Source organism: Aeromonas sp. s13 (assembly GCF_040907905.1).
In the GTDB taxonomy this organism is placed as follows: Bacteria; Pseudomonadota; Gammaproteobacteria; order Enterobacterales; family Aeromonadaceae; genus Aeromonas; species Aeromonas veronii.
Window position 1 is genome coordinate 1 of record NZ_JBFOCS010000088.1, and the last position, 57671, is coordinate 57671.

General features: G+C 57.8%; 47 protein-coding genes (1 of these 47 running past the window's edge). 23 read left to right on the forward strand and 24 right to left on the reverse strand.

The window, feature by feature from the left end:
• Together AB5Y82_RS20155 and deoC are read right to left on the reverse strand one after the other, a co-directional pair.
• Positions 1–935 (reverse strand): thymidine phosphorylase (locus AB5Y82_RS20155; RefSeq protein WP_368174435.1); only part of this gene is annotated, 935 nt, incomplete at its 3' end.
• 109 nt (positions 936–1044) lie between these two features.
• Complete coding sequence (gene deoC / locus AB5Y82_RS20160) at positions 1045–1818, reverse strand: deoxyribose-phosphate aldolase (RefSeq protein ID WP_164537714.1); 774 nt, start codon at positions 1816–1818, stop codon at positions 1045–1047.
• Positions 1819–2003: 185 nt separating this feature from the next.
• Here deoC and AB5Y82_RS20165 point away from each other — a divergent pair, with 185 nt between their 5' ends.
• From AB5Y82_RS20165 to AB5Y82_RS20180, 4 genes are all read left to right on the forward strand, one after another.
• A complete protein-coding gene (locus AB5Y82_RS20165) occupies positions 2004–2369 on the forward strand; it encodes a DUF6506 family protein (protein WP_263717277.1) in 366 nt (121 codons plus the stop codon).
• Between the two features lie 34 nt (positions 2370–2403).
• Positions 2404–3438 carry an alpha/beta hydrolase gene (locus AB5Y82_RS20170; protein ID WP_368174438.1) on the forward strand — a complete coding sequence of 345 codons (1035 nt, stop codon included), beginning with the start codon at positions 2404–2406 and terminating at the stop codon, positions 3436–3438.
• A gap of 137 nt (positions 3439–3575) precedes the next feature.
• Entirely contained in the window at positions 3576–4442 is an 867-nt protein-coding gene (locus AB5Y82_RS20175; protein ID WP_368174439.1) for a LysR family transcriptional regulator, read from the forward strand.
• A 36-nt stretch (positions 4443–4478) separates the two neighbouring features.
• Positions 4479–5378 carry an alpha/beta hydrolase gene (locus AB5Y82_RS20180; RefSeq protein WP_069527295.1) on the forward strand — a complete coding sequence of 300 codons (900 nt, stop codon included), beginning with the start codon at positions 4479–4481 and terminating at the stop codon, positions 5376–5378.
• 199 nt (positions 5379–5577) lie between these two features.
• On the opposite strand, the gene AB5Y82_RS20185 is transcribed toward AB5Y82_RS20180, so the two are convergent.
• Positions 5578–6339, reverse strand: coding sequence for a zinc-dependent peptidase (locus AB5Y82_RS20185; protein WP_368174447.1), 762 nt, complete (start codon positions 6337–6339; stop codon positions 5578–5580).
• 76 nt (positions 6340–6415) lie between these two features.
• On the reverse strand, positions 6416–6853 hold the full coding sequence (locus AB5Y82_RS20190; protein ID WP_319889678.1) for a GNAT family N-acetyltransferase: 438 nt from the start codon (positions 6851–6853) through the stop codon (positions 6416–6418).
• A gap of 348 nt (positions 6854–7201) precedes the next feature.
• On the opposite strand from AB5Y82_RS20190, the gene AB5Y82_RS20195 reads away from it, so the two are divergent.
• A complete protein-coding gene (locus AB5Y82_RS20195) occupies positions 7202–8701 on the forward strand; it encodes a sodium:alanine symporter family protein (protein WP_005360093.1) in 1500 nt (499 codons plus the stop codon).
• 70 nt (positions 8702–8771) lie between these two features.
• Here AB5Y82_RS20195 and AB5Y82_RS20200 read toward each other — a convergent pair whose 3' ends face one another.
• The gene (locus AB5Y82_RS20200; protein ID WP_368174440.1) at positions 8772–9578 is read right to left on the reverse strand and encodes a crotonase/enoyl-CoA hydratase family protein; all 807 of its coding nucleotides are present in this window, start codon (positions 9576–9578) and stop codon (positions 8772–8774) included.
• Positions 9579–9746: 168 nt separating this feature from the next.
• Here AB5Y82_RS20200 and AB5Y82_RS20205 point away from each other — a divergent pair, with 168 nt between their 5' ends.
• The 5 genes from AB5Y82_RS20205 to AB5Y82_RS20225 all read left to right on the forward strand — a co-directional run bounded on the left by AB5Y82_RS20205 (position 9747) and on the right by AB5Y82_RS20225 (position 16004).
• Entirely contained in the window at positions 9747–11534 is a 1788-nt protein-coding gene (locus AB5Y82_RS20205) for a putative nucleotidyltransferase substrate binding domain-containing protein (RefSeq protein ID WP_368174441.1), read from the forward strand.
• Between the two features lie 2 nt (positions 11535–11536).
• Positions 11537–12163 (forward strand): 3'-5' exonuclease, encoded by a 627-nt coding sequence (locus AB5Y82_RS20210; protein WP_111900629.1) that lies wholly within the window; start codon positions 11537–11539, stop codon positions 12161–12163.
• A 105-nt stretch (positions 12164–12268) separates the two neighbouring features.
• Complete coding sequence (locus tag AB5Y82_RS20215) at positions 12269–12580, forward strand: DUF485 domain-containing protein (protein ID WP_005336970.1); 312 nt, start codon at positions 12269–12271, stop codon at positions 12578–12580.
• An 11-nt stretch (positions 12581–12591) separates the two neighbouring features.
• Positions 12592–14244, forward strand: coding sequence for a cation acetate symporter (locus AB5Y82_RS20220; RefSeq protein WP_111900658.1), 1653 nt, complete (start codon positions 12592–12594; stop codon positions 14242–14244).
• A gap of 167 nt (positions 14245–14411) precedes the next feature.
• Positions 14412–16004, forward strand: a complete 1593-nt coding sequence (locus AB5Y82_RS20225; RefSeq protein WP_005336974.1) for an ABC-F family ATPase — start codon at positions 14412–14414, stop codon at positions 16002–16004.
• Positions 16005–16277: 273 nt separating this feature from the next.
• On the opposite strand, the gene ppiD is transcribed toward AB5Y82_RS20225, so the two are convergent.
• From ppiD to tig, 6 genes are all read right to left on the reverse strand, one after another.
• Positions 16278–18191: a peptidylprolyl isomerase gene (gene ppiD, locus AB5Y82_RS20230; protein ID WP_368174442.1), complete on the reverse strand. Its 1914-nt coding sequence runs from the start codon at positions 18189–18191 to the stop codon at positions 16278–16280.
• A 150-nt stretch (positions 18192–18341) separates the two neighbouring features.
• The gene (hupB, locus tag AB5Y82_RS20235; protein ID WP_005315375.1) at positions 18342–18614 is read right to left on the reverse strand and encodes a nucleoid-associated protein HU-beta; all 273 of its coding nucleotides are present in this window, start codon (positions 18612–18614) and stop codon (positions 18342–18344) included.
• A 240-nt stretch (positions 18615–18854) separates the two neighbouring features.
• Positions 18855–21209, reverse strand: coding sequence for an endopeptidase La (gene lon, locus AB5Y82_RS20240; protein WP_005336976.1), 2355 nt, complete (start codon positions 21207–21209; stop codon positions 18855–18857).
• Between the two features lie 141 nt (positions 21210–21350).
• Positions 21351–22625, reverse strand: coding sequence for an ATP-dependent protease ATP-binding subunit ClpX (clpX, locus tag AB5Y82_RS20245; protein WP_005336977.1), 1275 nt, complete (start codon positions 22623–22625; stop codon positions 21351–21353).
• A 70-nt stretch (positions 22626–22695) separates the two neighbouring features.
• Positions 22696–23319, reverse strand: a complete 624-nt coding sequence (gene clpP / locus AB5Y82_RS20250; protein ID WP_005336979.1) for an ATP-dependent Clp endopeptidase proteolytic subunit ClpP — start codon at positions 23317–23319, stop codon at positions 22696–22698.
• Between the two features lie 86 nt (positions 23320–23405).
• Positions 23406–24716, reverse strand: coding sequence for a trigger factor (gene tig / locus AB5Y82_RS20255; protein ID WP_005345092.1), 1311 nt, complete (start codon positions 24714–24716; stop codon positions 23406–23408).
• A 441-nt stretch (positions 24717–25157) separates the two neighbouring features.
• On the opposite strand from tig, the gene AB5Y82_RS20260 reads away from it, so the two are divergent.
• Positions 25158–25592, forward strand: a complete 435-nt coding sequence (locus tag AB5Y82_RS20260) for a YccF domain-containing protein (protein ID WP_005336982.1) — start codon at positions 25158–25160, stop codon at positions 25590–25592.
• Positions 25593–25684: 92 nt separating this feature from the next.
• On the forward strand, positions 25685–26275 hold the full coding sequence (gene yfbR / locus AB5Y82_RS20265; protein WP_047436789.1) for a 5'-deoxynucleotidase: 591 nt from the start codon (positions 25685–25687) through the stop codon (positions 26273–26275).
• An 87-nt stretch (positions 26276–26362) separates the two neighbouring features.
• Here the strand turns inward: yfbR and lolE are convergent, their stop codons facing one another.
• The 3 genes from lolE to AB5Y82_RS20280 all read right to left on the reverse strand — a co-directional run bounded on the left by lolE (position 26363) and on the right by AB5Y82_RS20280 (position 29626).
• Positions 26363–27604, reverse strand: coding sequence for a lipoprotein-releasing ABC transporter permease subunit LolE (gene lolE, locus AB5Y82_RS20270; RefSeq protein WP_111900628.1), 1242 nt, complete (start codon positions 27602–27604; stop codon positions 26363–26365).
• A complete protein-coding gene (gene lolD, locus AB5Y82_RS20275) occupies positions 27604–28302 on the reverse strand; it encodes a lipoprotein-releasing ABC transporter ATP-binding protein LolD (protein WP_162632555.1) in 699 nt (232 codons plus the stop codon). Before lolD ends, lolE begins: the two co-directional genes overlap by 1 nt.
• An 88-nt stretch (positions 28303–28390) precedes the next feature.
• Positions 28391–29626: a lipoprotein-releasing ABC transporter permease subunit gene (locus AB5Y82_RS20280; protein ID WP_005345085.1), complete on the reverse strand. Its 1236-nt coding sequence runs from the start codon at positions 29624–29626 to the stop codon at positions 28391–28393.
• A gap of 76 nt (positions 29627–29702) precedes the next feature.
• Between AB5Y82_RS20280 and AB5Y82_RS20285 the strand changes: the two genes are divergently transcribed.
• Together AB5Y82_RS20285 and mfd are read left to right on the forward strand one after the other, a co-directional pair.
• The gene (locus tag AB5Y82_RS20285) at positions 29703–30278 is read left to right on the forward strand and encodes a hypothetical protein (RefSeq protein WP_064336238.1); all 576 of its coding nucleotides are present in this window, start codon (positions 29703–29705) and stop codon (positions 30276–30278) included.
• A gap of 56 nt (positions 30279–30334) precedes the next feature.
• A complete protein-coding gene (mfd, locus tag AB5Y82_RS20290) occupies positions 30335–33802 on the forward strand; it encodes a transcription-repair coupling factor (RefSeq protein WP_368174448.1) in 3468 nt (1155 codons plus the stop codon).
• A 99-nt stretch (positions 33803–33901) separates the two neighbouring features.
• Here the strand turns inward: mfd and fbp are convergent, their stop codons facing one another.
• Positions 33902–34936, reverse strand: coding sequence for a class 1 fructose-bisphosphatase (gene fbp, locus AB5Y82_RS20295; protein ID WP_005336993.1), 1035 nt, complete (start codon positions 34934–34936; stop codon positions 33902–33904).
• Between the two features lie 382 nt (positions 34937–35318).
• On the opposite strand from fbp, the gene AB5Y82_RS20300 reads away from it, so the two are divergent.
• Complete coding sequence (locus tag AB5Y82_RS20300; RefSeq protein WP_368174443.1) at positions 35319–36935, forward strand: peptide ABC transporter substrate-binding protein; 1617 nt, start codon at positions 35319–35321, stop codon at positions 36933–36935.
• A gap of 247 nt (positions 36936–37182) precedes the next feature.
• On the opposite strand, the gene AB5Y82_RS20305 is transcribed toward AB5Y82_RS20300, so the two are convergent.
• The 5 genes from AB5Y82_RS20305 to AB5Y82_RS20325 form a co-directional block, all read right to left on the reverse strand.
• Positions 37183–37617 carry a YcgN family cysteine cluster protein gene (locus AB5Y82_RS20305; RefSeq protein WP_162504416.1) on the reverse strand — a complete coding sequence of 145 codons (435 nt, stop codon included), beginning with the start codon at positions 37615–37617 and terminating at the stop codon, positions 37183–37185.
• A 156-nt stretch (positions 37618–37773) separates the two neighbouring features.
• The gene (gene pflB / locus AB5Y82_RS20310; RefSeq protein WP_146061802.1) at positions 37774–40056 is read right to left on the reverse strand and encodes a formate C-acetyltransferase; all 2283 of its coding nucleotides are present in this window, start codon (positions 40054–40056) and stop codon (positions 37774–37776) included.
• Between the two features lie 46 nt (positions 40057–40102).
• Positions 40103–40951, reverse strand: a complete 849-nt coding sequence (gene focA, locus AB5Y82_RS20315) for a formate transporter FocA (protein WP_005333620.1) — start codon at positions 40949–40951, stop codon at positions 40103–40105.
• Positions 40952–41332: 381 nt separating this feature from the next.
• Positions 41333–43093: a 30S ribosomal protein S12 methylthiotransferase accessory factor YcaO gene (ycaO, locus tag AB5Y82_RS20320; protein WP_115521843.1), complete on the reverse strand. Its 1761-nt coding sequence runs from the start codon at positions 43091–43093 to the stop codon at positions 41333–41335.
• Positions 43094–43286: 193 nt separating this feature from the next.
• Positions 43287–44720, reverse strand: coding sequence for a glycoside hydrolase family 1 protein (locus AB5Y82_RS20325; RefSeq protein ID WP_368174444.1), 1434 nt, complete (start codon positions 44718–44720; stop codon positions 43287–43289).
• 166 nt (positions 44721–44886) lie between these two features.
• On the opposite strand from AB5Y82_RS20325, the gene AB5Y82_RS20330 reads away from it, so the two are divergent.
• Entirely contained in the window at positions 44887–45750 is an 864-nt protein-coding gene (locus AB5Y82_RS20330) for a LysR family transcriptional regulator (protein WP_159143862.1), read from the forward strand.
• Between the two features lie 36 nt (positions 45751–45786).
• Here the strand turns inward: AB5Y82_RS20330 and AB5Y82_RS20335 are convergent, their stop codons facing one another.
• Together AB5Y82_RS20335 and metE are read right to left on the reverse strand one after the other, a co-directional pair.
• On the reverse strand, positions 45787–46536 hold the full coding sequence (locus AB5Y82_RS20335) for an ABC transporter substrate-binding protein (protein WP_201902031.1): 750 nt from the start codon (positions 46534–46536) through the stop codon (positions 45787–45789).
• Between the two features lie 174 nt (positions 46537–46710).
• Positions 46711–48975, reverse strand: coding sequence for a 5-methyltetrahydropteroyltriglutamate--homocysteine S-methyltransferase (metE, locus tag AB5Y82_RS20340; RefSeq protein WP_159143864.1), 2265 nt, complete (start codon positions 48973–48975; stop codon positions 46711–46713).
• 276 nt (positions 48976–49251) lie between these two features.
• Here metE and AB5Y82_RS20345 point away from each other — a divergent pair, with 276 nt between their 5' ends.
• On the forward strand, positions 49252–50160 hold the full coding sequence (locus tag AB5Y82_RS20345) for a LysR substrate-binding domain-containing protein (RefSeq protein ID WP_159143865.1): 909 nt from the start codon (positions 49252–49254) through the stop codon (positions 50158–50160).
• Positions 50161–50165: 5 nt separating this feature from the next.
• Here AB5Y82_RS20345 and AB5Y82_RS20350 read toward each other — a convergent pair whose 3' ends face one another.
• Positions 50166–51101 carry a LysR substrate-binding domain-containing protein gene (locus AB5Y82_RS20350; protein ID WP_159143866.1) on the reverse strand — a complete coding sequence of 312 codons (936 nt, stop codon included), beginning with the start codon at positions 51099–51101 and terminating at the stop codon, positions 50166–50168.
• A 192-nt stretch (positions 51102–51293) separates the two neighbouring features.
• On the opposite strand from AB5Y82_RS20350, the gene AB5Y82_RS20355 reads away from it, so the two are divergent.
• The 4 genes from AB5Y82_RS20355 (at position 51294) to AB5Y82_RS20370 (ending at position 55249) form a co-directional block, all read left to right on the forward strand.
• A complete protein-coding gene (locus AB5Y82_RS20355) occupies positions 51294–52031 on the forward strand; it encodes an isochorismatase family protein (RefSeq protein WP_159143867.1) in 738 nt (245 codons plus the stop codon).
• Positions 52032–52090: 59 nt separating this feature from the next.
• Positions 52091–52990 carry a pirin family protein gene (locus AB5Y82_RS20360; protein ID WP_159143868.1) on the forward strand — a complete coding sequence of 300 codons (900 nt, stop codon included), beginning with the start codon at positions 52091–52093 and terminating at the stop codon, positions 52988–52990.
• Complete coding sequence (locus tag AB5Y82_RS20365; protein ID WP_368174445.1) at positions 52987–54246, forward strand: CynX/NimT family MFS transporter; 1260 nt, start codon at positions 52987–52989, stop codon at positions 54244–54246. Before AB5Y82_RS20360 ends, AB5Y82_RS20365 begins: the two co-directional genes overlap by 4 nt.
• A gap of 100 nt (positions 54247–54346) precedes the next feature.
• Positions 54347–55249 (forward strand): LysR family transcriptional regulator, encoded by a 903-nt coding sequence (locus AB5Y82_RS20370; RefSeq protein ID WP_005352600.1) that lies wholly within the window; start codon positions 54347–54349, stop codon positions 55247–55249.
• Positions 55250–55373: 124 nt separating this feature from the next.
• Here AB5Y82_RS20370 and AB5Y82_RS20375 read toward each other — a convergent pair whose 3' ends face one another.
• Complete coding sequence (locus AB5Y82_RS20375; RefSeq protein WP_159143870.1) at positions 55374–56264, reverse strand: LysR family transcriptional regulator; 891 nt, start codon at positions 56262–56264, stop codon at positions 55374–55376.
• A 101-nt stretch (positions 56265–56365) separates the two neighbouring features.
• Here AB5Y82_RS20375 and AB5Y82_RS20380 point away from each other — a divergent pair, with 101 nt between their 5' ends.
• Positions 56366–57004, forward strand: coding sequence for an NAD(P)-dependent oxidoreductase (locus tag AB5Y82_RS20380; RefSeq protein WP_159143871.1), 639 nt, complete (start codon positions 56366–56368; stop codon positions 57002–57004).
• Between the two features lie 412 nt (positions 57005–57416).
• Positions 57417–57671, forward strand: the start of a protein-coding gene (locus tag AB5Y82_RS20385; RefSeq protein ID WP_368174446.1) for an isopenicillin N synthase family dioxygenase. 789 nt of this gene lie beyond the right edge of the window; only the first 255 of its 1044 coding nucleotides appear in the window; its start codon is at positions 57417–57419; its stop codon lies off the right edge, out of view.

Consider the following 57671-nt stretch of genomic DNA (forward strand, 5'->3'; position numbering starts at 1 on the left):
ATCTCGGCCGCCTTGCCGTTATCCAGCACCGCCTGCAGCTTGGCGCGGGCATCGCGCTCGTCGCTGGCCAAGCCTGCAGAGATAAGCATCTCGGCACACAGCGCCATGGTCACTTCGTGGATGCGCGGGTTGCGGTATTCACCGGTCAGGTAACGCACCGCTTCACGTACTTCCACCGCGTTACCGGCGCTGGAGGCCAGCACCTGGTTCATATCGGTCAAGAGCGCAGAGGTGCGGCAGCCGGCACCGTTGGCCACGGCCACAATGCTCTTGGCCAGCTCTTCGGAGGCTTCAAAAGTCGGCATAAAGGCGCCGGAGCCCACTTTCACATCCATCACCAGCGCTTCCAGCCCGGAGGCGAGCTTCTTGGAGAGGATGGAGCCGGTGATCATCGCGACAGATTCGACGGTGGCGGTGATGTCCCGTACTGCATAGATACGCTTGTCAGCGGGGGCGAGATCGCCGGTCTGGCCGATGATGGCGACACCCGCCTCTTTCACCACTTTCAGGAAACGATCGTTGTCGACCGAGGTCTGGTAGCCGGGAATGGCGTCCAGCTTGTCGAGGGTACCACCGGTGTGGCCCAGGCCACGGCCGGAGATCATCGGCACGAAACCGCCGCACGCAGCGACCATCGGGCCAAGCATCAGGGAGACAACGTCCCCCACCCCGCCGGTGGAGTGCTTGTCGACAATCGGGCCACCCAGATTGAGGTGATCCCAGGTCAGCACCATGCCGGAGTCGCGCATGGCGCAGGTCAGGGCAACCCGCTCATCCATGGTCATGTCTTTGAAGTAGACCGCCATCGCCAGCGCCGCAATCTGCCCCTCGCCGATGGTGTTGTTGGTAATGCCCTGAACGAAGAATTGAATTTCTTGGGTACTGAGCGCTTCACCGTTGCGCTTCTTGCGAATAATTTCTTGAGGCAAAAACATCTTTCATTCCCTCCGCCATTGCTGGCGTTACACAAGCCTGAATCCTTGCCCGCACACCGCATGGTGGGGGCTAACAGGGCGGACAGCAGTCCGCCCTCTCATCAACCTATTAGTAACCGCTGGTGTTGGCTGGCTTGTCGCCATGCCCCAGAGTGGCCAGCAGACTGGCCAGCAGGCTGGATGCACCAAAGCGGAAGGTACGGGCGGATACCCAGTCGTTGCCGAGGATCTCTTCGGCCATGGCCAGGTACTGACCGGCAACAGCTGCGTCTTTCACACCACCAGCAGGCTTGAAGCCAACTTTCGGATTCTTGGCCTTGATCACTTCCATCATGATGCGTGCCGCTTCTGGGGTCGCATTGACCGGCACCTTGCCGGTGGAGGTCTTGATGAAGTCGGCACCGGCATCGATACAGATTTCGGAAGCGCGACGGATCAGCGCCTCTTCTTTCAGCTCGCCGGTTTCGATGATCACTTTCAGCAGCACGTTGGCAGCGCAGGCCTCTTTACAGGCTTTGACCAGATCAAAACCGATCTGTTCATTACCAGCCATGAAGGCGCGGTACGGGAACACCACGTCCACTTCGTCAGCACCGTAGGCGACTGCGGCACGGGTTTCGGCCACGGCGATCTCGATGTCGTCGTTGCCGTGCGGGAAGTTGGTCACGGTCGCAATGCGTACGTCGGCAGCGCCGATCTCACGCAGGGTCTTGCGAGCGATAGGGATAAAACGGGGGTAGATGCAGACGGCGGCGGTCAGGCCAGCCGGTGACTTGGCCTTATGGCACAGGTCGATCACCTTCTGATCGGTATCGTCGTCGTTCAGGGTGGTCAGGTCCATCAGGTTCAGGGCGCGCTGAGCGGCCACTTTCAGATCAGTCATTCTGTTCTCCTCAGTCATTCTACTCTCCAATTCGGATTTATTAACTTAATAAAACAATCATCATCCTTATCTAAAATTTAAGGCATGGCAAATAGTCTAATCAAATAATGGTCATAGACACTGACTGTTGCAGATTCGTGTTTATCAATGCCACATTTAAAGGGCAATGATAAAGAAAGGAGGGAATGTTAGGCCAGAAATACGATGAATTTAAACATAACATATCACTATACGGAGTTTACATGTCTTGTTTCAAAGCAGCTTTCATTTTCCTAGCTCCTAATGTCAATCCAGAACTTGATTTTCAGTGGGTTAAAACAGATAGCGTTCATGTTAAAACAATAGCAGTATCTAGCTATCAAGAAGCATGCTTACAGCTTGATGATTTATATTCAGAAGGTATCAGAGCTATAGAGCTATGTGCAGGATTTGGACATGTCGGTGTTGCAAAAGTTAAAGAACAATGCTTGGGGCGCATGCAGGTAGGTGTTGTAAGATTTGATATACACCCATGCCTTGATAATGTCAGTGGTGATGTTTTATTCAGTTAAACTGTATGTTTTCATTAACCAAGAGAAAAGAAAAATGAAACTAAAAAAAATTTCAGCATTCATGTTTGGCCTTTCCGCAATTGCATCATTCAATTCATTTGCGGATATCAACTATGAACTCCAACCCGGTATTAATAAAGTAAATTTCCTAAGTGAAAACACAAGAATTTCAGGAAATTTATTCTTGCCTAAGGATTTTAATCCGGCTAAAAAGTACCCTGCTATCGTGGTGATAACTCCAGCCAGTGGCGTAAAAGAGCAAACCGCCGGAATTTACGCAAAAAAAATGGCTGAGAAGGGTTATGTCACTTTAGCATTTGACCACAGAACATATGGTGAAAGTGGTGGTATGCCTCGAGGCATGGAAAATGCTCCGATGAAAGTGGAAGATATTAAAAATGCAATTAGCTTCATCCGTTCTATTCCAGGTGTTGATGATGAGCGAGTTGCTGAACTAGGATTATGTTCTGGTGCTGGTTACGGTCTTCAAACTGCCTATCAAGATTCACGAGTAAAATCGCTAGCTGTTGTTAGCGCCTTTATTGACTTCACTGATTATGGCATGGGTGGCGCAACTCAATATGCAAACATGCTCAACGGCTCCCCTGTTAAGCAATATCAACAGCAAATTAAATGGGCTAGTGATGCTCGTCAAAAATACTTTGAAACCGGTGAGGTACTCTATGTAGATGGGATCCCTGCTGCAGGTTCTGGTCTTGGTGAATTCTGGGATCAAGCTGCAGATTACTACCGAAATAGCAAGCGCGGTGGTGCCGTAGCAACATACACCCCCAAGAGAGCAGCTATCTCATTAGATTCAAGATATGCATTTAACCCAACTGAACACATTGAATTGCTTGAAGGAAAGCCATTTATGGCGATCATTGGGTCAGAGGCATTGTCTGCTCCATTTAGTAAAATTGCTGTGGAACGTGCAAAACAGAAAAAAATTGATGCCACACTTTTTACCATCAAAGGTGCTGGCCACTTTGACCTGTATGACCAAGATAAGTATGTTAATCAGGCTGTTATAAAACTGGATGAATTTTATAAAAAGACCATTTTTTAACTACATATAGTACCATTGCCCTAACTAAGTCGTTGTTTTTAGAACCTCTCAGATGAATTGTTTGGGAGGTTCTTTTTTCTATAGCCTAAGGCTATGGGTATCATTGGCAAACGGTATTTTATTAATGACACCATGCTATGTACTCTATCGTTAATAAAGTGGAGGGAAATATGGTTGATATTAGACTGTTACGTTTGTTTATAGCTATCTATGAAGAAAAAAACTTAACTCTTGCTGCGGAAAAATGTCACATTACGCAGCCATCCATATCTGCCGCATTGAAACAACTTGAGGAACTACTTGGCAACGATCTTTTTTTACGAGATAAAAAGGGAGTTCAACCACTTAACAGTGCCCACGAGTTATATCCTCACGCAAAGCGTCTTGTGAATGACAGCGCTACAATCTCAACTTTATTCATGTCAAAGGCAACAACACCTAAAATAAGTGTTGGGATCTGCAACTCCATCAGTAAATATAAAACTGCGACAACACTTTCTCATTTAGAACGTTTGGCACCTAATTGCCATTTTATTTTGACCTCATCAGATAAATCTGATTGCAGAATTGGATTCGAAAAAGACAAAAATGATACTGATCTATTTATCCCGTTATGGGAAGAGAAGTTTGTTTTTGTTACAAAAGAGAACATTTCAGCACCAAGTAAAATCGAAGATTTTTATCACTTAGATTTTATAGAGTGCCCCAGTTGTGAAGTTCACCAAGAAGTGCTCGGATTAATATCATCAAAGAACATTGCATTGAACATTGTGTCTACAGCAGAAACAAAGGAACAGGCTTTTTTGTTAGCTCTTGCGGGTTTAGGTAGTTGCTTCCTTCCTATGGGACTAGTTGAAAAAGTATCAGACATAAACGTTTTTGATATTAATCTCCCCATTAGAGGTCGAAGCGTAGGGCTATGTATGCCATCCCATCAAGCGATAAACCCAGTACTAAAAAAAATACGAAGCGATGCAAAATTAATTTCTATAGAAAACTTTTAATAATTCACATAAATTCAATATAAAATGGGGAAAGCTATGATAACAATCAAATCAAAAATCAGTTTTTATAGCCAAGAAAACAAACTAATTGGATATCTATATCAACCTGACAACATTGTGGATAATGAAGTACGATCTACGATTCTTCTTGTCCCACCTCAAGCCGGTGTTAAAGAGCAAACTGTTGATGAGTATGCTCAGCGATTATCTGCACATGGTTTTATTTGCCTGACATTTGATCATGCAACTTTTGGTGACAGTGAAGGTGAACCCAGATTCTATGAAAATCCATATAATAAGTCAGAAGATATTTCTGCAGCAGTTACCTACTTATCAACATTAGATATAGTTGATAAAAAATCAATTTTTGGTTTAGGAATCTGCTCCGGCGGAGGATACTTATCACATACAGCTGTTACCGATAGAAGAATATCAAAAGTTGCAACCGTAAATGCGTACTTCGATCATCGAGGTTTTTATCGCAGCTTATTCTCTCAAAAGAATTTAGATGAATTACTCTCATCAGTAAATAATGCTAGATTACAATTTGTAAATGGTGAGGCGATTTCATATTTACCGCATGCGCCAGAAAACTGCACGCCTGACATGCCGAAACTATTTCAAGAGTTTTATGAATATTATATGACAGACCGGGGAATAAAAGGAAAGTACGAGAGTAAATTTTTACCATGGAGCTATGAGAAGCTATTGACATTTTCAGCGCTAGATAACGCGAAATTTTTAGCGCCAACGCCACTACTCATGATAATTGGTGAGTTAGCAGGCTCTAAAAATGAGAGTGAACAAATGTATAAAGAAGCAAGTGAGCCTAAAGAACTATTCGAAATAGGTGGCGCCAACCACATTGATCTCTATGACAAAAGCATATTTGTTGAAAGAGCAATCGATAAACTGATAGCATTTTATCGTTCATAGCATATCGAACATGAAATAACTCCCCTATTTTTATTCTATGATACTTTGCCAATACCGGACTAACACCGGTATTGGCTGTGTGTTTAAATAACATTTACGTTAAATATAAAGCTCGTCAGTTTTGGATTTTCGTATTTAATTTAACACTGACCACAATTAAGCATTTCCACTGTTTTACCATTTTTGTTGTGCATTGATGTCACAGAATTCCGTAACCTCCCTCCCCCGCCAGCAAGCGGGTCGCGGGAAAACGCTGCGCGGGATCCTGGCTAAAGAACTGGCTCAGTTGCCGGTATACCGCGGGATAGACCTGCTGCAGCCGCAGCGGATCGGCAAAGAAACACTCGCAGCTGACGGCAAAAAACTCCGCGGGATGTTCGGCGGCATAGGGATCGATATCGGTCACTTCGTCCCGATCAAGCTGCTGGCAGAGCGTATCGAAGGCGCTCTGAAAGGCCTGTTGCCACAGCTGGCTGCTCATCTGCCCCGGCAACGGCGGCGCGCCGTCCGCCTCCCCCCCAAGCATGTCGAGCTTGTGGGCCAGCTCGTGGATCACCAGATTAAAGCCGTCCCAGTCGCCATCCTGCTGCAGTTCGCTCCAGGCCAGCACCAGCGGCCCTTGCGGCCAGGATTCGCCAGCGTTCTCCTCTTCAAACTCGCTCACCAGCCCGAACTCATCCTGCACCTCCTGAAGCCGAGTGACGGGCTCGGGAATGATGATGATTTCGTGAAAGCCGCGATACCAGTCGATACCGAGATGAAGAATGGGCAACGCCGCCTGCAGCGCCAGCACCGCCTGTTGGCGTGGGCTGAGATCTACCCCGATCAGGGTCAGGGTCTTGCGCTTGAGTAGCTGTTGCCCCAACCCGATAAGCGTCGTCTGCTCGGTGTCGCTGAGCCCTTGCAAGATGGGCACAGCCGCCAGCGCCTGACGCCACAATGCCAACTCATCCTCACTCATGGACGTTTGCGGGCGACCACCCAGCCATTTGAACCATCCCAGCACGCCTACTCCTTCTTTTGATGCAAAAAACAGGTTACAGCAGTTTGACGAACCGTTTCGGCCGCTCTTGATAATCCTGCGCCAGATAGAAACAGTGGGCTGCCTCGCGCTTGAGACTGCTGGATAGCTCCAGCTGGGCGCAACCTGCGGCCCGCGCCATCGCTTCAGCGCCCTTGAGCAAGGCTGCACCCACTCCCGCCCCTCTTGCCCCTTCATCGACAACCAGCGCCGAGATCAGGCCCCAAGCTGGTGCAACATGCAGCGGTGCCAGCTTGTGCCACACCAGCACGCCGACCACCTTGTCGGCCAGGGATGCGAGCAGCACAACGCTCGCGGGATCCGGCGCCAACAGACGCTCCGTCACGTCAGCGCCTTCGGCAGGATATCCCAATTGGGTGAACAGGTGGGCGATTGCGCTCCCGTCGTCGGCCTCAGGGGGACGGATCGTCAACGTCTCAGGATCATTTTTCATTGTTGGCCTCATGTTTGCTTTCCATTGTGTTACGCCCGTCACATTGTCCGGCGCAGATCAACAAGGAGGATCTCATCTTTACTCATAGAAAACGCTGCCTGCCATTATCCCCCCACCCTTGTCAATTCACAAATTTGCAACAAGGCAACATTTTTCGCTGGGAAGCACCGATACAACTCGATATGTTACAAGCCATGCATGGCGCGTGTTTGCGCTCTGCTTAACCCCTCAACCTCGCGCTCATTTGTTAACTGGATTGTTAACAAACAGGGCCGAAAACAGTGACAGAGAGCGAGGCCAAGATCTCGCCAAGACAGCGCCACAAACACAACAAAGGAGTTGTTGTACATGAATGAAATCGTCAATGCCATCAATGGTGTAATCTGGAGCCCTGCGCTCATCTACCTGTGTCTGGGGGTCGGTCTTTACTTCTCCCTGCGCACCCGTTTTTTGCAACTGCGTCATATCAAAGAGATGGTGCGCCTGATGTTTGATGGCAAGAGCACCGATGCCGGTGTCTCCTCCTTCCAGGCGCTGGCCATGACCCTGGCCGGTCGCGTGGGTACCGGTAACATCGCCGGTGTGGCCACCGCCATCACCTTCGGGGGCCCGGGCGCCCTGTTCTGGATGTGGATGGTCGCCTTCCTCGGCGCCAGCTCCGCCTTCGTGGAGTCCACCCTGGGTCAGGTTTACAAAGAGAAGATCAACGGTGAATACCGCGGCGGCCCGGCCTTTTACATCGAGAAAGGGCTTGGCATGAAGTGGTACGCCTGGACCTTCGCCATCGCTACCGTCTTCGCCTGCGGCGTGCTGCTGCCGGGCGTGCAGGCCAACTCCATCGGCTCCAGCCTGCAGACCGCCTTTAATATTGATCCGAACGTCACCGCCGCCGGTCTGGCGCTGCTGCTCGGCTTTATTATCTTCGGCGGCGTCAAGCGTATCGCCAGCTTTGCCAGTACCGTGGTGCCCTTTATGGCGCTGGGCTACATCATCGTGGCTTGCGTCATCATCGCCCTCAATATCGGCCAGCTGCCGGGCGTGATCCTGCTGATCTGGAAGAGCGCCTTCGGTCTGGATGCCGGTTTCGGTGCCATTCTGGGTCTAGCCATCATGTGGGGGGTAAAACGCGGGGTCTACTCCAACGAAGCCGGTCAGGGTACCGGGCCGCACGCCTCCTCTGCGGCGGCAGTGAGTCACCCGGCCAAGCAGGGTTTGGTTCAGGCGTTCTCCGTCTATATCGACACCCTGTTCGTCTGCTCCGCCACCGGCTTTATGCTGCTGATCACCGGCCTCTATAACGTACAAGGGCCGGACGGCGCCGCCATCTACACGGGGATTGCCGGTATCGCAGCAGGCCCGGGCTATGTGCAGACCGCCATGGAGAGCATGATGCCGGGCTTTGGCAGCATTTTCGTGGCTATCGCGCTGTTCTTCTTCGCGTTCACCACCATCGTTGCCTACTACTACATCGCCGAAACCAACATCGCCTACATCAACCGCAAGATTAATCGCCCCTGGCTCACCTTCTTGCTGAAGATTGCGCTGATGGCTGCCACTGTCTACGGCACCGTCAAGACGGCGGATCTGGCGTGGGGCATGGGTGATATCGGGGTTGGCCTGATGGCATGGCTCAACATCATCGCCATTCTGCTGCTGCAAAAGACCGCCTTCACCTGTCTGAAGGATTATGAAGCGCAGCAGGCACAAGGGATTGACCCCGTATTCCACCCGGAGAAGCTCGGCATCAAGAACGCCGATTACTGGGTGGGCAAACGCTCCGAAGAAAACCTGGAGCGGGAGAAATCGGGCCATCAGTTCGAGCCGGATCAGGATCGCAAGACCTCCTGAACCAGAACGACATAAGACATCAATAAAAATGGCAGCCTCGGCTGCCATTTCTTTTTCCTGTCACCTCATCTCAGAGCGGATTGCGGCGCGGCCCGAAGGGCAGTCGCCAGCGAAACAGGCTGTTAAGGGTTGCCCGCCACTGATTTGGTCGCCCCAGGATCTGCTTTTGCAGGCTGGTCTCCTCTTTGAGCATGGCTTCATCGCTGCGGGCCCAGGCCTGGCTGTAGAGCTGCTTGATCCCCGCCAGTGCATCCGGCGACTTGGTGATCAGGGTACGTGCAAACTCTCGCGCCTCCACCAGCGGATCGGCGCAAACACGGCTTACCAGCCCGAGGGATTTGGCCTCGACGGCATCCAGCTCGCGCCCGCTCATGGCCAGCTCCATAGCGGTATCCAGCCCCATCAGGTTGCGCATGGTGACACTGCCGCTCATGTCGGGGATGATCCCCCACTTGATCTCCATCACCGAGAAGCGGCAATCGGGGGTGCTGAAGCGAAAATCGGCCCCGAGCGCAATCTGCAAGCCACCGCCAAAACAGACTCCCTGAGTCACCGCAATCACCGGCACCGGCAGTTGATGCCAACCATAGGCAACCCGCTGGGCCAGATTGGTCGCTTCGTCCGCTTCACGCTTGAGAATATCGAGCGCCGCCACCGGCTGTCTCAGCATGGATTTCACATCCAGCCCGGCGCAGAAGGCCCGCCCCTCGCCGTGCAGGATCACCGCCCTCAGCCCCTTGTGCCGGGCGAGCTGCGTCAGCGTCTCGTCGATGGCGCTGAACATGCCGCGGTCCAACGCATTGAGTTTATCCCCCCGCGTCAGCATCACTTCGGCAATCCCGTCGTGGATCTCGCACTTGATCCTTGGTTTTTCCATCTCCCTTGTCCTCTCCTTGATCCCTGAAACTGACTCACTGGTCATACCACCACGTTATCAGAGTGTGAACAGGCGGTACAGCTGAGACTAAAGTCGGCTGGTCGTCTCCCCCTCCCTTTGTCACACTGGGAGCTGCATGAGTGCCGCAAGCCAGCAGAGGACGCTGTCATGTCAACCCTGTTCAATTTTGCCAGACCACCGTTCGACCGACTGGGCGAGGAGGCGCGCGAACGGCTCTCCCGTCACCTCTCGCTCTGCTATTTTCGGGCTGGCGATATTCTGCTCAAGGAGGGGGACGAACCTCCCGGCCTCTATCTCATCATCAAGGGGGCGGTGGAAGAGTCTGCCCCTCACCACCAGTTTGGTGATTACGGGGTCGATGACCTGTTCGATGTGCGCGCCCAGTTTGACGGCCGCTGCCGCCACCGCTTCACCGCGCTGGAAGATAGCCTCTGCCAGCTCATCCCTCGCCACACCTTTCTGACGCTCTGTGAGCAGGATCCGCAGTTTGCCAGCTACTTCACCGCCAATCTGGCCGAGCGCCAGCGCCAGCAGGAGCAACGCGAACAACTGGGTCAGAAGAATCTGGCGGAATTTATCCTGACCCGCATCGAACCCGGCCACCTGCAGGCACCGCTTATCGTCGACAGCAAGCTATCACTGCTGGCGGCGACCGAAGCCATGGTGAGCAAGGGGACCGATTGCCTGCTCTACCCGGCCCACGACGGCTCCCTCACGCTGGCAACCCGCAAGACCTTGCTCCATGCCTTGACCCTCAAGGGATTGCCGCTGACAGCCCCCCTCTCGGTGCTGACCCCCATGCCCCTGATTGGTCTGCCGCTGGAGAGCTATCTGTTTGATGCCCTGCTGCTGATGACCCGCCATCGCATCAAGCGACTGGTGGTGTGGCGTGGCAATGAGGTGGCGGGGATCCTGCAACTGACTCAGGTGCTGGGGCTCTTCTCTACCCACTCCCACGTGCTGACGTTGCGCATCGCCCGCGCCGACAGCCTGCCGGCGCTGGAGGCGGTCGCCCGCGAGCAGCAGCAATTGACCCGCTCGCTGTTTGCCCAGGGGATCCACACCGCCTTTTTGATGAAGCTCATCGCCACCATCAACGAACAGCTGATCGCCAAAGCCTTTGCGCTGGTGATCCCCCCCAGGGTGCAGGATAACGTCTGCCTGTTGATGCTGGGTTCGGAGGGGCGCGGCGAGCAGATCCTCAAAACCGACCAGGACAACGCCCTGATCCTGCCAGAAGGGCTGGCATGGCCCACCCAGGCAGCCGATCTGGCCGAATTCAGCGCCCTGCTGGAGCGCCTAGGCTACCCGCTGTGCCCCGGGCAGGTGATGGTGAACAATCCGGCCTGGGTGAAAACAGGCATCGAGTGGCAAAGCGCCATTGCCTGCGCCTGCACCACGGCAAAAGAGGATGAGCTGCTGTGGCTCGCCACCCTGGCCGATGCTCACCCCATCGCGGGGGATCGACAGCTCCATCTGCCGGTTGCCAGAGCGCTGCGCGAGCAGTTGGCGGACAGACGGGATCTGCTGGCGGAGATGGTGCGACCGGCGGTGGCCTTTCATGCCCCGCTCACCCTGTTTGGCCGACTGGAGCAGCCGCCGGAAGGGCTGGATCTGAAGCGGGGCGGCCTGTTCCCGCTGGTGCACGGTATCCGGATGCTGGCCATTGAGGCAGGCATTCTGGAGACCTCGACCCTGGGGCGCATCGATGCCTTGGTGGCCGCCGAGCGGCTCAGTGCCGACTATGGCAGCAATCTGGCAGAGGCGTTTCGGCTCTTTATCCGGTTGCGACTGCGCAGCCAGCTCAAAGGGGGCAACAGCCGGGTACAGGTCAGCGAGCTTAGCCACAGCGAGCGGGATCTGTTGCGCCAGGCGCTGCATCAGGTGAAGAAGTTCCAGCAGTGGCTCACCTTGCACTTTCGTCTGAGACAATAGCCATGTTGAGCCGCGCTCGACGCTACTGGTATGGCCGTACGTTCCGAACTGGCGAGTTCGCGCCACTCTTTGCCACCCCACCGAAAGATGAACGGATCGCTCTCGATTTCGAGACCACCAGTCTCGATCCCGAGCAGGCCGAGATCGTCTCCATCGGGGCGGTGCGCATTCAGGGTAACCGGCTGCTGACCGGCGAAGCCCTCGCCATCAAAGTACAGCCACCGGCCAGCCTGACCAGCCAATCTGTGGTGATCCACGGTCTGCGCCATCAGGATCTGCAACAGGGGATGGAGCTGGAAGCCGCGCTGCGCCTGCTGCTCGACTTTATCGGCCCCCGTGAACTGGTGGGCTATCACATCGCCTACGATCTGCGTATTCTCAATCTCGTCTGCCAGAAATTGTGGGGATTGACCCTGCCCCAGCGAGGGATCGAGGTGAGCCAGCTTTATCATGACCACCTCTATCGCCGCTATCCCGATGCGGCCATTGACCTGCACTTGAGTGCCATCTGCAGCCACCTTGAACTGCCATCCCTGCCCGCCCACGATGCCCTTGCCGATGCCACTACAGCCGCGCTCATCTATCTGCGCCTGACCTGCGGCTCACCGCTCACTTATCCCAAAGTCTAATTGTCGAGAAATAACATTTAATTCACATTTTGCTTACATGAGCAGATTGCCTGCTCGTCGGGGTTACCCCATCCACCGCTGACACTCATGTCATGGAGAACTGCAATGGAACAGCAAAGCTATCTGAGGATCCAGCAAGATCCCAACTTCCAGGAGCTGGTCGCCAAGCGCCAGCGTTTTGCCTGGGCCCTCTCGGCTCTGATGCTGGGACTCTACCTGGCGTTTATTCTGCTCATCGCCTTTGCCCCCGGTTGGCTGGGCACCCCGCTCAGCGACAGTACCACCGTCACCCGTGGCATTCCGGTCGGGGTGGGACTGATCCTCTCCTCCTTCGTGTTGACCGGCATCTATGTGTTTCGGGCCAACGGCGAGTTTGACGAGCTCAATCAGAAGATCCTCAAGGGAGTGCAGTCATGAGCGCAAAAAGCATGAAAGGCAAGTGGCTGCTGTTGACCTCACTGGCCTCCTCCCCCCTGCTGGCAGCGGATGCGCTGACCGGCGAAGTACAACGCCAACCCCTCAATGTGTCGGCCATCGTGATGTTCGTGGTCTTTGTGGCCGCTACCCTGTTCATCACCTACTGGGCCTCCAAGCGCAACCGCTCGGCTTCTGACTACTATGCCGCCGGTGGCCGTATCACCGGCTTCCAGAACGGTCTGGCCATCGCCGGTGACTATATGTCCGCCGCCTCCTTCCTCGGGATCTCCGCGCTGGTCTACACCTCCGGCTATGATGGCCTGATTTACTCCATCGGCTTTCTGGTGGGCTGGCCCATCATCCTGTTCCTGATCGCCGAGCGGCTGCGCAACCTCGGCAAATACACCTTCGCCGATGTCGCCTCCTATCGTCTCAAACAGACTGAAGTACGCACCCTCTCCGCCTGCGGTTCGCTGGTGGTGGTCGCCCTCTACCTGATTGCCCAGATGGTCGGTGCCGGCAAACTGATCGAGCTGCTGTTTGGCCTGCAATACCATGTGGCCGTGGTGCTGGTCGGTATCCTGATGGTGCTCTACGTGCTGTTTGGCGGCATGCTGGCCACTACTTGGGTGCAGATCATCAAGGCTGTGATGCTGCTCTCCGGTGCCAGCTTCATGGCCATCATGGTCATGAAATCGGTCAACTTCGATATCGGTGCCCTGTTCAGCGAAGCGGTCAAGGTGCACGAGAAAGGGATCGCCATCATGAGCCCGGGTGGCCTGGTTGCTGACCCCATCTCCGCTATCTCGCTCGGTCTGGCATTGATGTTCGGTACCGCCGGTCTCCCCCATATCCTGATGCGTTTCTTCACCGTGAGCGATGCCAAAGAGGCGCGTAAATCGGTGTTCTACGCCACCGGCTTTATCGGCTACTTCTACATCCTCACCTTCATCATCGGCTTTGGCGCCATCTTGCTGGTGAGCACCAACCCGGCCTTCAAGGACGCCACCGGCGCCCTGCTGGGCGGCACCAACATGGCGGCAGTCCATCTGGCCAATGCGGTCGGTGGCAGCCTGTTCCTCGGCTTCATCTCCGCCGTGGCATTTGCCACCATTCTGGCGGTAGTTGCCGGATTGACCCTGGCCGGTGCCTCTGCGGTCTCCCATGACCTCTATGCCAGCGTGTTGAAGAAGGGCAAGGCCAACGAGACCGATGAACTGCGCGTCTCCAAGATGACGACTCTGGTGCTGGGCGTGGTTGCCATTGGTCTGGGGATCCTGTTCGAGAAGCAGAACATCGCCTTCATGGTGGGTCTGGCCTTCTCCATCGCCGCCAGCTGCAACTTCCCGGTGCTGTTCCTCTCCATGTTCTGGTCACGCCTGACCACCCGTGGCGCAGTCTACGGTGGCTGGCTGGGGCTGGTGAGCGCAGTGACCCTGATGATACTGGGCCCGACCGTGTGGGTGAAAGTGCTGGGCCATGCCCAGGCCATCTTCCCCTACGAATACCCTGCCCTCTTCTCCATGGGGTTGGCCTTCGTCGGGATCTGGTTCTTCTCCATCACTGACAGCTCCCAGAACGCCGCCGACGAACACGCCAAGTTCCTGCCGCAGTTCGTTCGCTCCCAGACCGGGCTGGGTGCCTCTGGCGCCACTTCCCACTAACAGATCAAGCTCATCCTTCCAAGCCGGCCTCGTGCCGGCTTTTTTTATTGCCCATCAATCGTCTGCACGCCCCGCTTGCCCCGATCAAGATCACACTTCTCGCTAAAACTTTCGGGGGATCTGTGCCATAATGCGCGCCATTTGACAGACCAATCGGGACACATACCTTGTTAAGTAGCAACAACATCACCATGCAGTTCGGCGCCAAGCCGCTGTTTGAGAACATCAACGTCAAGTTTGGCGGCGGCAACCGCTATGGCCTTATCGGCGCCAACGGCTGTGGCAAGTCCACCTTCATGAAGATCCTCGGCGGTGATCTGGAGCCCACTGGCGGTAATGTGAGCCTGGACGTCAACGAGCGCATCGGTAAGCTGCGTCAGGATCAGTTCGCCTACGAAGATATGCGCGTACTGGACGTGGTCATGATGGGTCACACCGAGCTGTGGGCGGCCATCGCCGAGCGCGATGCCATCTACGCCAACCTCGAAGCCACCGACGACGACTACATGAAGGCCGCCGAGCTGGAAGGTCTGGTCGCCGAGTATGACGGCTATACCGCCGAATCTCGCGCAGGCGAACTGCTGCTAGGTGCCGGTATTCCCATCGAGCAACACAACGGCCCGATGAGCGAAGTGGCCCCGGGCTGGAAACTGCGGGTGCTGCTGGCACAGGCGCTGTTCTCCAACCCCGACATCCTGTTGCTGGACGAACCGACCAACAACCTGGATATCAACACCATTCGCTGGCTGGAACAGGTGCTCAACGAACGTGAAAGCACCATGATCATCATCTCTCACGACCGTCACTTCCTTAACTCCGTCTGTACCCACATGGCGGATCTGGACTACGGTGAGCTGCGCGTCTATCCGGGCAACTACGATGACTACATGCTGGCCGCCACTCAGGCGCGCGAGCGTCTGCTGGCCGACAACGCCAAGAAGAAGGCCCAGATCGCCGATCTGCAATCCTTCGTCTCCCGTTTCAGTGCCAACGCCTCCAAGTCCAGCCAGGCGACCTCCCGCCTCAAGCAGATCGACAAGATCAAGATTGAGGAAGTGAAGGTCTCCAGCCGTCAGAACCCCTTCATCCGCTTCGAGCAGGAGAAGAAGCTCTACCGCAACATTCTGGAGATCGAAGGCCTGTCCAAAGGTTATGGCGAGGCGCCCCTGTTCAAGGGCCTCAACATGATGCTGGAAGTGGGTGAGAAGGTCGCCATTCTGGGTACCAACGGTATCGGTAAATCGACTCTGATCAAGACGCTGGTCGGGGATCTGGCACCGGATACCGGTACCATCAAGTGGTCCGAGAACGCCCAGATCGGTTACTACGCCCAGGATCACGCCGAAGATTTCGACACCGACCTCAACGTGTTCGACTGGATGGCCCAGTGGAAACAGGATAACGAAGACGAGCAGGCTGTGCGCTCCGTATTGGGTCGTCTGCTCTTCTCCCAGGACGACATCAAGAAGCCGGTCAAGGTGCTCTCCGGTGGTGAACAGGGCCGCATGCTGTTTGGCAAGCTGATGATGCAGCGCCCCAACATCCTGATCATGGATGAGCCGACCAACCACCTGGACATGGAATCTATCGAATCCTTGAACCTGGCACTCGAGATGTACAAGGGCACCCTGATCTTCGTCTCCCACGACCGCGAATTCGTCTCCTCTCTGGCGACCCGCATTCTGGAGCTGAGCGAAGATGGTATCCGCGACTTCGGCGGCACCTACGAGGATTACCTGCGCACCCAGGGCGTGGTATAACCCCACTCCTGCGCAAGTGCGCAATGCAAAACCGGCACTCAGGTGCCGGTTTTTTTATATCCCGTATTTAGACGACTGAGATGGCGTATAACAGTGGTGTGACTACACGCCACAGAGCAGATAGCAGATAGCAGATAGCAGATAGCAGATAGCAGATAGCAGATAGCAGATAGCAGATAGCAGATAGCAGAGCTTGAGTATCCCCCTCTTTTGCCCACAGATAAAAAAACGGCTCCATCAAGGAGCCGTTTTCAATGGATTGCGCAGTGCCGATTACTCGACGGTCGCTTCTACACTGGTGAAGTACTCGATCTTGGCTGCTTTGCGCAACTCGTCGATCAGAGACTTGTAATCCACCTGAGCTTTGCCCTGACCCAGCTGAGCTTGCAGCATGGCGGCCATGCCGGATGCGGCGGCAGGGACGTTGACCTTGTCCAGCGCAACCACAACGCGGTCACCTTTGGTCTCGGCAACCAGAGCCACGCTGGGCTTGCCGTCGATCGGATGGGGCAGCGTGAACGCCTGGGCAATCAGGTTCTGATCCAGCTCGCGATCGAAGCGGGCAACCCCTTTGTGGGTCTCCACTTTCAGACCGAGTGCAGTCAGATCGGCGGTGATGCTCTCACCGACTTTCAGCTTGTCCAGCAGGCCCTGGGCCTTACCACGGGCCACTTCGCTAGCCTTGTCATGCTTGATGGCGGCAATCACCTGCTCTTTCACCTCGGCCAGCGGCTTGACCGCTTTGGGCTTGTGACCAGTGATGTGCAGCACCAGCGCCTTGCCGTCAGCCAGCTCGATCACGTCGGAGTTGGTGTTGTCATCGCGCAGCTGTTCGGAGAACGCCACGGAGAGCACCTTGGGATCGTTCAGCGGAGCCGGAGCAGTCGCCTGGGTGAAGAAATCGGAAGATTGAACCTTCATCCCCATGGCATCAGCGGTCAGATCCAGCGAGTCCGGGTTTTCGAAGCTGTTGTCAGCCATCTTCTGCTGCTCGGCGAAGAATTTCTCCTTGGCCTTGTCAGCTTGCAGACGAGTGATGGTCTCTTCTTTCACATCGGCAAACGGCTTGGTCTGGGCTGCTTCAACCCCCAGCAGCTTGATGATGTGGAAACCGAACGGGCTCTTCACCACGCCGGAGAGATCGCCAGCCTTGTTCAGGGCGAACGCGGCTTTCTCGAAGGCCGGATCCATCACCCCTTTCTCGAACCAGTCCAGCTCGCCGCCTTTTTTGGCAGAGAAGGTATCGGAAGAGTCAGCCTTGGCCAGCGCAGCGAAATCATCACCCGCCTTGGCTTTGGCCAGCACGGCTTCTGCTTTCTGCTCGGCCGCTTTCTCGTCCTTGCCAAACGGGATCAGGATGTGAGCCACGTGGCGACGCTCGGCACGCTGGAACAGATCCTGGTGCTGATCGTAGTAATCCTGGGCATCCTGCTCGGTGACCTTGATATCCTTGGCGAGGTTGGCGGCGTCCAGCAGCAGATAGTCGACCTTGACCTGCTCGTCGTTCATGAAACGGGCGCCATTGGTCTTGTAGTACTGCTCCAGCTCGTTGTCGGAGACCTGAACGTCAGCCATGTAGTTGGCGGCAGCCAGACGCACCAGACGCAGATCGCGAGTCTGGTTGTAGAGCTTGTCGAGCTGCTCCGCTTCACCCTTGAGGGAGAATTCGGTGCCCAGCAGAGCGCTCATCAACTGTTGACGCACCATGTCCTGACGCAGGGAGTCACGGAACATTTCAGGAGTCATGCCGGCACGACGGATCAGCTGCAGATAGCGGTCATTGTTGAACTTGCCATTCTCGGCAAACTCCGGCATGGCCACGATGGCTTGCTTGATCTGTTCATCGCTGATGCGCAGACCCAGTTCACGGGCCTTGCTGTCCAGCAGTGCCTGGTCGATCAGCCGATCCAGAACGCCGCGGCGGAACTGTTTCATGTAATCGGGGTTCGCGGCCAGCTGGCTGAATGCCTCTCCCATCTGGGATTCCATGCGGGCGCGCTCGTTACGGTAGGCATTTTCCAGTGCCGCAGCACTGATCTCGGTGCCATTGACGGTGGCGGGGGCGGTACGGGCCGGGCCGTTCAGGTAACTACCTACACCAGCCAAGGCAAAGGAGAGGATGATCAGGCCCAAGATAACCTTGGCTACCTTGCCCTGCGCCCCTTCGCGTAGTTTATCCAACATCATGTTTGTACTTATGCTCCCGAACTCGATGGGCGTAAACAATAAAAAGGCGCACCGATTGCGATGCGCCTTGGTCAATCAGTATGAGAGAAGACTCTCTAACTTGTCTGGTCTGCGACCAAGGACGGTAGCCGACGGATATCAGCGACCGACTTAGTTAACAGCGTCTTTCAGGGCCTTACCGGCTTTGAAGGCAGGAACTTTACCAGCAGCGATTTCGATGGTCGCGCCAGTCTGCGGGTTACGGCCTGAACGGGCAGCACGCTCGCGTACAGCGAAAGTACCGAAACCAACCAGAGCAACCTGGTCACCCTCTTTCAGCGCTTCACCAACAGCATCAATGAAGGCATCCAACGCACGGCCAGCGGCAGCTTTGGAGATATCGGCACCGTCTGCAATCTTGTCAATCAGTTGAGATTTATTCACTCTTATATTCCCCTTTTATCAAACACCGCTGCGGCGCTGATTTCCCTGGCCACAACAAGTGGAGGTTTTATAGCAAGCCTCCTGATCAGTTGCAAGTGACAATCTGGCGCAAACCCGCGCCACACAACGCATTGCGACTCATCACGAGTACCCGATCGGTGGTCAAGGCTACTTCCGTTATCGGGCGCATGCAAGCCTTAACCACCCGCCGAATGCGCCAAATTTGCGGCGCATCAACATTTACACGACAGAAACGCGCTCAAACCCCTGTGGATTGTCCTGCAACGCCAATTCCAGCACCTCGTCAATCCAGCGAACCGGATAAATTTCAAGGTCTTGTTTGACGTTTGCCGGGATCTCCTCAAGGTCACGCTCGTTCTCTTTCGGAATAAGCACTCGCTTGATGCCGCCACGATGGGCTGCCAGCAACTTCTCCTTGAGACCACCGATGGGCAGCACTTCGCCGCGCAAGGTGATCTCCCCTGTCATCGCCACATCAGCACGAACCGGATTACCGGTCAAGCTGGAGACCAGGGCGGTACACATGGCGATACCGGCGCTCGGACCATCTTTCGGGGTTGCCCCTTCCGGTACGTGCACGTGGATATCGCGCTTCTCGTAGAAGTCGGCATTGATGCGCAGCTTCTCGGCACGGGCCCGTACCACCGTCATGGCCGCCTGGATGGACTCCTGCATCACGTCACCGAGAGAACCGGTATAAGTGAGCTTGCCCTTGCCCGGCATGTTGGTGGTCTCGATGGTGAGCAGATCGCCCCCCACTTCGGTCCACGCCAGACCACACACCTGACCCACCTGGTTCTGGTCGGTGGCCTTGCCGTAATCGAAACGCTGCACCCCGAGGAACTCCTTGAGGTTCTCCTGATTGACCTGAACGTGCTTGATGCTCTTGTCCAGCAGGATGCGCTTGACCGCCTTGCGACAAATCTTGGAGATCTCGCGCTCCAGACTCCGCACACCCGCCTCGCGGGTGTAGTAGCGGATCACCCCGACCAGGGCAGAATCTTCGATGGTGATCTCGGACTCCTTCAGGCCGTTGCGCTGGATCTGCTTGGCAACCAGATGCTGCTTGGCAATGTTGAGCTTCTCATCTTCGGTGTAACCGGAGAGACGGATCACTTCCATCCGGTCCAGCAAGGGACCCGGGATGTTCATGGAGTTGGAGGTGGCCACGAACATCACGTCCGACAGGTCATAATCCACTTCCAGGTAGTGATCGTTGAAGCTGTTATTCTGCTCGGGATCGAGCACTTCCAGCAAGGCGGATGCGGGATCGCCACGCATGTCCGAGCTCATCTTGTCGATCTCGTCGAGCAGGAACAGCGGGTTCTTCACACCAACTTTCGCCATCTTCTGAATGAGCTTGCCGGGCATGGAACCGATGTAGGTGCGACGGTGACCGCGGATCTCCGCTTCATCACGTACCCCACCGAGGGCCATCCGCACATATTTGCGACCGGTCGCCTTGGCGATGGACTGGCCCAGCGAGGTCTTGCCCACACCGGGAGGGCCAACCAGACAAAGGATGGGGCCCTTGAGCTTGTTCACCCGCGCCTGCACCGCCAGATATTCGAGGATGCGATCCTTGACCTTCTCGAGGCCATAGTGATCGGCATCCAGCACCTCTTGCGCCTTGCCAAGATCTTTCTTGACCTTGGAGCGCGCCTTCCACGGCACCTGTACCATCCAGTCCACATAGCTGCGCACCACGGTAGCCTCGGCGGACATAGGAGACATCATCTTCAGCTTGGCAAGCTCGGCCTGGGCCTTTTCACGGGCATCTTCCGGCATGCCAGCCTCTTCAATCTTGCGATTGAGGGCTTCAAACTCATCCGGGCTATCTTCCAGCTCACCCAGCTCTTTCTGGATGGCCTTCATCTGCTCGTTGAGATAATACTCGCGCTGGCTCTTTTCCATCTGCTTCTTGACGCGAGTACGGATGCGCTTCTCGACCTGCAGCAGGTCAATTTCCGACTCCATCATCGCCATCAGGAATTCGATGCGCTCGGAGACCGAGACGATCTCCAGCACCTTCTGCTTGTCTTCCAGCTTGAGCGGCATGTGGGCCGCCATGGTGTCAGCCAGACGCGCAGCATCGTCGATCGCCGAGATCGAGGTCAGTACCTCGGGCGGGATCTTCTTGTTGAGCTTGATATAGCCTTCAAACTGGCCGATGGCGGAGCGAACCAGCACTTCCTGATCCTTCTCCTCAATGGCTTGGGAGGGGATGTACTGGGCCTCGCAGACAAAGAAATCCTTGTCGTCGATCATCCGCTCCAGGCGGGCACGCTGCCCACCCTCTACCAGCACCTTGACGGTGCCGTCCGGCAGCTTGAGCATCTGCAGAATATTGGCCACTGTCCCGACGGTGAAGATCTCCTCCACCGTTGGCTCATCGGTTGACGCATCCTTCTGAGCCACCAGCAGAACTTTCTTGTCCTGCTCCATGGCCGCTTCCAGACAGCGAATGGATTTTTCCCGCCCCACAAAGAGTGGAATGACCATGTGGGGATAAACCACCACGTCACGAAGAGGCAGGACGGGAATCTCGATGCGTTCTGAACGCTCTAGGTTCATATATGTCCTCTCGGCTTGTTATACCGTTGGCAAAGCGCTTGGCTGAGTATATGGGGGCGCTGAGATGAGATTCAATCGCCGAAACCGTAAAAAGCATGAAAGGGGCAAAAAGCCCCTTCCATTTGATTAAAAATCAGACATTTACTCTGATGCAGCAGCCTGAGTCTCGGGATTCTCGTAGATCATCAAGGGCGCAGAGTCCCCTTTGATCACGGTCTCGTCGATCACCACCTTGCTGACCCCTTCCAGAGAAGGCAGGTCATACATGGTATCCAGCAGAACGGCTTCCACAATGGAACGCAGACCACGAGCACCGGTTTTACGCTCCATCGCCTTGCGGGCAATGGCGTTGAGCGCATCGTCACGAAACTCCAGTTCAACCCCTTCCAGATCGAACAACGCAGCGTACTGTTTGGTCAGCGCGTTTTTCGGCTCTTTCAGGATCTGGATAAGGGCAGACTCGTCCAGCTCGGTCAGGGTCGCGACCACCGGCAGACGGCCGATGAACTCGGGGATCAGACCATACTTGATCAGATCTTCCGGCTCTACCTTGGCGAAGGTCTCGCTCAGGGTGGCCTTGGCATCCTTGGATTTCACCTCGGCGCCAAAACCGATACCGGTTCCCTTCACGGAACGCTGCTCGATCACCTTGTCCAGACCAGCAAAGGCACCGCCACAGATGAAGAGGATCTTGGAGGTATCAACCTGCAAGAACTCCTGCTGCGGATGCTTGCGACCACCTTGCGGCGGCACGGAAGCGATGGTCCCTTCGATCAGCTTGAGCAGTGCCTGCTGTACCCCTTCCCCGGAGACATCGCGGGTGATGGAGGGGTTGTCCGACTTGCGGGAGATCTTGTCGATCTCGTCGATATAGACGATGCCACGCTGGGCCTTCTCCACGTCGTAGTCGCACTTTTGCAGCAGCTTCTGGATGATGTTCTCCACATCCTCGCCCACATAACCAGCTTCGGTCAGGGTGGTCGCATCGGCCATGGTGAACGGCACATCCAGCAGACGAGCCAGAGTCTCGGCCAGCAGGGTTTTACCGCTACCGGTCGGGCCAATCAGCAGGATGTTGGATTTGCCGAGCTCCACACCACTGTTTTCGCCGCTGTTGCGCAGACGCTTGTAGTGGTTGTAGACGGCAACGGCCAACACCTTCTTGGCGTACTCCTGCCCGATCACATAGTCATCGAGATGAGCGCGGATCTGATGAGGGGTCGGCAGCTCGTTACCATCGCGCTTGGGAGAGATCTCGCGGATCTCTTCGCGGATGATATCGTTGCACAGCTCGACGCACTCATCACATATGTAGACGGAAGGGCCAGCGATCAGCTTGCGCACTTCATGCTGGCTTTTGCCGCAAAAAGAGCAGTAGAGCAGCTTATCACCCTCACCCTTGCGTTTCTCTGTCATTCAGCAACCTCGTTTTATCAATAGAGGATGGATCGGCCTGTTGAGTTTACAACAGACCGGGACACCCTGCTCAGCTACGCTGGCTCAGGACACCGTCGACCAGACCATAGGCCACGGCCTGCTCGGCGGACATGAAGTTGTCACGATCGGTGTCACGCTCGATGGTAGCCATGTCCTGACCGGTGTGGAACGCCAGGCGTTCGTTCAGGGTATTTTTAATTTTCAGGATCTCCTGAGCGTGGATCTGGATATCAGATGCCTGACCCTGGAAGCCACCCAGCGGCTGGTGGATCATCACGCGGGCGTTAGGCAGGCAGAAACGCTTGCCCTTGGCGCCGCCAGCCAGCAGGAAGGCACCCATGGAGCAGGCCTGCCCCATGCAGACGGTGCTGACATCCGGCTTGATGAACTGCATGGTGTCATAGATGGACATGCCCGCAGTCACCGAACCACCCGGCGAGTTGATGTAGATATAGATGTCCTTGTCCGGATTCTCGGATTCGAGGAACAGCAACTGGGCAACCACCAGATTGGCCATGTGATCTTCAACCTGACCAGTCAGGAAGATCACCCGCTCTTTCAGCAGACGGGAGTAAATATCGTAGGAACGTTCACCCTTGGCAGTCTGTTCGACCACGATGGGGACCAGCGCATTGCTGGGAGAATCGGTCATATCGTTATAGTTCTTGTACATAAGGCATTGTCCCTAAAATAAAATGGCCCGAGTGGAGATCACACGAGCCATTATACTTAACAGTCTTGACCTTAAGTCAAATGTTCTTAGGCAGCGGCGCCAGACTTGTTGATCACTTCGTCAAAGGCAACTTCTTTTTCGGTCACTTGCGCTTTGGACAGGATCAGGTCGATGGCTTGATCTTCTACTGCCAGGTTACGAACGCCGTTCAGCATCTGTTCGTTCTTCTGATAGTACTCGATCACTTCCTTCGGATCTTCGTAGGCAGTCGCCATGGACTCGATGATGCTGTTTACACGGGCATCGTCAGCCTTGATCTCGTTGGTGCGGATCACGTCACCCAGCAGCAGGCCTACGCGTACACGACGCTCGGCTTGAGCCTGGAACAGTTCAGCCGGCAGCTCGGGAGCGTTACCGCCCTGGAAACCACCGAAGCGCTGCAGAGCCTGCTGACGCAGTGCGTCGATCTCTTGAGCAACAGCTGCTTTCGGCAGGTCGATTTGGTTGGCTTCAACCAGACCGTTCAGAACCTGCTCTTTCACGCTGTTTTTCAGGGCTTGAGCCAGTTCGCGCTCCATGTTCTTGCGCACTTCGGCTTTCAGCTCTTCAACAGAACCGCTTTCGATACCGAAACGCTTCACGAACTCTTCGGTCAGCTCAGGCAGGATCTGCTCTTCAACCTTGATCAGCTTGGAAGCGAACTTGGCTTCTTTGCCTTTCAGGTTTTCAGCGTGGTAGTCAGCCGGGAAGGTCACTTCGATGGTGAACTCGTCGCCTGCTTTCTTGCCCAGGATGGCGTCTTCGAAGCCAGGGATCATGCGGCCAGCGCCCAGCACCAGGTTGAAGCCTTCAGCTTTGCCGCCGTCGAACTCTTCACCGTCGATGGAACCGACGAAGTCCATGGTCACACGCATGCCATTGGCAGCGGCAACATCGGCATCAGCCCAGGTAGCGTGCTGCTTGCGCAGGGTGTCGATCATGTTGGCCAGATCTTCATCCTTCACGGTCGCAACCGGCTTCTCGACCTTGATGGTCTCGAGACCTGCAACTTCGAACTCCGGATACACTTCGAAAGTGGCGGTGAATTCGAAATCCTGACCTTCTTTGATCTCTTTCGGATCCATGGTCGGGGCACCGGCCGGGCTCAGTTTGTTTTCGATGATGGCTTTGATGAAGTTGCTCTGCATCATTTCATCAGCAACGCGGGCGTGAGCCATGGCGCCGAACATCTTCTTGATGATGGCAACCGGAGCCTTGCCAGGACGGAAACCGTCGATGCGACGAGTTTTGGCCAGGCCATTCAATTCTTTACGCACAGCGGCGTCTACGGTAGCGGCCGGTACAGTGATGGTAAGACGGCGTTCCAGACCCTGGGTTGTCTCTACAGAAACTTGCATTCTTCTACCTCGTTCAACTCAGCACTGTGTGCTGACCCTTTATTGCCCCTAGGCAAAGCCCGGAGTCTTCCTGTTTATAAAGACAACGATATGTCTTTGTGATGAGAAAATATGACGCGGCATTATAGCGGCGCACTTTGGTCGAGTCGAGCCACACATCCCCCACATTGAGCGGCGTGCAAGCACAATTCGTGCAAAACTGCCCTTTATATGGGGAGAGAGGTGCCCGACTTCAACTATCCGATGGCAATAATTTTGCGTTTGCTCACCTTTTTTCATCCGAACGCCGCTTTATTACCCATCTTTCGCCGAAAAACAGCCCACCGTTGCGGGCGGCGACTCAATTTGACCAGCCAAATGGCGATTGGACCAATCAACCATTGCGTCCCTACCCCTCCCTCGTTATGGTGGCAACCAAATTGATGATCTGGAGTCACTCACATGGCCTTTTTCCGCTTCTTGTTCAATCTGCTCTGGTTTGTACTGGGAGGTGTCTTTATGGGCCTGGCCTGGTGGCTGGCCGGTCTTGTCTGCTTTATCTCGCTGGTCGGCATCCCCTGGGGACGTGCCTGCTTCGTGATCGGCACCTTTACCTTCTTCCCGTTTGGCAAGCAGGCGGTCAATCGCAAGACCATGACCGGCCAGAGCGATATCGGCACCGGCACGCTGGGACTGATTGGCAATATCCTCTGGTTCGTGCTGATCGGTGTCTGGCTGGCCATCGGCCACATCGCTTCCGCACTGGCCTGCTTTGTGACCATTATCGGTATCCCGTTCGGTATCCAGCACCTCAAGCTGGCGCTGATCAGCCTGGCGCCCATTGGCCAGATGATTGTGACCAATCAGGAGGCGGAATCGGGCCGCTATATCCGCTAAACACGGGAAATGCGCAGGCAGACGCTGCCCTGCAACGAAAAAAAGGGCAGACTAGAGTCTGCCCTTTTCTATTCTCTTTTGTTGAGGCCATCATGTTACCCAGCCACTTTTTCGCCAATCTCGCCCGCATGAAACTCATCTACCGCTGGCCCCTGATGCGCAACATCCAGCCGGAAAACATTGCCGAACACAGCCTGCAGGTCGCCATGGTGGCCCATGCCCTCGGCATCATCAAAAACCGGCTGTTTGGCGGCAGCGTGAATGCCGACCGCGCCGCCGTCATGGCGCTCTACCACGACAGCAGTGAAGTGCTGACCGGCGATCTGCCTACCCCGGTCAAATACTTCAACCCCGAAATTGCCCGCGAGTACAAGAAGATAGAACTGGCCGCCGAGCAGCGTCTGCTTGGCATGCTGCCGCCGGAACTGGTGGAGGACTTTCGCCCCCTGCTCGATTCGGCAGCCCAGGATGACGAGCTGGCCAGGCTGGTCAAGGATGCCGACACCCTCTGCGCCTATACCAAGTGTCTGGAGGAGATCAACGCGGGCAACCGGGAGTTCGAACCGGCTCGCAAGCGCCTTGAAGCCATGCTGGCAGCCCGGATGAGCGATGAGATGCGCTACTTTATCGACACCTTTGTGGCCAGCTTCTCTCTGCCGCTCGATGAGCTTAACGCTCACTAAGCCAGCCCACGCGACCTGAAAACAGCAGGGCCCGCCGGTTTTCACCGACGGGCCCTTCGTTATTTATGGCGCATTAGATGCAGCGCATCAGTGACCCAGCTCGCGGGAGGGCACCAGACCGCTCGCCCGCCAGGCGGGATAGAGGGTCGCCACCAGACTCATCAGGATGGCCGCCCCCGTCACGATAAGCAGATCCTGCATATGCAACTCGGTCGGCAGGAAGTCGATAAAGTAGATATCCGGATTGAGGAAGCGGTGGCCAATGAGCTTTTCGACAACGCTCAGGATCTGGGTCAGCTTGCTGGAGAGCAGGCCCCCCAGCAGCGCACCGAGCAGGGCACCGGCCACGCCGTTTACCATCCCTTGAATGACGAATGTAAGCCGGATCTGACCCGGGCTCGCCCCCATGGTTTTCAGGATGGCGATCTCGCTGCGCTTCTCGTTCACCGCCATCACCAGGGTGGAGACGATGTTGAAGCAGGCGACAGCCACCACCATCAGCATCACCACATACATGACGGTACGCACCATCTGGATGTCCTGATAGAGGTAGCCCTGGCTGTTCATCCAGCTGCGGATATAGACGTGATGAGGGAACTGCTGCGCGGCGGCTACCGTGATGGATTGCGCCTTGAGCACATCGCTCACCCGCAGGCTGAAGCCCTCCACATCGCTACCCATACCGGTGATCGCTTGCGCATCAGCCAGATGCATAAAACCGAGCAGGCCGTCGAGCTGACCGCCGATCTCCAGCAGCCCCACCACGGTCAGGGCTTCGCGCCGCGGGTTCTTGATCCCCGCCTGATCGCCCCCTTGTGGCAACAGCAAGCCGAGAGTGTCACCCACCTTGACGCCCAGCTTGTCGGCGATGGTCTTGCCGAGGATCACCCCACGCTCACCGGCTTGCAGTTCACGCAGGCCACGACCGCTCATGTATTTGCCCGCATCCGACAAGTTGGCTTCCAGTTCGGGCAGCACCGCGCGCAGTTGCACCCCCTTGAGAGCAGAGCCATGCTCCAGCAAACCATTGAGGCGAATAACCGGCGCGGCGGCCTCGACGCCCGGCTGGGCCAGCAGGTAGTCACGCAGACGGGGCCAATCCGGCAGCGGCCGCTCGACGGCGTCCAGCTCACCTTGCGGCACGACCGAGAGCACCCTGTCTTTGAGCTCCCGCTCGAAACCGTTCATGGCAGAGAGGCCCAAGATCAGCGCCATCACCCCGAGGGCGATACCGATCAGGGAAGAGGCTGAGATAAAGGCGATAAACCCGTTGCGACGGCGGGAGCGGCTGTAACGCAGGCCCAGAAAGAGGGGCAGCGGTTTGAACATCAGGCAACCTCCGCCATCACGCCGCTCACCAGGGTCACCCGGCGATGGAGCTTGGCCGCGAGGCTCAAGTCGTGAGTCACTACCACAAACGCAGTGCCCAGTTCACGATTCAGTTCACACAGCAGTTCGTACACCGCGGTGGCACTGGCGTGATCCAGATTGCCGGTAGGTTCATCCGCCAGCACCAGACTCGGTTCGTTGACCAGCGCCCGGGCGATCGCCACCCGCTGACGTTCGCCACCGGAGAGCTCGGAGGGACGGTGATGCAAACGGTGAGAAAGCCCCACCCGCCCCAGTATCTTGGTTGCCTTTTCGGTAGCGACCGCCACCGACTCACCGGCGATCAGCAGCGGCATGGCTGCATTTTCCAGCGCACTGAACTCGGAGAGCAGGTGGTGGAACTGGTAGACAAAGCCCAGCTCGCGGTTGCGAAAACGGGCCTGGGTTCGGCTATCCCAATGGTGGATATCCTCCCCCTTGAACAGCACGGCGCCACTGGAGGGATTGTCGAGGGCTCCCATCAGATGCAGCAGAGTGGTCTTGCCGGAGCCGGAGCTCCCCACCACCGCCAGCATTTCACCGGGCGCGACACAGAGATCGATCCCCTTGAGCACCTGAGTCTCCAGCTCCCCCTCTTTATAGACATGGTTGAGCGCCTGGCAGCGCAGCAGAGGTTCACGGGATACGGCTTCATTCATAACAGGGGCTCCACTTGCCTCGGTAACAACGCTGGCACCCGCAACTACGGGGGCACCAGTCACAACAGAAGATGCATTATTCACGGCATTACTCATAACGCAGCGCCTCGGCCGGTTTCACCCGCGCAGCGCGGGCCGCCGGATAGAGGGTGGCACTGAAGCTCAGCAGCACGGCGCCCAGCAAAATGGTGATGACCTGAGCCGGCTCGACAATCACCGGCAGGCCACTGCCGCCCGCCGCCATATAGAGGTTGAGCCCCACCGCATTGAGCAGAGGGTTGAGACCCAGGGAGAGCGCAAGGCCCGCCAGTCCGCCAAACAGGGCACCAATCACCCCGCTGGAGGCGCCAAGTACCATGAAGATTTTGACGATCCCTGATTCACTCATACCCATGGTGCGCAGGATGGCCACTTCGCCCTCCTTGTCCGTCACCACCATCACCAGCGCGGAGAGGATGTTAAAGGTGGCGACGGCGATGATCAGCACCAGCATCAGCCCCATCATCCGTTTTTCCATGGCGACCGCCTGGAACAGCTCGCCCCGCTCGCGGCGCCAATCCTGCCACAGCAGCCCATCCGGCAACGGTGTCTTGATCACCTCGTCAGCGGCAAAGGGATCATCGAGCCAGAGGCGAATGCCACCGACGGTTTCTGGCGGCAGGCGCAGCAGCCGCTGGGCATCCCCCAGCGCGATCAGCGCAATCTGGTTATCCACATCAGCGCCGACCCCGAAGATGCCGGAGACGGTAAAGAGGCGCTGGGCCGGTACCCGGCCAAACGGGGTGAAGCGGGTCCCTTCGGTCAGGATCAGGCGAACCTGATCGCCGATGGAGACATTGAGGCGACGAGCCACCCCCTGCCCCAACACGATGCGGTAGTGACCTGCCTGCAAGGTATCGAGTCGTCCCCCCAGCATCTGGCTGTGGAGGATGTCATCCTTGGGCCACTTTGCAGGGTCGATCCCCTGCACGCTCACCCCGGTCAGCTGACCGGGGCTTTGCAGCATCCCTTCGCTGTCGAGCATGGGGGCCGAGGCAACCACATGGGGTAATTTGGCCAGATCAGGCAACCCTTGCGGGTCGGCATCAATGCGGCCAGCCTGATTGGTCACCACCACATGGGGGATCACCCCGAGGATGCGCCCTTTGAGCTGCCCTTCGAAACCGTTCATCACCGAAATGACCACCATCAGGGCAGCAACCCCGATGGCGATGCCAAAGGTAGAGAACAGGGAGATAAATGAGACGAAGCGATTGCTGCGCTTCGAGCCTGCATAACGCAGGCCGATGGCCAGCGAAAGGGGCTGAAAAAGTCCGGTCTTCAAGGATATGTACGTTGCCAACAAAATAAGATACCGGATAATAAAGGGAAACCGTCCATGACAACAAGGGATAGCCTCCATGCAGGAACAGTTCTTCAGCGTCACTCATGCCACGCCGGTCAATGTGATCCCCATGCCGGCCGACTTCCACCTCCCCTCGCTGGAGGAGCTTGACGCTGAGCTGCCGGAGCCCTTTCGGATCTCTTCGGCCATTACCTCCATCGATCTGGTGACCACTCGCCTGCTGCGCAACCAGAACGAGTCGATGCACGATCTGATCGAGATCGTCAATCAGCAGTCCCGCAAGATCGACATGATCATGGGCTATGTGCTCTCCCTGCAGGACCATCCGGAGCAGCGCTTTCACACCCTGCGCTTCGGGGCTGGCCAGCTCACCTACCTGCACCCCTATCATGGTCACGGGGATGCGCCGCACCTGCACCAGATCGTCCGCCTCAAGATCTTCCTGCGGGAAGAGGCGGCCGCTATCTACTGCTATGGCCAGGTCAAACAGCTCGACGGCGGTGAACATGGCACCCATGTGCAGCTCGACTATGTGCGGATCCGCGAAGATGACCGTGAACTGCTGGTTCGTGCCAGCCTCCACGTGCAATCGAAGCAGCTCAAGCTGCGCGCCCAAGAACGTCAGCGCTAACCAGAGCGAACGTCAGCGATAGATAACGTCAACGTTAAAAGAATCGAACCATGCCAATGACACTCCCCGCCTTGCCCGCCAAAGCGGGCCAAAAGATCACGCTCGGCCAGCTGGTCGGCAGCAGCCTCTCGCTGATTGCAGCCCGTCTCACCAGTGAAGCCAAGGGGCCGGTACTGCTTATTACCGCCGATACCCCGAGCGCCCTGCGCCTGGAGCAGGAGCTTCAGTATTTGCTGGCAGACAAGCAGCTAGCCGATCAGTCTGCGCCGGTATTGCTGTTCCCCGATTGGGAGACCCTGCCCTACGACACCTTCTCTCCCCATCAGGACATCATCTCCCAGCGGCTCGAAACTCTCTACAAGCTGCCGCAGATGAGCAAGGGGGTATTGATTGTCCCCATCTCCACCCTGATGTTGCGCTGCGCCCCCCGGGTCTATCTCGACAAATACAGCCTGATGGTGAAGGCCGGCCAGCGCCTCAATCTGCAACAGCTGCGCGGACGCCTGGCCGAGGCGGGTTACGTGGCGGTGGATCAGGTGCTGGAACATGGCGAATTTGCCGCCCGCGGCTCCCTGCTCGATCTCTTCCCCATGGGCAGTAGCAGCCCCTATCGCATCGACTTCTTCGACGATGAAGTGGACTCCATCCGCCCATTCGATCCCGAAACCCAGCGCTCCAGCGAACCGGTCAAGACGGTCAGCCTGCTGCCCGCCCGGGAATACCCTACCGACGAGGCAGCCATCGAACTGTTTCGCGGCCAGTTCCGCGAGCAGTTCGAGCTGTCGCGGGCCGAGGGCTCCGTCTATCAGGAGGTGAGCAAGGGGCGTTGGCCCGCCGGCATCGAGTATTATCTGCCACTCTTCTTCAACCAGACTGCCAGCCTGTTTGACTACCTGCCGGAAGATACCCTGCTGCTCACCGTGGGGGATATCTACCCCGCCGCCCAGCGTTTCTGGAACGATATCGGCCAGCGCTATGAAGACAGACGCTGGGACAATACTCGCCCCCTGCTACCCCCGGCCCAGCTCTATCTGCCGGTGGAGCAGCTCTTTGCAGCCCTTGGCCAATATGGCGCGGTGCGGCTGCAAGAGGCCGCCACTGCGGGCGATGCTGGTCAGCACGATCTGCCCATCGAGGCGCTGCCGGATCTGCAACTCGATCACAGCAAGGAGCAACCCTTGCTGGCGCTCAACCAGTTCCTGCAAGGCTTTGCCGGGCGCACCCTGTTTGCGGTGGAATCCGAAGGGCGACGGGAGGTGCTCGGCGATCTGCTGGCGCGTATCTCGCTGCAACCCAAGGAGTTCCCCTCCCTTGACGCCTTTATGGCGAGCCCGGATCGACACGGCCTGCTGGTTGCCCCCCTTGAGCGTGGCTTCCTGTGGCAGGAGGTCGGTCAGGATCCACTGGCGCTGATCACCGAGACCGAGCTGCTGGGCGGCAAGGTGCGCAGCAAGCGAGCGCGGGAGAAGAGCAAAAACTTAAGCTCCGATGCAGTGATCAGAAACCTGGGCGAGCTGACCCAGGGCCAGCCGGTGGTCCATCTGGATCACGGGGTCGGCCGCTATCTGGGGCTCGAAACCATCGACGCCGGTGGTCTGCCCACCGAGTTTTTGACCCTCGAATATGCCGGCGGCGACAAGCTGTTCGTGCCGGTCACCAGTTTGCACCTTATCAGCCGCTACACCGGTTCTGATAACCCGCCCAGCCACAAGCTCGGCGGTGAAGCCTGGAGCAAGGCGCGGCGCAAGGCGGCGGAGAAGGTGCGCGACGTGGCAGCCGAGTTGCTGGATGTCTACGCTCATCGCGCCGCTCGCGCCGGTTTTGCCTTCAAGCACGACAAAGAGGCCTATCGCCAGTTTGCCGCCAGCTTCCCGTTCGAGGAAACCGACGATCAGCTCAACGCCATCAATGCGGTGCTGGGGGACATGTGTCAGGCCAAGAGCATGGACCGACTGGTGTGTGGCGACGTAGGTTTCGGCAAGACCGAAGTGGCGATGCGGGCGGCGTTTGTGGCCGTCCACGGCGGCAAGCAGGTTGCCGTGCTGGTGCCCACCACCCTGCTGGCGCAACAGCACTACGACAACTTCCGCGACCGCTTCGCCAACTGGCCGGTGCGGGTCGAGGTGCTGAGCCGCTTCCGCTCCGCCAAGGAGCAGAGCGCTGTGATGAAGGAATTGGCCGAAGGCAAGGTGGATATCATCATCGGCACCCACAAGCTGCTCGGCTCCGAGCTCACTTTCAAGGATCTGGGACTGCTCATCGTCGATGAGGAGCACAGATTCGGGGTGCGCCAGAAGGAGAAGATCAAGGCGCTGCGGGCCGATGTGGATATCCTCACCCTGACCGCAACCCCCATTCCGCGCACCCTCAACATGGCGATGTCGGGCATGCGGGATCTCTCCATCATCGCCACCCCGCCCGCCAAGCGACTCGCCATCAAGACCTTCGTGCGCCAACACGAACCGGCGGTGGTACGCGAGGCTGTGCTGCGGGAATTGAAGCGTGGTGGTCAGGTTTACTACCTGCACAACGATGTCGAGAGCATCGAGAAGTGCGCCGCCGATCTTGCCGAATTAGTGCCAGAGGCCCGCATCGGCATCGCCCACGGCCAGATGCGCGAGCGCGACCTTGAGCGGATCATGTCCGACTTCTACCACCAGCGCTTCAACCTGCTGGTCTGCACTACCATCATCGAGACCGGCATCGACGTGCCGAGCGCCAACACCATCATCATGGATCGGGCGGATCACCTCGGTCTGGCCCAGCTGCACCAGCTGCGGGGCCGGGTTGGCCGCTCCCACCATCAGGCCTATGCCTACCTGCTCACCCCCCATCCCAAGCTGATGACCAAGGATGCGGCCAAGCGGCTGGAGGCGATCGCCTCGCTCGAAGATCTCGGCGCCGGTTTTGCGCTGGCGACCCACGATCTGGAGATCCGTGGCGCGGGCGAACTGCTCGGCGACGATCAGAGCGGCCAGATCGAATCGGTCGGCTTCACCCTCTACATGGAGATGCTGGAGCAGGCGGTCGAGGCACTGAAAAATGGTAAGGAGCCATCGCTGGAGCAGCTGATGAGCCAGCATACCGAGGTAGAACTGCGCCTGCCTGCGCTGCTGCCGGATAACTATATTCCGGACGTCAACATGCGCCTCTCCATGTACAAGCGGATCGCCAGTGCGGCGGACGAGCAAGAGCTGCGAGAGCTGAAAGTGGAGCTGATCGACCGCTTTGGTCTCTTGCCGGAGGCGACCAAAACTTTGCTGGAGCTGGCCGCCTTCCGCCAGCGTGCCACCGCCCTTGGCATTCGCCGGGTGGAGATGAGCGAGCGTGGCGGCTATCTCGACTTCACCCAGGAGACAAAGGTCAATCCGACCTATCTGGTCAAACTGCTCTCCAGCCAGCCAAGGGTCTACAAGATGGACGGGCCGACCCGGTTGCGTTTCCAGGTACCGACCCAGGATCGCGCCATGCGCCTGAAACTGGTGGATGGCTTGCTGGCAGATCTGGCCAACAACAGCCTGTGAATACTGCAACGCTGGCGGCGAGCCAGAGAGATAACGCCAACTAAAACGGGAGCCATCTCGGCTCCCGTTTTTTATTCGCTATCAGTCAGCTGCGTACTATCAGCCCTGGTTAGCTGGATCCTCATGGGCGGAGAACTCGCGCATAAAGGCTTCGGCCCGCTCCACCATCTTGGTCGAGCCAACGAAGTAAGGGGTGCGCTGGTGCAGCGCGGTGGGCTGGATATCCATGATGCGGCCAAAGCCGTCGGAGGCCTTGCCACCAGCCTGCTCCACCAGAAACGCCATCGGGTTGCACTCATAGAGCAGCCGCAACTTGCCATTCGGCGAGTTGGTGCCGGACGGATAGATGTAGATGCCGCCCTTGAGCAGGTTGCGATGGAAATCAGAGACCAGGGAGCCGATATAGCGGGAGGTGTAAGGTCTGTGGGTCGCCTCGTCGCGCTCCTGGCAATATTTGAGGTACTTCTTCACCCCGTCCGGGAACTTGATGTAATTGCCCTCGTTGATGGAGTAGATCTTGCCCTCTTCCGGAATGCGGATGTTCTCGTGGGAGAGGCAGAAGCAACCGATGGAGGGGTCGTAGGTAAAGCCGTTGACGCCAAAGCCGGTAGTGTAGACCAGCATGGTGGAGGAGCCGTAGACCACATAACCGGCGGCGACCTGACGGTTGCCCGGTTGCAGGAAGTCCTCCAGGGTCACCGGCGAACCCTGCGGGCTCAAACGGCGGTAGATGGAGAAGATGGTCCCGACCGAGACGTTGACGTCGATATTGGAGGAGCCATCGAGCGGGTCGATCAGCACCACATACTTGGAGTTTTTGGAGAGTGGCGAGTCAAAGGCCACGAAGTCCTCTTCTTCTTCCGAGGCCATGCCACACACCTCGCCGCGCGCTTCCAGCGCCGCCTTGAAGCGTTCGTTGGCGTAGACATCCAGCTTCTGCTGCACCTCGCCCTGTACGTTTTCAGCGCCCATGGAACCGATGATATCCGCCAGTCCCGCCTTGTTGATCTCCCGGTTCACCACCTTGGCAGCAAGGCGGATCGAGCTGAGCAACGAGGTCAGCTCGCCGGTCGCGGTAGGATAATCCGCCTGCTTTTTGACGATGAACTCACCCATGGTGATCATGTTTCGCATTTTTGTTCCTTTAGATCGCATCCGTTGGCATTGAAAACGTTTGCAGGCGTCGGCAAAAAAAATGCCGATCACCGGCGGCCTTGATTTGTAACCTAATGTAACGTCTGTTTTTTGTTTTTGCAGCGAATTAAGCGGCCTATTAAATAGGCTATTTCGCCTCACGTTATAGTAAAAGACACTTTTTATTCGGTTCCAATCGATAACTTTCGGACCCTTAATTCGTGGCAATAACCTGCGACAAGCCATGAGCTGACTGGCCTTGAGCCATTAAAAATGGAGTCTGATGGGCCTGCCGTTCCCTCAGCCATTGCCTCTTGAGATCCGATCGCCAATCCAGCACACTGATTTCGCTTTGGAAGCAAATAAAACTCAAGGATTATCAATGAACAAGACTCTCATTGCCGGCATGGTAGCCGGACTGTTTGCCCTTCCCGCCTGGGCTGCCCAGGTGCCTGCCGGTACCAAGCTGCTGCCGGATGCCCAACAAATCTACGTGACCAATATCGGCACCGAACCCACCACCATCGACCCCCAGCTGGTAGAAGAGACCGCCGGTAGTGCCATCGTCAACGATCTGTTTGAAGGGCTCTATGAGCTGGATAATACAGGCAAGATCAAACCAGCAGGCGCCGTCAGCTACGAGGTCGACAAGACAGGTACCGTCTACACCTTCAAACTGAGGCCCGAGGCCAAGTGGTCAAACGGTGAACCGGTCACCGCCGCCGATTATGTCTACGGCTGGCAACGGGCGGCCGATCCCAAGACTGCCTCCAACTACGCCTGGTTTATCGAGTTGACCGGAGTGGTCAATGCAAGGGAGGTGACACAGGGCAAGAAGAGCCCGTCAGAGCTAGGGATCAAGGCGCTCGATGACCACACCCTGCAGGTCACCCTGAAAAATCCGGTTCCCTTCTTCCTGAAGACGCTTGCCCACTACACCACGTTCCCGGCCCCCAAGGCCACCATTGAAAAATTCGGTAAGGATTGGGTCAAACCGGGCAATATCGTCTCCAACGGTGCCTTTGTACTCAAGGAGTGGACCCCCAACGAGCGGCTGAGCGCCGAGCGCAATACCCACTACTGGAACAACCAGCACACCGTCCTGAACAAGGTGATCTATCTGGAGATCGTCTCCGAAACCGCCGCCTACAACCGCTATCGCACCGGTGAACTGCACTACACCACTTATCCGCTGGAGCAGTACAAACAGCTCAAGAGTAAGAGTCCGGAAGAACTGGTCAGCGTCCCCACGCTGGCCAGCTATTACTATGTCTTCAATACCCAGCGCAAACCGTTCGATGACCCGAAAGTACGCAAGGCGCTCTCGCTCGCCATCGACCGGGAGACCATCACCGACAAGATCCTGGGACAGGGACAAATTGCCGCATATAGCTTCACGCCCCCCATTGTGGACGGTTTTGAATTGAAAAAACCGGCCAGCCAGCTGCAGAGCAAAGAGGAGCGGATCAAGCAAGCCAAAGCCCTCTTGGCCGAAGCGGGTTATGGTCCGGACAAGCCACTCACCGTGGACATTCTCTACAACACCAACGAGAGCCACAAAAAGATTGCGCTGGCCGTCTCCTCCATGTGGAAACACAACCTGGGGGTCACTGCCACCCTCAACAACATGGAGTGGAAGACCATGGTCTCGGCACTCAACGAGGGGGATTTTGGCGTTAGCCGCTATGGCTGGAACGGGGATTATAACGACGCCTCCACCTTCCTCGATATCATGACCTCCAGCAGCAGTGCCAACAGCGGCAAGTGGTTCAACAAGGAGTACGACGCCCTGCTGGCCAAGGCCCACGACTCGCTGGATCCCGCTGAACGCAATGCCCTGTATCAACAGGCAGAGGCACTCATTGATGCGGATGCCCCCATCGCCCCTATCTATTTCTCGGTCAAATCCAGGTTGCTCAAGCCTTTCGTGAAAGGCTACCCCCACCTTAACCCGCAGGATGTGGTCTACAGCAAGGAGCTCTATCTGGTTGCCCAATAGACACTGACTGAACAGGTCAACAAGACTTGCTGACCTTTGTTGTAATGATGGTCAAGAGAGGCAGCTTCAAGTCCAGGTAATCTAAGTAGGACCGCTGATATCTGCAACAAGCAAACGCCAGAACCGCTTTCTGAACGACAAAACCCCCGATACGCTATATCGGGGGTTTTGAGGTAGAAAACACAAGCTAAAAATGGGTGACGTTTTCAGCTTCTAGATAAGGCCACATTGCACTTGATCACTTGGCTCAACTGGCCCAAGTGATTATGTGATCAATCCACTCACCAGCCTGATCCTCGTGAACCACTTTGCCACGTACAGATTGACCTGCCTGATGCATGGCAGAGCGACTGCCGGTCAGCAGCGGATGCCACTCTGGCAGAGTATCTCCGTCAGCCAGTAAACGATAGGCACATGTAGAGGGGAGCCAATCATATTCGGCAATCTTGTCGTGAGTTATCTGCAGACAGTCAGGCTCTTTTTTGAAGCGATTAAGATAATCGGAACACTGGCAGGTCTTGGTATTGAGCAGGTTACAAGCCACATTGGTGAATACAAGCTCATCTGTATCTTCATCAATGAGCTTGTTAAGGCAACATTTACCGCAACCATCGCAGAGGGATTCCCACTCGGATTCAGTCATCTGCTGCAGACTCTTGGTCTGCCAAAAGGAGGATTGCATCATACCGCTCACTTAATATGCCTTCTCAAACGCGTGGTTATACCTATTGTCATCCTGAATTTCAAGGTTGGCATTGTCCACGGAGTTCTTTAGCAATAAAAACCAAACATAAAAAAACCGGCGCCTTGGCGCCGGTTTTTGCTCACTATGTCTCGATTACAGAGAAGCAGTGAAGGTACGGGTGATGACGTCTTGCTGTTGCTCTTTGGTCAAAGAGTTGAAGCGAACGGCATAACCGGATACGCGGATGGTCAACTGCGGATATTTCTCCGGGTTTTCCATGGCGTCCAGCAGCATTTCACGGTTCATCACGTTGACGTTCAGGTGCTGACCGCCTTCCAGGTTGGACTCATGGTGGAAGTAACCATCCATCAGACCGGCCAGGTTGGCTTTCTGGGCTTCCATGTCTTTACCCAGCGCGTTTGGCACGATGGAGAAGGTATAGGAGATACCATCTTTGGCGTAAGCGAACGGCAGCTTGGCAACGGAAGTCAGGGAAGCAACGGCACCCTTCTGGTCACGACCGTGCATCGGGTTGGCACCCGGGCCGAACGGCGCACCAGCGCGACGGCCATCCGGGGTGTTACCGGTCTTCTTGCCGTACACCACGTTGGAGGTGATGGTCAGCACGGACTGGGTAGCCACGGCACCACGGTAGGTGTTCAGCTTCTGAATTTTCTTCATGAAGCGCTCAACCAGGTCGCAGGCGATGTCATCGACGCGAGCGTCGTTGTTACCGAACTGCGGGTACTCGCCTTCGATTTCGAAGTCGATGGCAACGCCATCTTCGTCACGAATCGGCTTGACCTTGGCGAACTTGATGGCAGACAGGGAGTCAGCGGCTACGGACAGACCCGCGATACCACACGCCATGGTGCGATATACGTCACGGTCGTGCAGCGCCATCAGAGAGGCTTCGTAGCTGTACTTGTCGTGCATGTAGTGGATGATGTTCAGCGCAGCAACGTATTGCTTGGCCAGCCAATCCATGAAGTGGTCCAGACGATCCATCACGTCGTTGTAGTCGAGGTACTCGGACTTGACCATTTCGGTCTTCGGACCGACCTGGATCTTGAGCTTCTCGTCCATACCGCCGTTGATTGCATACAGCATGGTCTTGGCCAGGTTGGCACGGGCACCGAAGAACTGCATCTGTTTGCCGACGATCATCGGGGACACACAGCAAGCGATGGCGTAGTCATCGTTGTTGAAGTCCGGACGCATCAGGTCGTCGTTCTCGTACTGAACGGAAGAGGTCTCGATGGATACCTTGGCGCAGTACTTCTTGAAACCGACCGGCAGCTTCTCGGACCACAGGATGGTCAGGTTCGGCTCAGGGGACGGGCCCATGGTGTACAGGGTGTTCAGCATACGGAAGCTGTTCTTGGTGACCAGGGTACGGCCATCAACGCCCATACCTGCCAGGGTCTCGGTAGCCCACATCGGGTCGCCGGAGAACAGTGAATCGTATTCCGGGGTACGCAGGAAGCGAACCATACGCAGCTTCATGACCATGTGGTCCATCAGCTCCTGGGCTTCTTGCTCGGTGATCAGGCCTTTTTGCAGGTCACGCTCGATGTAGATGTCCAGGAAGCTGGAAGTACGGCCGAAGGACATGGCGGCGCCGTTCTGGGACTTGACTGCCGCCAGGTAGGCGAAGTAGGTCCACTGTACGGCTTCTTTGGCGTTCTTGGCCGGTACGGAGATATCACAACCGTACTTGGCAGCCATTACCTTCATCTGTGCCAGGGCACGGTGCTGCTCGGAGATCTCTTCGCGCAGACGGATGGTGGCTTCCAGGTTGACACCGTTTTCCAGGTCAGCCTGCAGGGACTTGAACTGGGCCAGTTTGTCGGCCATCAGGAAGTCGATACCGTACAGGGCAACACGACGGTAGTCACCGATGATACGGCCACGGCCGTAGGCATCCGGCAGACCGGTGATAACACCAGACTTACGGCAGTTCAGGATGTCTTTGGTGTAAACGTCAAACACGCCCTGGTTGTGAGTCTTGCGGTATTCAGTGAAGATCTTCTCGACCATCGGGTCCAGTTGACGACCGTACACTTCGCAAGAAGTTTTAACCATCTTGATACCGCCGTTGGCGATGATGGCGCGCTTCAGCGGCTTGTCAGTCTGCAGACCAACGATCTGCTCCAGGCTCTGATCGATATAACCGGCATCGTGTGCGGTAATGGTGGAGGGCAGGTCAGTATCAAAATCGACCGGCGCATGAGTGCGGTTCTCGATTTTGATCCCTTCCATGACCTTGTCCCACAGCTTGGTGGTCGCTTCGGTCGCGCCAGCCAGGAAGGACTCGTCACCTTCATACGGGGTGTAGTTCTTCTGGATGAAGTCGCGGGTGTTGACAGAGGTCTGCCATTCACCGGCCGCGAAGCCTTCCCATGCTTTTTGGAACTGTTCGTTAAGTTCTGCCATTTTTCATTACCTCACACGGTATTGATGTAGTATCCCGCAATCATCCTTAATGATGACGACGGAAGATAAACCAGTAAGTCAGACCAACCATCACGCCACCACCGATGATATTGCCGATGGTCACGGGGATGAGGTTGTGTAGGACGAAGTTGGATACGGTCAGGTCAGCAAAGGTTGCTGGATCCTGGCCGATGGCCTGCCAAAATTCCGGACTAGCCACGCTGTGGATAGCGATACCAACCGGAATCATAAACATGTTTGCGATGCTGTGCTCGAAACCTGAGGCAACGAACATGGCAACCGGCAGCAGCATAACCACTACCTTGTCAGTCGCGCTGCGGGCACCAAAGGCCATCCAGGCAGCAAGACATACCATCAGGTTACAGAGGATACCCAGCGCCACCGCTTCGAAGAAGGTGTGGTGAATTTTGTGTTGGGCCACTTTCAGGGCGTTAAGGCCCCACTGACCGTCTGCTGCCGTGTACTCTGCAGAAACGATGATCAGCGCCACCATCAGCAGACCGCCAATCAGGTTACCGAAGTAGACCAGACCCCAATTCTTGAGCAGCTGAGCCCAGCTGATGCGATTGGCAGCCTTGGCCACCAGTGTCAGGGTGGTGGAGGTGAACAGCTCGGCACCGAGCAGCACACAAAGAATAAGTCCGAGAGAGAAGCAGAGACCGCCCACCAACTTGGCCATACCCCAAGGCATGGAGCCGGTTCCGGTCGTCACTGTGATGTAGAAGATAAATGCGATGGCGATGAAAGCGCCTGCGGTAATGGCCAGTGGAATGACCTTGTATGCCGGCTTGGTAGCCTTGGCATAGGTGATGTCTTCAGCCAGTGCAGCGATGGCTTCGGGCTTGAGACAATCGAATGGAGATTCAGCTTTCAATTATTTTCTACCTGAATGTTTTGCCTGTTGAAATCATAACAAAGGGCCAAATAGCCAAAATTGACATTGATCAAGTTTATCAGAGTGCGAATGTAATTTTACTACAAATATTTTAGTGCGATGGCTACGCCACTTTACACCAGGTATCAGCTGAAACAGAAATATCACATTTTTAATGCAATGATTTTAAAGAATTTATTTCCAATCATGGAAATATGGTATTGGCAAGATATCTTTGCAGATCGCCAGCACATCCCCTGCCCTGTCATCAACCCCCTTAGGGGTATTTTTTGTTTTTTATTTCATCTTTGAATAACAATCCCGTGCCTTGCCGCACGATAAACAGAAGGGGCCACTCGGCCCCTTCCTTTACAGCAACAATCACGCCCAGTGATGGGCTCGCTTGGCCTTTTGCAGCTTCTCGTAAGCCGCCAGCAGCTTCTGGTGCAGCGGGAACTGGGAGAGCGACAGGTCGGCCGCCTCCAGCCCGTGGAAGCGTGCTTCGCCACTGGCGTTAGCCCATGCCTGTACCAGCGTCTCTTCGCCATACATGCGAGTGAAGACGGCGCGATACTGCTCCGGATCCCGCTCCTCGTCGAGGAACAACTCGACGCAGGCACGCAGGGCGCGGTAGTAGCTGGCACGCTCGGCAGTAAACACCGACTGGTTGAACTCCATGGTCCAGTCGATGAGATCCAGTGCGGTCTCCAGCTCACCGGCGGCCAACGCCAGCATGGCTTTCAGCTCGCCAACGCGCAGGGTGTGCAGCGCGGTACCCTTGGCGGCAGCGATGCCCAGCAGCTCGCGTACACGGGTACGCTCGTCGTGCCCCTCTTCATCCAGTTGATCAAACAACGCCATGTACTGCTCGGCATCCCAATCCAGTGATGGCAGCGCCAGGATCACTTCGCGCAGGTTGGCGCCCATGTTGTTGTTGGCCAGCAGCAGATCTTCGGCCGGATAGATGTCGGACATGCCCGGCACCAGAATGCGGCAGGCGTAGACACCCAGATGCTCGTAGTCGGCGATATAGACCGGCTGCTCCAGCTCATGGAAGATGCCGATCAGGTGATCGAACTCCTCCTGCGAGGTACCACGGAAGTCCCAGTCGGCAAACTCGAAGTCCGCATCCTGCTTGAACAGATCCCAGCTGATGAGGCCCGAGGAGTCGATGAAGTGGGTCTCGAGGTTGTGGTGATCCGCCACCTGCTCGTTGTCGAATGACGGCGGCACAAACACGTCGAGATCCTTGAGACCACGGCCCTGCAGCAGCTCGGTCACGGTACGCTCGAAGGCCACTTCGAAGCGCGGGTGGGCGCCGAAGGAGGCAAAGCAGGTGCCGTTGCTCGGGTTGAGCAGCACCACACAGATGACCGGATAGCGGCCACCCAGGGAGGCATCGAAGCTGTAAATGGGGAAGCCTTCCGCTTCGAGCGCCGCGATGGAGGCGGCAATCCCCGGATAACGGGCAATGACCTCGTCCGGGATCAGCGGCAAGCTGATGGCCTCGGCGATGATCTTGTTCTTCACGTGGCGCTCGAACACCTCGGAGAGCGCTTGAGTGCGCGCTTCGGTCTTGGTGTTGCCAGCGCTCATGCCGTTGGAGACATAGAGGTTGCCGATGATGTTCATCGGGATGTAGACGGTCTCGTGATCGGACTGGCGCTCGAACGGCAGCGCGACGATACCGCGCTCTTCGTTGTTTGACTGCAGATCCACCAGCATGTCGGCGGTTACTTCACCATCCGGGTTGTAAAACTTGCGGGTGAAGCTGTCGAGCAGACCGGCCGGGAACTGGTCACCCTCGATGGGGAACCACTTTTCGTTCGGGTAGTGAACGAAATCGCCGTTGGCGACCTGCTCGCCCAGATAGAAGTCGGCGAAGAAGTAGTTGGTGGAGAGACGCTCGAAATATTCGCCAAGAGCAGACGCGAGGGCCGCCTTCTTGCTGGCACCCTTGCCGTTGGTAAAGCAGAGGGCGCACTCTTTGTCGCGAATATGCACCGACCAGACGTTCGGCACGGGGTTGAGCCAGGAGGCCTCTTCAATATCAAAGCCCAAGGCTTGCAGCTTGGTCTGGAAGCGTTCGATGGAGTCTTCCAGCGCCGCGTCCTTGCCGGGAATAAAAGTGTGGTCAGTCATCACGATATCCTGATTTTTATTGGCTCATGTTCGGCCGCAGATAATAGCAGGGGTCGGCGGCTTTGGCAGGACAAAAATCAGCAAACAGGGATGAGTCGCACGTTGAGAAACCGGCTTATCCCCGCTCCCCCGTCACAAACAGCGCGGGCCCGGGGATTGCCCGGGCCCGCTGGTTACGCGACGCGATACATCGTCAGAGCTGCTTGCCCTGGCTCGCAATCACCTGGCTGTACCAGTGGAAGCTCGCCTTCTTGATCCGGCGAAGGGAGCCCCCCTGCTCGTCACGCTCCACATAGACGAAGCCGTAACGCTTCTGGTAGCCGTTGAGCCAGCTCAGGATGTCGGTGAACGACCAGGCGCAGTAGCCGAGCAATTCCACCCCATCCTGCATCGCCTCCTGGCACGCCTTGACGTGGCTGCGCAGGTAATCGATGCGGTACTCATCGTTCACCTTGTCGCCCGCCTCCAGCTTGTCGAACTCGCCAAGACCGTTCTCGGTGATCATCAGCGGCAGACCATAGCGGGAAGAGAGGCGACGCAGCGCGATGCGCATCCCGGTCGGGTCGATGGCCCAGTCCCAGTTGCTGGTCTCAAGGTGCGGATTGGGCGCCGTCTTGTAGAGGCCGGGGATGCCGCTCGATGGCGTAGTCCCCTTCTTGCCGGTGGTGTTGATCCGCTGCAGGGTCTGACCGCCCAAGGGGTTATCGGTGTAGGTCAGGGTGTAGTAGTAGTTGACGCCGATGTAGTCGGGCGTCCCTTCGCGCAGCAGCTCCATATCGCCCGGCAGGATCTCCGGCGCCTCGCCGTTTTCCCGCAAGTAAGCGAGCGCCGCTTGCGGATAACGGCCAAAGCAGTAGGCATCCAGCCACCAGAGGTTGTTGAACTCCTCGGCATTCTCGTAGGCCAGCATATCTTTCGGATCGCACGACGCCGGATAGGCAGGAGAGTAAGCAAAGCTCGGGCCGATGAGGCCATTTGGCACATGCTGGCGAAACGCCTTGATCACCCGGGCATTGGCCAGAAACGCGATATGGTTGGCGGCAAAGAAGCGCTTGCGATCCTGCACAGCGGGCGGATGGGTGCCGAGCTGATAGGCGTTAGTCAGGTTGTAGTTCTGCTCGTTAAGCGACACCCAGTACTTCACCTTGCCGGCAAAACGCTGATAGAGGGTCACGCAGTAGCGCTCGAAATCCTCGATAATGCGTCGGTCTTCCCAGCCGCCGTACCCATCCTGCAGCGCCTGCGGCAGATCCCAGTGATAAAGGGTCAGCACCGGTTCGATCTGGTGGGCCAAGAGGGTGTCGATCAGCTTCTCGTAGAAGGCCAGCCCCGCCTCGTTCACCTCCCCCCGACCGGTGGGGTAGATGCGCGGCCAGCTCACCGAGAAGCGATAGGCCTTGAGCCCCATCTCGGCCATCAGCGCCACGTCCTCTTCCATACGGTGGTAGTGATCCACCGCCACATCGCCGTTGCTCCCCTCAAAGGTCTTGCCCGGTAGCTTGGTAAAGAGATCCCACACCGAGGGCCCCTTGCCATCGGCATTCCAGCCCCCCTCCACCTGATAGGCGGCGGAGGCGGCGCCCCACAGAAAATCTCTCGGGAAGTCGTTGAACTTGTGATGATGCATCTGGTGTTGCTCCTTCTGCGCTGATGGTGTCAGCCATCTCTGATAACTCGATGCCCCCTGTCGGGGCACCCGAAATGAATTGGCATAAGCATCCATCACTTCTAAAATTCCGTCCAATGACAAATATGACCACTCAACATTCCCAACAGGAATGAAAGGAGCCCTGATGGAGTTACGGGATCTGAAAGCCTTCGTCACTCTGGGGGAGGTACTGCACTTCGGCCAGGCGGCGGTACGCCAGCACGTTACCCAGTCGGCCCTGAGCAAACAGATCAGGCGGCTGGAGGAGGAGCTGGGCGGCGAGCTGTTCGAGCGCAACGCCAGTACCACTCGCCTCACCGGACTGGGTAGGGCGCTGTATGAGGATGCCCGCGCTGTGGTCATCCAGAGCGAGCAGCTCTCGCGCACCGCCCGCGACGTGCTGGCGGGCAATGTCGGCACCCTGCGCATCGGCTTTGGCGTGGCCACCAAAATCCTGGTGCCCTCCGCCATTGCCCGTTTTCGCGCCGAGCGGCCGCAAGTGACCATCGAGCTCAACGATCTCTCCACCCACCACCAGTTGCTGGCGCTGAGTGAAGGCAAGCTGGATCTCGGTTTTTGCCGCCTGCCCGCCCCCAAGGGGTGGCACGCCCTGCCGGTGGTCGAAGCCCACTTTGTCGCCGTGCTGCCCGCCAGCTACCGCGATGTGAGGGCATTGGCGGATCTGGTAGACAAGCCGCTGGCGATCCTGCGTCGTGACAAGGCCCCGTCCTTTTACGATCACCTGATGAACTATCTGGCCCAGAGCGGGCTGCGTTTTCGCGATATCCAGTACGTCAACGATTTCGCCGCTGGCGTCGCCACCGCGGCGGCAGAGATCGCCTGGACTCTGGTCCCCTCCTCCACCACCATAGAGCACCCGGATGTACTCACCCTGTCCCTTAGAGATGGGGAAGCCTGCTGGACCATTGGCCTTATCCGTCCGCCCCACAGCAAGGGGCCCTTGATCGATGCCTTCTGGGCAACCATCGCCGATATGGCGCCAAGATAAACACGCCGTTGGCAAACAGCAGATGGCGGCCGCGCATCAACGATAGCGTTCGACGATACGCGCCAATTCGCCGCTTTGTCGCAGCTGTTGCAGGGCTCGGTTGAACTCGGTTATCCGGGTATTGAAGCGGGAGTGCTTGCCGATGCAGAGATTGAACGGGGTAGAGGCAAGCTGCAGCGGCACCTCGACCACCAACCCGGAGAGACCCAGTTGGTTGAGTTTGAAGCGTGCCACCAGTGGGTCTGTCACCATCAGGTCCCCCCGACCCGCCGCCAGCATTTTGAAGACATTATCGACATTGATGGTGTGATGAACGGTGAAGCCCGCCAGATTCTCCTTGCCCCAGCCGTTACCGAAATAGTCGAGAAAGGTAAGTGATTTGAAGTCGCTCAAGCGGCTGGCACGCTGAAAATCGGTCATCCGAGGGTGGCCAAGCCGGGTAAATACCGTCAAAACCGTCGTGGTAACGGGCTCCTCCACCACCAATGTGTAAGAGCGCCGCTCCCGGGTAGCGATGGTGACAAAACCATCGGCCTGCGCCATCCGCACCAGTTTTTGTGCCCGTTGCCACGGATAACCTTCATGGCGCACCCGCAGCCCCATCTGCGCCACTACCCGATCCATCACGTCGATCATCAGCCCGCGCATCTTGCCCTGTTCGTCACGCCACGAATATGGGGCAAAGTCGTCAAAGTAGACCAGCTTCAACTCGGCCGCTGGCGCCGCCCAGACACTCTGCCACATCAACAATCCCCACAGGATTGCGCTCCCCAGACTGACTCTCATGGCCGCGACTCCATCCACTTCTGCCAACTCTGAGCCTAGTGCAAAGCGGGCCGCGGTAAGGTTCAGGATCCAGTGGAAAAAGTGACCTGCAAAAAGAGAGGGGAAGCAGTGGCTTCCCCTCTCTCGTTCGTTTGTCAACACGCCACCTTACCGATGGCTGTCACGGCTTGCCGGTTACGCCAGCTCGGCCCGCAGCGCCTTGGTGGCATCGACCATCACCTTGAGGGCGGCCTCTGTCTCTTCCCAGCCGCGGGTCTTGAGGCCGCAATCCGGGTTGACCCAGAGCCGCTCGGCCGGGATCTGCTTGGCGGCTTTGCGCAGCAACCCCTCAATCCAGCTCTGGCTCGGCACGTTCGGCGAGTGGATGTCGTAGACGCCCGGGCCAATCTCGTTGGGGTAGTTGAAGCGTTCGAACGCTTCGAGCAGCTGCATCTGGCTGCGGCTGGTCTCGATGGTGATCACATCCGCATCCAGCGCCGCCACCGCCTCGATGATGAGGTTGAAGTCGCTGTAACACATGTGAGTGTGGATCTGGGTGCTGTCCGCCACCGGGCTTGCGCTCAGACGGAAGGCTCGCACCGCCCAGTCGAGATAGGCCTGATGATCCTGCTTGCGCAGGGGCAAACCTTCGCGGATCGCCGGTTCGTCGATCTGGATGATCTTGATGCCGGCGGTTTCCAAGTCAGCCACCTCGTCGCGAATGGCCAGCCCGATTTGCAGGGCCGATTGCTCGCGGCTCACGTCTTCCCGCGGGAAGGACCAGCAGAGGATGGTCACAGGGCCAGTCAACATCCCCTTCACCGGCTTGTCGGTCAGGCTCTGGGCAAACTTTGTCCACGCCAGGGTCATGGGGGTCGGGCGGTCGATGTCACGGGTGATCACCGGCGGCTTGACGCAGCGGGAGCCATAGCTCTGTACCCAACCGAAGCGGGTGATGGCAAAGCCATCCAGCAGTTCACCGAAATACTCCACCATGTCATTGCGCTCGGCCTCACCATGAACCAGCACGTCCAACCCGATGGCCTCCTGACGCGCTATGGCATCGCGGATCTCGGCCTGAATGCCCGCCTCGTAGGCGCTGTCATCGATGCGACCGGCGCGCCAATCCTGCCGCAACACCCGGATCTGCGAGGTCTGCGGGAAGGAGCCGATGGTGGTGGTGGGCAGCAGCGGCAGCTTGAGATCCGAGCGCTGCAGCTCGGCCCTGACCGGATAGGGGCTGTGGCGATCAAAATCGCTGTTGGTGAGGCTGGCGAGCCGTGACTGCACCGCTTTTTTGTGCACCCGGCTGTCGGACTCCCGATCCACGATGGGCTGGCTGTAGGCGGTGACTTTGTCGAGCTCGCCCCCATCCAGATACTCTCTGAGCAGTCCCAGCTCGAAACATTTTTGCAAGGCGAAGGCGAACCAGCTGCGGGTCTGGGGATCCAGCTCCTGCTCCAGGGTCAAATCCACCGGGCTGTGCAGCAATGAGCAGGATGAGGCCACCCAGAGCCGCTCGCCGAGTTTGGCTTTCAGTGCCTTCAGGGTCGGCGCCAGCTTGGCCAGATTGGCACGCCAGACGTTACGGCCGTTGATCACCCCGGCCGAGAGGACCCACTGGGCCGGCAAGTGCGGGACCAGGGTCTCCAGCTGCTCGGGGGCGGCCACCAGATCCAGATGCAGGCCATCTACCTTGAGGCTGGTGATGATGTCGCGCTGATGGGCCACCGAACCAAAATAGGTGGTGAGCAGCAGCTTGCAGGGGCCCGCGAGGCGCTCGTAAGCGTTGAGGTAGGCCAGCCGCCACTCGTCTGGCAAGTCCAGCGTCAGCGCCGGTTCGTCGATCTGCACCCACTCCACTCCTTGGGCGGCCAACTTGGCAAGAATCTCCTGATAGACAATCAGCAGGCGATCGAGCAGTTCAAGGCGAGAGAAGCCGCTCTCTTTCTCCTTGCCGAGCCAGAGGTAGGAGACCGGTCCCAGCAGCACCGCCTTGACCGGCAGCCCCAGCGCCTTGGCCTCTTCCACCTCGTCAAACAGCTGGCTCCAGCCCAGCTTGAAGCGCTGATCACGGCTGAACTCCGGCACCAGATAGTGATAGTTGGTGTTGAACCATTTGGTCATCTCGGCGGCGGCCGCCGCCGGGCCGGTCGGCGCACGGCCGCGGGCCACCCGGAACAGGGTGTCGAGATCGGTCTCGCCATGACGGTGGCGGGCAGGCACTGCATCCACCAGCAGGCTAGTACCGAGCACCTGATCGTACCAGGCAAAGTCGCCCACCGGCAGCAGATTGACCCCGGCGCCGTGCTGGGCCTGCCAATGGCGCTCACGCAGCGTCTTGCCCACGGCAACGAGTTCGGCCTGAGTGGTCTCGCCACGCCAGTAGGATTCGAGGGCAAATTTCAACTCGCGCTTGGCACCGATACGGGGGAAGCCCAGGGTGTGTGCTCGTGTCATAGGTTCATTTCCTTATGCTCATTCATCTGATGGGAAACTGGATGATTTAGCCATCCAGATGTTTACACATCCAAAATGACAAGATAAGGTGACGCTGGCTATTGAATCCTCTTCAAGTGGCTCTCAAATAATCCTCAACTGACCGCCAGTCAGGTTCACCGCGAGGATACAGAGGCCGATGTTTACAGGTGCAAGAGGTGCCGGAGTCAAGAAGCGCAGCAAGCCACCGCCGACCGTAACCTCAGCGCCAGACGCAATCTCACAAGGAGCCATCTTATGGCAGTGCCAAGCAATGCAGGGATAGAGATCAAACACTTGAAAACATTGACCGCGCTGGCCGAGCAGGGCTCGCTGGCCGGTGCGGCGCTGACCCTCAACCTCACCCAGTCCGCCCTCTCCCACCAGCTCAAAGAGCTGGAGACCCGCCTCAATCTGGAGCTCTACCTGCGCAAAAGCCGTCCGCTGGTGCTGACCGCCGCCGGCAGCCAGCTGCTCGCCCTCGCCCGTCAGGTGTTGCCCGCTCTGGCCCAGACCGAGAAACAGTTGCAGGCCCTGCAGAGCGGCGATGCGGGCAGGCTGCATCTGGCGCTCGATTGCCACAGCTGCATCCAGTGGCTGCTGCCGCTATTGCCAGATTTTCGCCGCCAGTGGCCTGGGGTGGATCTGGAGGTGGAGTCAGTGCCGGGCTTTGATGCCATCAATGCCCTGCTCGGTGGCCAGCTCGATCTGCTGCTCACCTCGGACGTGCAGGCCCGCGGCGATCTCCACTTTGAGCCGCTGTTTGCCTTTGATCTGACTCTGGTGATGGCGCCGGATCATCCACTCTGCCACCAGAGCCACATCGAGCCAGGCGATCTGGGGCCGGAGGTGCTGCTGGTCTATCCGGTGGAGCGCAGCCGCATGGATATCTTCAGCCGCTTTTTGCAACCCGCCGGGGTGGAGCCCGCCCGCTGCAAGCCGGTGGACAACACCTCGGTGATGCTGCAAATGGCCGCAGCTGGCCTCGGGGTCGCTGCCCTGCCGCGCTGGGCCAGCGACGAGTTTGTCAGACAGGGAATGCTCTGCGCCCGCCCCCTCGGCAGCGGTATTCGTCGCCATATGTACGGCGCGGTGCGGGCCGCCGATCGGGATCAAGCCTGCCTGCAGAGCCTGTTCGAGCGCATTCGCACCAAGATGGAGGGATAGCTCCCTCAGCGAGGCTGGCCGACCTCTGCCAGCAGTGCAGGCAACTTTGCCTTGATAAAATCGATGAGGGCTCTGACCGCCGGCGACAGGCCGCGCCGCGCTGGGTAGAGCATCACCAGCTTGCCATCTTTGGGACGCCACTCGGGCAACAGTTGTTGCAGCCGCCCATCCGCCAACTCACCCACGCAGGCGTAAAGTGGCAAGCCCACCATCCCGAGCCCCGCCAGCGCCGCCTGTTTGAGGGTTTGCACATTGTCGCTGCGCAACAGCACATTGACCGCCACCTCCTCACTCTCCCCACTGTCGTGCCGCAGCCGCAGCAGATCAGCCTGACGCTCCAGCGAGCCGAAGAGCAGGGCATCCTCTCCTTCCAGCTGGCGTGGATGCGCCAGCGCATTGTGGCGCGAGAGCCACGCCGGGGTCGCCAGCACGCCCCACTGCACCGTGCAGAGCGGCACCTGCACCAGACTGGAGGGGGGCTGCTCGAAGGCCACCCCGCGGATCACCACATCCAGCCCCTCCTCCAGCAGATCCACCTGCCGATTGCTGGCTTGCACGGCGAGCCTCACCTTGGGGTATTGGGCCATAAACGCGGGCAGCAAGCGGGCAAGCAGCGCATCGGCAATGGTAATGGGCACGCTGATCCGCACCAGACCGCTCGGCTCCTGCTGCCGTTGCCGCACAGCCGCCTCTCCGGCCTGCGCCTCGGCCAGCATCGCCTGACAGTGGCGATAGAGCACCTCACCGGCATCGGTCAGGCTGAGTTGGCGCGAGGTACGTTGCAGCAGCCGGGTATCCAGCCGCTCCTCCAGCAACCGGATCCGGCGCGAGATCCGCGACTTGGGCACGCCAAGCGCCCGCGCGGCGGCAGTGAATCCCTGCCGTTGCACCACATGGGTGAAGAGATAGAGATCATTCAAATCAAGTTCCAGTGGTGTCATCGGGCAGCCTTGGTCAGGGTGAGGTGCATTCACATCGTTCCATTGATGGAACGATAAGAACCTATTTCACCAGATTGTCGCCATTTTTGCAGCCATCATAATGGCCCTGTCCCCATCAGACGGTTGCTGCGCGGGCAATCCGCCCCACCAGCAAGGGCCGTTTGACTGTTCCGATATCACAAGGAGTTCACCATGAAACTGCGACAAATCTGCTCTGCCACCCTGCTCGGTCTGGCGACCCTGACCGCCACGCTGGCCACCACAGCGACACCGGCAATGGCCGCCGAGGCTGCCAGCCATCCGACCGTATCACCGAACCGCTATCTGGAGATGCTCTCCCGAGACAATGCGGTACTGCTGCTGGTCGACCATCAGGTCGGCTTGCTGAGCGGCGTGCGCGACACCACGGTGGGCGAGCTCAAGCACAACGTGGTGTCGCTGGCCAACGCCGCCCGCGCCCTCGGCGTACCGGTGATCGTGACCGCCACCATGCCCGATGGGATGTGGGGCCCCACCATGCCTGAACTGACCAGTGCCCTGTCGGATGTGAAGGTGATCAACCGCACCGTCATCAACGCCTGGGACGATCCTGCCGTGCGCGCCGCCATTGAGAAGACCGGCCGCAAACAGCTGATCATCGCCGGGGTATCCCTCGAGATCTGCGCCAGCTTCCCGGCTCTCTCTGCCAAGGCTGTCGGCTATGATGCCCGGGTGGTGCTCGATGCCTCCGGCACCTTCAACGAAGCCAAGCGTACCACTGGGCTGCAACGCTTGCTGGGGGCCGGTATCCCGGTCACCGACTACGCCTCCGCCGCGGTCGAGATGCTGCGCAGCAACGTCGACCCCAAGGCGCACGATGTCTACAGCGCCCTCGACATGCCTTTCGCCACCCTGGTGTGGCAGATGCAAGAGGGTGCCAAGAAGTCGTAACTCGCCCCGCCTTCGGTCAGATGACCGAAGGCTTCTTTTGTCTTCAAGAGGTTATATCGATGACCAGACGTCTGACTCTCTCCGCCCCCGTCAAGGGCCAACCGCTGCACATTGGCAGCGGCTTTGCAGCCAGCCATTTTGGCGAACACTTTTTCAACGGTCTGATAGACCCCGTGGTGATGGTGGATCACTTCCAGATGACCGCCCCCACCTTCGAGCCCCATCCCCACGCCGGGATCTCTGCCGTCACCTATCTGTTCGAGGATTCGACGAGCCCCCACGTCAACTACGACTCCCTCGGCAATCAGGGCCCCATCGAACCGGGCGCGCTCCACTGGCTGGCGGCCGGGCGCGGGGCCGTGCATACCGAGCAGCCGGAGGGGGCATCGCCCTATGTCCACGCCCTGCAAATCTTCGTCAACCTGCCTGCCCGTCAGAAGATGGCGTCGCCTTTTGCCGTCCACGCAGCCGCAGCCACCATCCCCGAGTTTCATGGCGAAGGGGTGCGAGTACGGGTGGTCGCAGGCCACAGCAACGGGATAACGGCACCACACTCAGTAGAACTGCCCCAACCCTTTACCCTGCTCGATGGGCATTGCGCGCCCGGCAGCCGCTTCACCCATCTGCTGGCGGCAGGCTGGAATGCCATGATCTATCCCCTGACCGGATCGCTGACCCTGCAGGCGGAGGGTGAGCGGCACCTCATCCCGGCAGGTCACGGGATGGGTGTCAGCCTCTCTGCCGATGGCGGCGAGGCGGTGGCACTGCAACTTGAGGCCACAGAGCCCTGCCACTTCGTGCTGCTCTCAGGCCAGGCGCTCAATGAACCCCTGGTCAAACATGGTCCCTTCGTCATGAATAGCCACGACGCCATTGCAGATCGGCTGCATGCCTATCAGCGCGGCGAATTTGGTCAGCTCAACGATGAGTGGCTGCGCAACGGCCAATATCGGCCATGAGCACGCTCGCTGGCCACCAGCCACAAAGCACGCGCTGGCCTCTGGTCTTCCTCGCCATTTTTGCCGGTGCCAGCGGCGCCCTCTGCCTTGGCAAAGTGCCCGCCGTACTCGGCATACTGCGCAGCGAGCTGGGGCTGACACTGGTCGAAGCCAGCTATCTCGCCTCAGCTTTCAATACGCTGGCGATCCTATTCAGCCTCTTTCTCGGCCTGTTGCTAACCCGCTGGAGTGGGCGGCAAACCGGGGTTGTCGGGCTTTTGGTTATCGTCACAGGCGGTGCGTTGGCGCTGCCCGCCACCGGGCTGGCCATGATGCTGCTGTCGCGCATTGTCGAGGGGATTGGCTTTTTGCTGGTCTCGGTGGCCATGTCCGCCTTTATCGTGGCGGTGACCCGGGAGGAGGATAAACGGCTGGCCATAAGCCTGTGGGCAGTCAACCTGCCCCTCGGGGCGGCGGCGGGTATGCTGCTCACCCCCTGGCTCACGGCGCAAGGTGGCTGGCGACTGGCCTGGCTGATCCTGATGTTCCCGCAACTCTCTGCCCTGCTGCTTCTGCTCGCCAGTCGTTCGGCAGATAAACTGCGGGTCTGGGCACCCCAAAACTCGATCAACTCGGGCCACCCGCTGCGCCAACTCACGGTGCTCCGGCAGAAGGCACTCTGGCGCTACGGGTTGGCGTTCACGCTCTACAGCCTGATGCTCTGGGCGCTCTTTGTCTGGCTGCCAACCATGTTGCAAGGCAGCCCCGGGATTGGCCAAAGCCAGATCGCCCTGCTTTCAGCGCTGGCGGTGGTCGCCAATATTCCCGGCAACCTGATGGGGGCATGGCTGCTGCGCCGGGGCGTGGCACGAGATCGGCTCATCAGCTGGGCACTGGGCCTGATGGCGCTGTGCGGCATGCTCGCCTTCTGGCCCGGCCTGTCGCCGTGGTGGGCCTATGGATTGTGCCTCGTCCTCTCCCTTTCGGGTGGCATGGCGCCGCCGGCGATCCTCTCGTCTGCGCAGGGAGTGAGTCAGGGGCCGGTGCAACTGGCCATCGTGCAAGGATTTTTTGTCCAGCTCGCCAACCTCGGTCAGCTGCTGGGGCCCTTGCTGCTGGCCGCCCTGATGACAGACAACGGCTATTGGGGAAATGCTCGCTGGCTCTTTCTGGGCGGCTTGCTGCTGGTCGCGCTACTCTATGCCGCGGGCCACCTGCCGGGCTCAAGCATGGCTGCAAAACAGGCTCGATCGCATTCGCGGCAAGATGGAAGATGACGAATAGAGAGGGAAACATCACAGTTCTCGCAGGGAATGCTGGCCGGACAAGAGGCTGTTCAGTATGTTAACTGTTTAATTTTGCTTAACGGTAGCCACCATGTCTCAAGTCGATCTCAATCTCTTTCGCGTCCTCGATGCGGTGATCCGCTATGGTGGTGTCACCACGGCCGCCGAGATGATGGAGATGACCCCCTCGGCCATCAGCCAGGCCATCAGCCGCCTGACCACCCTGGTGGGCGAGCCGCTGTTTGTCCGCCAAGGACGCGGCATCACCCCCACGGCGCGAGCGCTCAGTCTGCACCACGAGATCATGGTGCCGCTGCACGACATGGAGCGCAGCCTGCAGCGCACCGATCTCTTTGATCCCCAGACCAGTCGGCGCACCTTTCGCATCGCGGGGGTGCCCGATATCGATATCTTCTTCCTGCCGGAGCTCAACAACCTGCTGCAGACCCAAGCCCCCAACTGTCAGCTGGAGTGGAACACCCAGGTGCAGGACGAAGCCCTGCGCCAGAACAGCCTCTATCTGCACAGCGTGGATCTGGTGCTGGCCACCAAGCCGATGGCGGAGCAGGGGATCGAAAACGAGCAGATCATGTCCCAGGCCCTGCGCATCGCCTGCCGCAAGGATCACCCCAGGATCCGCCAGGCCCCCGACATGGCCACCTTCTTCAACGAAAAGCACGTGGTATTGCAAACCAGGCGGCTCGACAGCTTGCTGCTCAACACCCTGACCAAGGCGCCGCTGCCGCCGCGCCAGATTGCCTACGAGAGCGACTCCCTGCTCACCGCTCTTCATCTGGTGAGTCGTACCGACTGGCTCTGCGTCGCCAGCCAGTGGCACATGGAGAAGCTGGGGCAGGCGCTGGATCTGGCCAGCTATCCCCTCCCCTGGCTCTCGGAGGATTGCCCCGTCTACATGAGTTGGCACAAGAGCTCCGGTCAGGATACCGGGCTTAATTGGCTCAAAGATCAGGTGCGGGCCGTCAGTTCGTTTTAATTATGCTTAACAGTCAAGCATGCCCTTCTCCTCATCCGGGCTATCGCTCTTCTCGACAAACCGCCTTATGGATAATCCCCCTTCAGGATAATCGGGGGCCTTTTCTCAACCATTAAGGCGCAGCTCATGACGACATCGTCGTGCCGAAATAGCTGCGCAGCGCCTCCACCACCCGCCGCACCTTCTCCGGGATCTCCCGCTGCGGCGTGATGGCGTGGATCTCCATCGGCTGCACCCGAAAACCGGGCAACAGTTCGAGCAGACGCCCCTGCGCCAGATCCTCGCCAATCTCCCCCTCCGGTTGCAGCGAGATCCCCTGCCCCGCCAGCGCAAACTGGCGCAAGGGCAACACGTTATTGCAGAGCACCTTGGCCTTGAACCTCACCCTGTGCTCGCCCCCCTTCTCATCCTGCAGCAGCAAACCGTTGCCCAGCATGTCGCCGCAAAGCCAGTCGTGGGTGGCCAGATCGGCGGGCGTGCGCGGCGCTCCCTTGCGCGCCAGATAGGCGGGGGCGGCGCAGAGCAGCATCCGGGTCTGCCCCAGTTTGCGGGCCACCAGGGTCGAGTCGGGCAAGGTGCCGACCCGCAGTGCCACATCGATCCGCTCGGCAATCAGATCCCGCTTCTCGTCGTCGGCGATGATCTGGATGGTGAGGCCGGGGTGGGCCTGCAGCAGCGGAGAGAGGGCCAGCGCCAGCGGCTGGCCCGCCATCCCCACCGGGGCGGTGATCCGCACTTCCCCGAGCAGGGCGTCGCGCACCTCCGAGAGGCGCAGCTCGGTCTCGCTCAGAGTCTGCTGCAACGCCCGACACCCTTGCCACACCACCTCTCCCGCCTCGGTCAGACTGAGACGACGGGTGGAGCGATGGAGCAGGGGCAGTCCGAGCAGGCTCTCCAGCTGACTGATATGCTGACTGACGGCGGAGGGGGTCATGCCAAGGGATTTGGCCGCCCCTGTCATGCTGCCCGCTTCCACCACGGCGGCGAAGATGGCGTAACGTCTGAGCTGTTCCATTATTAAATCCAGCTTATAAGTGAATGCATTTTTGAGGTGATTATTAAATCATAAATGGCGGCGTAGGATAGCCCCATTCCAACAGTGAAGGAGAGTTCCCCATGAAGATTGCCCTGATCGGTGCCAGCGGTTTTGTCGGTTCAGCCATCCTGAACGAGGCCATCAGCCGCGGCCATCACGTCACCGCCATCGTCCGCGATGTCAGCAAGGTGGCCGCCCATCCGCAGGTCACCGCCGTGGCGGTGGATGCCCAAAACCCGCAGGCATTGGCCGAGGTGCTCAAGGGGCACGATCGGGTGATCAGCGCCTACAACCCGGGCTGGAGCACACCGGATATCTACGACCAGTACCTCAAGGGCGCCAACGCGATCGTCGCAGCAGCCAAAGCGGCCAACAGCTGGCTGCTGATAGTAGGTGGCGCCGGCAGTCTGGAGGTTGCCCCCGGCGTGCAACTGGTGGATACCCCTGAGTTTCCGGCCGAGTGGAAACAGGGGGCGCTGGCGGCCCGCGACGGTCTCACCGCCCTGCGTCGTGAAACCACCCTCGACTGGCGCTTTGTCTCTCCCCCGGTGTTCCTCGAACCGGGCGAGAAGCGCGGTGGCTATCGGATTGGTGGCGATCAGGTGCTGTTCAGCGGCGAACAGCCTGCCGGGATCACCGCCGGTGATCTGGCTGACGGTGTGCTGAACGAGGTGGAAAAACCGGCTCACCAGCGCCAGCGCTTTACCCTGGGTTACTGAGAGCCAGCAATCGGTTAAGGCCAGAATGCGCGGTCACTCACCTACGCTTCCGGTCAGGTGAACACCCGCTCAACCAGAAGGGAGGCATCCGTCTCCCTTCTGTTTTGGCCATTTTCTGTTTTGGTCATTTTTGCCACTGGCAGCTTGCCTCTGGTTATCACTCTCCCCCTCATCATTGCCCCTTTACCCCACAATGGCTGCGCAAAAAACCTTCAGCCCATCAGTTGCCGAATTCCATTTCGAATTTTGTGTATAACTAAGAATAATTTGTTGTTTCCGTCTTATAACACCGAACAGTAGCATCCCCTTTATCCCAGATGGCGCCATCCCGTTTGCCGCTCATCAGACCTGCCCGCACCAGAGGCAGCAGAAGAGATGGCGCCAGAGATAACGAAAGAGTGAGGAGGTGCACATGGAACATTCACCACTGCCGATCATCGATCTGGCTGCCCTCAACGGGGCACCCGAGGTGCGTCGCTCTATGCTGGCCAGGCTGGCCGCGGCCGCCCGCGATGTGGGCTTTTTCTATCTGGTCGGCCACGGCTTGAGCAAGGTTGAGATGCTAGAGACCCTGGCGCTGGCAGAGCGCTTCTTTACTCTGCCGGAGCAGGAGAAGTTGGCAGTGCAGATGGTCAACAGCCCCCACTTTCGCGGCTACAACCGGGTC

Bases quoted from the DNA above. Each gene is read 5' to 3' on its own strand.
- yfbR (WP_047436789.1), top strand. From the start codon at position 25,685: ATGTTACCCAGCCACTTTTTCGCCAATCTCGCCCGCATGAAACTCATC.
- AB5Y82_RS20305 (WP_162504416.1), bottom strand. From the start codon at position 37,617: ATGCAATCCTCCTTTTGGCAGACCAAGAGTCTGCAGCAGATGACTGAA.
- AB5Y82_RS20345 (WP_159143865.1), top strand. From the start codon at position 49,252: ATGGCAGTGCCAAGCAATGCAGGGATAGAGATCAAACACTTGAAAACA.
- fbp (WP_005336993.1), bottom strand. From the start codon at position 34,936: ATGCGAAACATGATCACCATGGGTGAGTTCATCGTCAAAAAGCAGGCG.
- AB5Y82_RS20350 (WP_159143866.1), bottom strand. From the start codon at position 51,101: ATGACACCACTGGAACTTGATTTGAATGATCTCTATCTCTTCACCCAT.
- AB5Y82_RS20195 (WP_005360093.1), top strand. From the start codon at position 7,202: ATGAATGAAATCGTCAATGCCATCAATGGTGTAATCTGGAGCCCTGCG.
- AB5Y82_RS20200 (WP_368174440.1), bottom strand. From the start codon at position 9,578: ATGGAAAAACCAAGGATCAAGTGCGAGATCCACGACGGGATTGCCGAA.
- AB5Y82_RS20285 (WP_064336238.1), top strand. From the start codon at position 29,703: ATGCAGGAACAGTTCTTCAGCGTCACTCATGCCACGCCGGTCAATGTG.
- pflB (WP_146061802.1), bottom strand. From the start codon at position 40,056: ATGGCAGAACTTAACGAACAGTTCCAAAAAGCATGGGAAGGCTTCGCG.
- AB5Y82_RS20205 (WP_368174441.1), top strand. From the start codon at position 9,747: ATGTCAACCCTGTTCAATTTTGCCAGACCACCGTTCGACCGACTGGGC.
- lolD (WP_162632555.1), bottom strand. From the start codon at position 28,302: ATGAATGAAGCCGTATCCCGTGAACCTCTGCTGCGCTGCCAGGCGCTC.
- AB5Y82_RS20380 (WP_159143871.1), top strand. From the start codon at position 56,366: ATGAAGATTGCCCTGATCGGTGCCAGCGGTTTTGTCGGTTCAGCCATC.
- clpX (WP_005336977.1), bottom strand. From the start codon at position 22,625: ATGACAGAGAAACGCAAGGGTGAGGGTGATAAGCTGCTCTACTGCTCT.
- lon (WP_005336976.1), bottom strand. From the start codon at position 21,209: ATGAACCTAGAGCGTTCAGAACGCATCGAGATTCCCGTCCTGCCTCTT.
- AB5Y82_RS20360 (WP_159143868.1), top strand. From the start codon at position 52,091: ATGACCAGACGTCTGACTCTCTCCGCCCCCGTCAAGGGCCAACCGCTG.
- AB5Y82_RS20325 (WP_368174444.1), bottom strand. From the start codon at position 44,720: ATGCATCATCACAAGTTCAACGACTTCCCGAGAGATTTTCTGTGGGGC.
- AB5Y82_RS20370 (WP_005352600.1), top strand. From the start codon at position 54,347: ATGTCTCAAGTCGATCTCAATCTCTTTCGCGTCCTCGATGCGGTGATC.
- AB5Y82_RS20335 (WP_201902031.1), bottom strand. From the start codon at position 46,536: ATGAGAGTCAGTCTGGGGAGCGCAATCCTGTGGGGATTGTTGATGTGG.
- ycaO (WP_115521843.1), bottom strand. From the start codon at position 43,093: ATGACTGACCACACTTTTATTCCCGGCAAGGACGCGGCGCTGGAAGAC.
- AB5Y82_RS20175 (WP_368174439.1), top strand. From the start codon at position 3,576: ATGTACTCTATCGTTAATAAAGTGGAGGGAAATATGGTTGATATTAGA.
- deoC (WP_164537714.1), bottom strand. From the start codon at position 1,818: ATGACTGATCTGAAAGTGGCCGCTCAGCGCGCCCTGAACCTGATGGAC.
- AB5Y82_RS20185 (WP_368174447.1), bottom strand. From the start codon at position 6,339: ATGAGTGAGGATGAGTTGGCATTGTGGCGTCAGGCGCTGGCGGCTGTG.
- tig (WP_005345092.1), bottom strand. From the start codon at position 24,716: ATGCAAGTTTCTGTAGAGACAACCCAGGGTCTGGAACGCCGTCTTACC.
- mfd (WP_368174448.1), top strand. From the start codon at position 30,335: ATGACACTCCCCGCCTTGCCCGCCAAAGCGGGCCAAAAGATCACGCTC.
- AB5Y82_RS20365 (WP_368174445.1), top strand. From the start codon at position 52,987: ATGAGCACGCTCGCTGGCCACCAGCCACAAAGCACGCGCTGGCCTCTG.
- ppiD (WP_368174442.1), bottom strand. From the start codon at position 18,191: ATGATGTTGGATAAACTACGCGAAGGGGCGCAGGGCAAGGTAGCCAAG.
- AB5Y82_RS20355 (WP_159143867.1), top strand. From the start codon at position 51,294: ATGAAACTGCGACAAATCTGCTCTGCCACCCTGCTCGGTCTGGCGACC.
- AB5Y82_RS20215 (WP_005336970.1), top strand. From the start codon at position 12,269: ATGGAACAGCAAAGCTATCTGAGGATCCAGCAAGATCCCAACTTCCAG.
- lolE (WP_111900628.1), bottom strand. From the start codon at position 27,604: ATGTTCAAACCGCTGCCCCTCTTTCTGGGCCTGCGTTACAGCCGCTCC.
- AB5Y82_RS20260 (WP_005336982.1), top strand. From the start codon at position 25,158: ATGGCCTTTTTCCGCTTCTTGTTCAATCTGCTCTGGTTTGTACTGGGA.
- AB5Y82_RS20375 (WP_159143870.1), bottom strand. From the start codon at position 56,264: ATGGAACAGCTCAGACGTTACGCCATCTTCGCCGCCGTGGTGGAAGCG.
- AB5Y82_RS20180 (WP_069527295.1), top strand. From the start codon at position 4,479: ATGATAACAATCAAATCAAAAATCAGTTTTTATAGCCAAGAAAACAAA.
- clpP (WP_005336979.1), bottom strand. From the start codon at position 23,319: ATGTACAAGAACTATAACGATATGACCGATTCTCCCAGCAATGCGCTG.
- AB5Y82_RS20165 (WP_263717277.1), top strand. From the start codon at position 2,004: ATGTTAGGCCAGAAATACGATGAATTTAAACATAACATATCACTATAC.
- AB5Y82_RS20330 (WP_159143862.1), top strand. From the start codon at position 44,887: ATGGAGTTACGGGATCTGAAAGCCTTCGTCACTCTGGGGGAGGTACTG.
- AB5Y82_RS20220 (WP_111900658.1), top strand. From the start codon at position 12,592: ATGAAAGGCAAGTGGCTGCTGTTGACCTCACTGGCCTCCTCCCCCCTG.
- metE (WP_159143864.1), bottom strand. From the start codon at position 48,975: ATGACACGAGCACACACCCTGGGCTTCCCCCGTATCGGTGCCAAGCGC.
- AB5Y82_RS20300 (WP_368174443.1), top strand. From the start codon at position 35,319: ATGAACAAGACTCTCATTGCCGGCATGGTAGCCGGACTGTTTGCCCTT.
- AB5Y82_RS20170 (WP_368174438.1), top strand. From the start codon at position 2,404: ATGAAACTAAAAAAAATTTCAGCATTCATGTTTGGCCTTTCCGCAATT.
- AB5Y82_RS20190 (WP_319889678.1), bottom strand. From the start codon at position 6,853: ATGAAAAATGATCCTGAGACGTTGACGATCCGTCCCCCTGAGGCCGAC.
- AB5Y82_RS20210 (WP_111900629.1), top strand. From the start codon at position 11,537: ATGTTGAGCCGCGCTCGACGCTACTGGTATGGCCGTACGTTCCGAACT.